The organism is Clostridium sp. UBA5988 (genome assembly GCF_002435615.1).
Lineage (GTDB): Bacteria > Bacillota > Clostridia > Clostridiales > Clostridiaceae > Clostridium_J > Clostridium_J sulfidigenes.
This window is the reverse complement of the sequence record NZ_DJBA01000028.1, coordinates 1-57,671: the sequence shown is the minus strand read 5'-3', so window position 1 is coordinate 57,671 and position 57,671 is coordinate 1. Positions and strand designations below refer to the sequence as shown.

At 30.9% G+C, this 57,671-nt stretch carries 57 protein-coding genes and 2 pseudogenes (1 of these 59 running past the window's edge); 6 read left to right on the top strand and 53 right to left on the bottom strand.

All coding sequences use genetic code 11. The features are described 5' to 3' along the window. The 4 genes from B3J31_RS07020 to B3J31_RS07005 form a co-directional block, all read right to left on the bottom strand. Window positions 1–418, bottom strand: the 5' portion of a protein-coding gene (locus B3J31_RS07020; RefSeq protein ID WP_035135480.1) for an ABC transporter ATP-binding protein. It extends 284 nt beyond the left edge of the window; 418 of the gene's 702 nt are visible here — the first part of the coding sequence; its start codon is at window positions 416–418; its stop codon lies beyond the left edge, outside the window. Next, window positions 418–786 carry a GntR family transcriptional regulator gene (locus B3J31_RS07015; protein ID WP_150843692.1) on the bottom strand — a complete coding sequence of 123 codons (369 nt, stop codon included), beginning with the start codon at window positions 784–786 and terminating at the stop codon, window positions 418–420. The genes B3J31_RS07020 and B3J31_RS07015 overlap by 1 nt, the downstream gene beginning before the upstream one ends. 162 nt (window positions 787–948) lie before the next feature. Continuing rightward, window positions 949–1,971, bottom strand: coding sequence for a recombinase RecA (gene recA, locus B3J31_RS07010; protein ID WP_150843691.1), 1,023 nt, complete (start codon window positions 1,969–1,971; stop codon window positions 949–951). A 111-nt stretch (window positions 1,972–2,082) separates the two neighbouring features. Next, a complete protein-coding gene (locus tag B3J31_RS07005; protein ID WP_150843690.1) occupies window positions 2,083–2,586 on the bottom strand; it encodes a CarD family transcriptional regulator in 504 nt (167 codons plus the stop codon). 154 nt (window positions 2,587–2,740) lie between these two features. Here B3J31_RS07005 and B3J31_RS07000 point away from each other — a divergent pair, with 154 nt between their 5' ends. Continuing rightward, window positions 2,741–3,169 (top strand): MarR family winged helix-turn-helix transcriptional regulator, encoded by a 429-nt coding sequence (locus B3J31_RS07000; RefSeq protein WP_167402972.1) that lies wholly within the window; start codon window positions 2,741–2,743, stop codon window positions 3,167–3,169. Between the two features lie 97 nt (window positions 3,170–3,266). Here the strand turns inward: B3J31_RS07000 and B3J31_RS06995 are convergent, their stop codons facing one another. The 5 genes from B3J31_RS06995 to abc-f form a co-directional block, all read right to left on the bottom strand. Next, entirely contained in the window at window positions 3,267–3,620 is a 354-nt protein-coding gene (locus B3J31_RS06995) for a hypothetical protein (RefSeq protein ID WP_150843688.1), read from the bottom strand. 374 nt (window positions 3,621–3,994) lie between these two features. After that, a complete protein-coding gene (locus tag B3J31_RS06990) occupies window positions 3,995–5,767 on the bottom strand; it encodes a GH3 auxin-responsive promoter family protein (RefSeq protein WP_346873817.1) in 1,773 nt (590 codons plus the stop codon). A gap of 119 nt (window positions 5,768–5,886) precedes the next feature. Beyond that, window positions 5,887–6,228 (bottom strand): hydrogenase maturation nickel metallochaperone HypA, encoded by a 342-nt coding sequence (locus tag B3J31_RS06985; protein ID WP_035133487.1) that lies wholly within the window; start codon window positions 6,226–6,228, stop codon window positions 5,887–5,889. A gap of 95 nt (window positions 6,229–6,323) precedes the next feature. Then, a complete protein-coding gene (locus B3J31_RS06980; protein WP_346873816.1) occupies window positions 6,324–9,014 on the bottom strand; it encodes an FAD-dependent oxidoreductase in 2,691 nt (896 codons plus the stop codon). A gap of 355 nt (window positions 9,015–9,369) precedes the next feature. Further along, the gene (abc-f, locus tag B3J31_RS06975) at window positions 9,370–11,016 is read right to left on the bottom strand and encodes a ribosomal protection-like ABC-F family protein (protein ID WP_150843684.1); all 1,647 of its coding nucleotides are present in this window, start codon (window positions 11,014–11,016) and stop codon (window positions 9,370–9,372) included. A 519-nt stretch (window positions 11,017–11,535) separates the two neighbouring features. Between abc-f and B3J31_RS06970 the strand changes: the two genes are divergently transcribed. Beyond that, window positions 11,536–12,192, top strand: a complete 657-nt coding sequence (locus B3J31_RS06970) for an HAD family hydrolase (RefSeq protein ID WP_346873815.1) — start codon at window positions 11,536–11,538, stop codon at window positions 12,190–12,192. 246 nt (window positions 12,193–12,438) lie between these two features. Here B3J31_RS06970 and B3J31_RS06965 read toward each other — a convergent pair whose 3' ends face one another. Next, window positions 12,439–12,951, bottom strand: a complete 513-nt coding sequence (locus B3J31_RS06965; protein WP_150843682.1) for a Csac_0668 family 2Fe-2S cluster-binding (seleno)protein — start codon at window positions 12,949–12,951, stop codon at window positions 12,439–12,441. A 381-nt stretch (window positions 12,952–13,332) separates the two neighbouring features. After that, window positions 13,333–14,049 carry a DUF434 domain-containing protein gene (locus B3J31_RS06960; protein ID WP_150843681.1) on the bottom strand — a complete coding sequence of 239 codons (717 nt, stop codon included), beginning with the start codon at window positions 14,047–14,049 and terminating at the stop codon, window positions 13,333–13,335. Between the two features lie 202 nt (window positions 14,050–14,251). Here B3J31_RS06960 and B3J31_RS06955 point away from each other — a divergent pair, with 202 nt between their 5' ends. Next, window positions 14,252–15,364, top strand: a complete 1,113-nt coding sequence (locus B3J31_RS06955; RefSeq protein ID WP_346873814.1) for a DEAD/DEAH box helicase — start codon at window positions 14,252–14,254, stop codon at window positions 15,362–15,364. 202 nt (window positions 15,365–15,566) lie between these two features. On the opposite strand, the gene B3J31_RS06950 is transcribed toward B3J31_RS06955, so the two are convergent. The 15 genes from B3J31_RS06950 to B3J31_RS06880 form a co-directional block, all read right to left on the bottom strand. Further along, window positions 15,567–16,652, bottom strand: coding sequence for a glycosyltransferase (locus B3J31_RS06950; RefSeq protein WP_346873813.1), 1,086 nt, complete (start codon window positions 16,650–16,652; stop codon window positions 15,567–15,569). A 121-nt stretch (window positions 16,653–16,773) separates the two neighbouring features. Next, entirely contained in the window at window positions 16,774–18,333 is a 1,560-nt protein-coding gene (locus tag B3J31_RS17000) for an exosporium protein (RefSeq protein ID WP_422653255.1), read from the bottom strand. A gap of 500 nt (window positions 18,334–18,833) precedes the next feature. Next, a complete protein-coding gene (locus B3J31_RS06940) occupies window positions 18,834–19,316 on the bottom strand; it encodes a GNAT family N-acetyltransferase (protein WP_346873812.1) in 483 nt (160 codons plus the stop codon). Window positions 19,317–19,390: 74 nt separating this feature from the next. After that, window positions 19,391–19,885: an NUDIX hydrolase gene (locus tag B3J31_RS06935; RefSeq protein ID WP_346873811.1), complete on the bottom strand. Its 495-nt coding sequence runs from the start codon at window positions 19,883–19,885 to the stop codon at window positions 19,391–19,393. 237 nt (window positions 19,886–20,122) lie between these two features. Further along, window positions 20,123–20,377 carry a hypothetical protein gene (locus tag B3J31_RS06930; RefSeq protein WP_346873810.1) on the bottom strand — a complete coding sequence of 85 codons (255 nt, stop codon included), beginning with the start codon at window positions 20,375–20,377 and terminating at the stop codon, window positions 20,123–20,125. Then, window positions 20,358–21,404, bottom strand: a complete 1,047-nt coding sequence (locus B3J31_RS06925) for an NUDIX domain-containing protein (RefSeq protein WP_346873809.1) — start codon at window positions 21,402–21,404, stop codon at window positions 20,358–20,360. Before B3J31_RS06925 ends, B3J31_RS06930 begins: the two co-directional genes overlap by 20 nt. 73 nt (window positions 21,405–21,477) lie before the next feature. Next, window positions 21,478–21,669, bottom strand: a complete 192-nt coding sequence (locus B3J31_RS06920) for a hypothetical protein (RefSeq protein WP_346873808.1) — start codon at window positions 21,667–21,669, stop codon at window positions 21,478–21,480. Between the two features lie 61 nt (window positions 21,670–21,730). Continuing rightward, entirely contained in the window at window positions 21,731–22,075 is a 345-nt protein-coding gene (locus B3J31_RS06915) for a DUF1801 domain-containing protein (RefSeq protein ID WP_035133512.1), read from the bottom strand. A 54-nt stretch (window positions 22,076–22,129) separates the two neighbouring features. Further along, complete coding sequence (locus tag B3J31_RS06910) at window positions 22,130–22,657, bottom strand: GNAT family N-acetyltransferase (RefSeq protein WP_346867946.1); 528 nt, start codon at window positions 22,655–22,657, stop codon at window positions 22,130–22,132. Window positions 22,658–22,693: 36 nt separating this feature from the next. Further along, on the bottom strand, window positions 22,694–23,266 hold the full coding sequence (locus B3J31_RS06905) for a GNAT family protein (RefSeq protein WP_346873807.1): 573 nt from the start codon (window positions 23,264–23,266) through the stop codon (window positions 22,694–22,696). Window positions 23,267–23,314: 48 nt separating this feature from the next. Then, entirely contained in the window at window positions 23,315–23,782 is a 468-nt protein-coding gene (locus B3J31_RS06900) for a hypothetical protein (protein WP_346873806.1), read from the bottom strand. 67 nt (window positions 23,783–23,849) lie between these two features. Then, entirely contained in the window at window positions 23,850–24,683 is an 834-nt protein-coding gene (locus B3J31_RS06895; RefSeq protein WP_346873805.1) for a GNAT family N-acetyltransferase, read from the bottom strand. Window positions 24,684–25,009: 326 nt separating this feature from the next. After that, entirely contained in the window at window positions 25,010–26,254 is a 1,245-nt protein-coding gene (locus B3J31_RS06890) for an SEC-C metal-binding domain-containing protein (RefSeq protein WP_150842491.1), read from the bottom strand. 155 nt (window positions 26,255–26,409) lie between these two features. Continuing rightward, window positions 26,410–26,886 carry an NUDIX hydrolase gene (locus tag B3J31_RS06885; protein WP_346873804.1) on the bottom strand — a complete coding sequence of 159 codons (477 nt, stop codon included), beginning with the start codon at window positions 26,884–26,886 and terminating at the stop codon, window positions 26,410–26,412. A 20-nt stretch (window positions 26,887–26,906) separates the two neighbouring features. Next, window positions 26,907–27,080, bottom strand: coding sequence for a hypothetical protein (locus B3J31_RS06880; protein WP_156964341.1), 174 nt, complete (start codon window positions 27,078–27,080; stop codon window positions 26,907–26,909). A gap of 486 nt (window positions 27,081–27,566) precedes the next feature. Between B3J31_RS06880 and B3J31_RS06875 the strand changes: the two genes are divergently transcribed. The 3 genes and pseudogenes from B3J31_RS06875 to B3J31_RS16995 all read left to right on the top strand — a co-directional run. Next, window positions 27,567–27,920: a hypothetical protein gene (locus B3J31_RS06875; protein WP_346867952.1), complete on the top strand. Its 354-nt coding sequence runs from the start codon at window positions 27,567–27,569 to the stop codon at window positions 27,918–27,920. A gap of 395 nt (window positions 27,921–28,315) precedes the next feature. Next, window positions 28,316–28,549: pseudogene (locus tag B3J31_RS06870) on the top strand (C25 family cysteine peptidase); the annotation flags it as partial. Window positions 28,550–28,560: 11 nt separating this feature from the next. Then, a pseudogene (locus B3J31_RS16995) lies at window positions 28,561–28,794 on the top strand (pre-peptidase C-terminal domain-containing protein); the annotation flags it as partial. Window positions 28,795–28,916: 122 nt separating this feature from the next. Here the strand turns inward: B3J31_RS16995 and B3J31_RS06865 are convergent. From B3J31_RS06865 to B3J31_RS06735, 27 genes are all read right to left on the bottom strand, one after another. Beyond that, the gene (locus B3J31_RS06865) at window positions 28,917–29,267 is read right to left on the bottom strand and encodes a hypothetical protein (RefSeq protein ID WP_150842479.1); all 351 of its coding nucleotides are present in this window, start codon (window positions 29,265–29,267) and stop codon (window positions 28,917–28,919) included. A gap of 149 nt (window positions 29,268–29,416) precedes the next feature. Continuing rightward, entirely contained in the window at window positions 29,417–30,160 is a 744-nt protein-coding gene (locus B3J31_RS06860) for an NAD(P)H-dependent oxidoreductase (protein ID WP_346873803.1), read from the bottom strand. A gap of 153 nt (window positions 30,161–30,313) precedes the next feature. After that, window positions 30,314–30,724, bottom strand: a complete 411-nt coding sequence (locus tag B3J31_RS06855; protein WP_346873802.1) for a hypothetical protein — start codon at window positions 30,722–30,724, stop codon at window positions 30,314–30,316. Between the two features lie 117 nt (window positions 30,725–30,841). Then, the gene (locus B3J31_RS06850; protein WP_346873801.1) at window positions 30,842–32,281 is read right to left on the bottom strand and encodes a HAMP domain-containing sensor histidine kinase; all 1,440 of its coding nucleotides are present in this window, start codon (window positions 32,279–32,281) and stop codon (window positions 30,842–30,844) included. Then, window positions 32,281–32,937, bottom strand: a complete 657-nt coding sequence (locus tag B3J31_RS06845) for a response regulator transcription factor (protein ID WP_346867956.1) — start codon at window positions 32,935–32,937, stop codon at window positions 32,281–32,283. Before B3J31_RS06845 ends, B3J31_RS06850 begins: the two co-directional genes overlap by 1 nt. Before the next feature lie 116 nt (window positions 32,938–33,053). Next, window positions 33,054–34,919, bottom strand: a complete 1,866-nt coding sequence (gene htpG, locus B3J31_RS06840) for a molecular chaperone HtpG (RefSeq protein WP_346867957.1) — start codon at window positions 34,917–34,919, stop codon at window positions 33,054–33,056. A 117-nt stretch (window positions 34,920–35,036) separates the two neighbouring features. Next, window positions 35,037–35,459, bottom strand: coding sequence for a hypothetical protein (locus tag B3J31_RS06835; RefSeq protein WP_035133544.1), 423 nt, complete (start codon window positions 35,457–35,459; stop codon window positions 35,037–35,039). A gap of 231 nt (window positions 35,460–35,690) precedes the next feature. Continuing rightward, entirely contained in the window at window positions 35,691–35,939 is a 249-nt protein-coding gene (locus tag B3J31_RS06830; protein ID WP_035133546.1) for a (2Fe-2S) ferredoxin domain-containing protein, read from the bottom strand. 5 nt (window positions 35,940–35,944) lie between these two features. Continuing rightward, window positions 35,945–37,633: a [FeFe] hydrogenase, group A gene (locus B3J31_RS06825; protein ID WP_346867958.1), complete on the bottom strand. Its 1,689-nt coding sequence runs from the start codon at window positions 37,631–37,633 to the stop codon at window positions 35,945–35,947. Window positions 37,634–37,637: 4 nt separating this feature from the next. Beyond that, window positions 37,638–39,512: an NADH-quinone oxidoreductase subunit NuoF gene (gene nuoF, locus B3J31_RS06820; RefSeq protein WP_346873800.1), complete on the bottom strand. Its 1,875-nt coding sequence runs from the start codon at window positions 39,510–39,512 to the stop codon at window positions 37,638–37,640. 1 nt (window position 39,513) lies between these two features. Further along, on the bottom strand, window positions 39,514–39,990 hold the full coding sequence (locus B3J31_RS06815) for an NAD(P)H-dependent oxidoreductase subunit E (RefSeq protein ID WP_346873799.1): 477 nt from the start codon (window positions 39,988–39,990) through the stop codon (window positions 39,514–39,516). Between the two features lie 315 nt (window positions 39,991–40,305). Further along, a complete protein-coding gene (gene citG / locus B3J31_RS06810) occupies window positions 40,306–41,685 on the bottom strand; it encodes a triphosphoribosyl-dephospho-CoA synthase CitG (protein WP_346867961.1) in 1,380 nt (459 codons plus the stop codon). A gap of 123 nt (window positions 41,686–41,808) precedes the next feature. After that, a complete protein-coding gene (gene citC, locus B3J31_RS06805) occupies window positions 41,809–42,846 on the bottom strand; it encodes a [citrate (pro-3S)-lyase] ligase (RefSeq protein ID WP_346867962.1) in 1,038 nt (345 codons plus the stop codon). Window positions 42,847–42,885: 39 nt separating this feature from the next. Continuing rightward, a complete protein-coding gene (locus tag B3J31_RS06800) occupies window positions 42,886–43,089 on the bottom strand; it encodes a hypothetical protein (RefSeq protein WP_150842468.1) in 204 nt (67 codons plus the stop codon). Window positions 43,090–43,200: 111 nt separating this feature from the next. After that, window positions 43,201–44,547 (bottom strand): citrate/sodium symporter CitS, encoded by a 1,347-nt coding sequence (gene citS / locus B3J31_RS06795; RefSeq protein ID WP_150842467.1) that lies wholly within the window; start codon window positions 44,545–44,547, stop codon window positions 43,201–43,203. Between the two features lie 118 nt (window positions 44,548–44,665). After that, window positions 44,666–46,216, bottom strand: a complete 1,551-nt coding sequence (gene citF / locus B3J31_RS06790; RefSeq protein ID WP_346867964.1) for a citrate lyase subunit alpha — start codon at window positions 46,214–46,216, stop codon at window positions 44,666–44,668. Continuing rightward, window positions 46,209–47,117: an aldolase/citrate lyase family protein gene (locus B3J31_RS06785; protein ID WP_346867965.1), complete on the bottom strand. Its 909-nt coding sequence runs from the start codon at window positions 47,115–47,117 to the stop codon at window positions 46,209–46,211. Before B3J31_RS06785 ends, citF begins: the two co-directional genes overlap by 8 nt. A 12-nt stretch (window positions 47,118–47,129) precedes the next feature. Next, a complete protein-coding gene (gene citD, locus B3J31_RS06780) occupies window positions 47,130–47,414 on the bottom strand; it encodes a citrate lyase acyl carrier protein (protein ID WP_346867966.1) in 285 nt (94 codons plus the stop codon). A gap of 241 nt (window positions 47,415–47,655) precedes the next feature. Beyond that, entirely contained in the window at window positions 47,656–48,327 is a 672-nt protein-coding gene (locus tag B3J31_RS06775) for an FCD domain-containing protein (protein WP_150842464.1), read from the bottom strand. A 222-nt stretch (window positions 48,328–48,549) separates the two neighbouring features. Next, window positions 48,550–49,353, bottom strand: coding sequence for a polysaccharide deacetylase family protein (locus B3J31_RS06770; RefSeq protein ID WP_346873798.1), 804 nt, complete (start codon window positions 49,351–49,353; stop codon window positions 48,550–48,552). A 150-nt stretch (window positions 49,354–49,503) separates the two neighbouring features. After that, the gene (locus B3J31_RS06765; RefSeq protein ID WP_150842462.1) at window positions 49,504–50,274 is read right to left on the bottom strand and encodes a copper homeostasis protein CutC; all 771 of its coding nucleotides are present in this window, start codon (window positions 50,272–50,274) and stop codon (window positions 49,504–49,506) included. 111 nt (window positions 50,275–50,385) lie between these two features. Further along, the gene (locus tag B3J31_RS06760; RefSeq protein WP_346873797.1) at window positions 50,386–51,411 is read right to left on the bottom strand and encodes an asparaginase; all 1,026 of its coding nucleotides are present in this window, start codon (window positions 51,409–51,411) and stop codon (window positions 50,386–50,388) included. Between the two features lie 153 nt (window positions 51,412–51,564). Next, window positions 51,565–52,953 carry an MATE family efflux transporter gene (locus B3J31_RS06755; protein WP_346867970.1) on the bottom strand — a complete coding sequence of 463 codons (1,389 nt, stop codon included), beginning with the start codon at window positions 52,951–52,953 and terminating at the stop codon, window positions 51,565–51,567. Window positions 52,954–53,139: 186 nt separating this feature from the next. Continuing rightward, a complete protein-coding gene (locus B3J31_RS06750) occupies window positions 53,140–54,648 on the bottom strand; it encodes a DUF1846 domain-containing protein (RefSeq protein WP_150842459.1) in 1,509 nt (502 codons plus the stop codon). A 132-nt stretch (window positions 54,649–54,780) separates the two neighbouring features. Beyond that, entirely contained in the window at window positions 54,781–55,848 is a 1,068-nt protein-coding gene (locus B3J31_RS06745; RefSeq protein ID WP_346867971.1) for a nitronate monooxygenase, read from the bottom strand. Between the two features lie 238 nt (window positions 55,849–56,086). Then, window positions 56,087–56,743 carry a zinc dependent phospholipase C family protein gene (locus tag B3J31_RS06740; protein ID WP_346867972.1) on the bottom strand — a complete coding sequence of 219 codons (657 nt, stop codon included), beginning with the start codon at window positions 56,741–56,743 and terminating at the stop codon, window positions 56,087–56,089. Window positions 56,744–56,762: 19 nt separating this feature from the next. Further along, window positions 56,763–57,437, bottom strand: coding sequence for a hypothetical protein (locus B3J31_RS06735; protein ID WP_346867973.1), 675 nt, complete (start codon window positions 57,435–57,437; stop codon window positions 56,763–56,765). Window positions 57,438–57,671 lie beyond the last annotated feature (234 nt).

Here is a 57,671-nt window from a genome sequence, read left to right as displayed (position 1 = left end):
TAAGTTGAACCTTTTCTTTTGTTCCTTTTGATAAGGTCTTAAGCTTGACATTTGATTCAATATTTAACTTACTTAGCATATCATAGGCTCTCTTTTCATCAAAATCCTCATAGAAGTCTTTGAAAAAATTTATAATATCAGATACCTTCATCCAATCATTAAGATAGGTTCTTTCAGGGAGGTAAGAAACTATTTTTTGAGTTTCTATTCCCTGAGGAAGTCCCGCTATCTTTACTTCTCCCGACGTTGGCTTTAACAACCCATTAGCTAGCTTTATTAAAGTCGTTTTACCACTACCATTAGGACCTAAAAGTCCAACTATTTTGCCTTTTTCTAAAGTTAAATTAATACCTTTAAGTGCTTCCTTATTGTCATATTTTTTAACTAATTCCTTACACTGAAAAATTGGTTCACCCATTACTCCATCTCCTTTGCCACTTTCCCTAGAAATTCCATGATATCCTCATTACTAAGTCCTAAACTTTTCATACTCTTAAGAAAATTTACTGCTTGGTCTTTAGCTATATCCAGTTTAATCTCTTTTATCATATCTATATCCTCCGTGATAAATCTTCCACTAGTCCTTTGACTATAAACAAACCCTGACCGTTCTAACTCTGCTAAAGCCTTTTGTATAGTATTAGGATTAACTGATGCCTCTTCAGCAAGCTCTCTTACCGTTGGAAACTTTTGTCCTGGCTTGTATTCTCCTGAAATTATCTTTAGTTTAATCTGCTCAATTAATTGAATATATATAGGCCTTTGGTCCTTAAATTCCCATGCCATCTAATCACCCCTCTTGTATTATTGTGTTGTTGTACTAACTCCTTAATACAATAATACAATCTGCAAATAATCTTGTCAATAGTTTTTTACATAAATATAAAAAAATAAAAGAAAGAGAATATCCATAATATGATGATTCTCTTTCTTTTATATTTAAACCATTTATTCATCTTCCTTAGTTTGTTTTACTAATTTAAGATTATATTTTTCTCTTATTATATTTTCTATTTCAAAGGCTATTTCAGGATTTTCTTTTAGATATAACTTAGAATTTTCTCTTCCTTGACCAAGTCTAGCATCTTTATAAGAAAACCAAGATCCACTTTTTTCAACTATATCTTCCTTAACTGCTATATCAATAAGTGCACCTTCCTTTGAAATTCCTTCGTTGTACATTATATCGAATTCAGCTAGCTTAAAAGGCGGAGCAACCTTATTTTTGGTTACTTTTATCCTTGTTCTACTTCCAAGAATATCTTCCCCCACTTTTATAATATCTGTTTTCCTTATATCAAGCCTAACTGATGAATAAAACTTCAGCGCTCTTCCACCTGTTGTTGTTTCAGGATTACCAAACATAATACCTATTTTTTCTCTTAGTTGGTTTATAAATATAACAACACATTTAGATTTATTAATTGATCCAGTTAATTTTCTTAAGGCTTGTGACATTAACCTTGCCTGCAATCCTATATGAGAATCCCCCATGTCACCTTCTATTTCAGCTCTTGGAACAAGGGCAGCAACAGAGTCAACCACAAGGACATCTAAAGCATTTGATCTTACAAGAGCTTCAGCTATTTCTAGTCCTTGTTCTCCAGTATCAGGTTGAGAAATAATCAGATCATCAGTATTAACACCCAGTTTTTTCGCATAGGATGGATCCAAAGCATGTTCAGCATCAATATACGCCGCTGCACCACCACTTTTTTGAGCTTCTGCCACTATATGTAGTGCTACTGTTGTTTTACCAGAAGACTCTGGTCCATATATCTCCACTATTCTTCCCTTTGGAACTCCTCCAACGCCAAGGGCTATATCTAAAGCAAGACATCCTGTTGGGATAGCTTCTATATCCATTGTTGAGGTTCCTCCAAGCTTCATTACGGAACCTTTTCCAAATTGTTTTTCTATATGGTTCATAACTGTTTCTATGGCCATACTTCTATCATTACTTATATTCATTTTTATCAACTACCCTTTCAAAAGCCCTTATAGCTTAAATTATGTCTCACCTTTTTAACTTCTACTGAGTAAAACAACCCTCTTTAACATACACTTCTATTATGAGCATATTTAGTAGTCATTTTCATTAATTAATCTAGCAACTTTTCTATTTATTACTTCAAAAGTTGTGTTTAATTTGAAGGCCAATTCTGTAAACAATATACTTTGAACATAAGATAAAAGTTTGATATCTTGCTGATGAAATTTCCTTCCTTCTGCTTCAATTTTAAGCTTTTTTCTCATTAAAGTACTTATTACCTTAGAGATTTCTTTACGATCTCCATTCTTTACAACCTTAGAATATACTTGGTTTCTTTCAGCATTTGCTTCTATCCAATCTACACCTGGTTCCCTGAAAGATTCTAAGAGTTCTTCTGCCTCTTCTTTATTTACAAGCTGTAACATAGCTACCTTATCACTCTCAACTGGGACGCTTATACTTAATGAACTATCGTCCACTGGGTGCAATTTATAGTAATTTCTTTTTTTACCACCTATTTTTTGTTCACATATGTCATCTACACGGCAAATTCCATGGGCCGAATAAATTATTAATTCTCCAATATTAAACATTTCAATTTCTCCCTTGTTGTACTTTGTCAACTAAGTTGACTAATTTCATTGTACATTAAATTTAACAAATTGTCAATTAAATTGACAATTCTTAATGAATTATGTATATTATTTGTATATTATTTTAGTAAAGATTATGATTGGAGTGAAGCCATTGAATTCTGAATTACAAAATTTACATTTAATTGATTTAATAAGTGAGCGTCACGTTCTACTTCGTAGAATATGTGAAAAATCATGGAATGATAGTAGTGATATACATATTTCAAACTCTGAATGGTATATCATGGCAAGAATATATAATAAAAAGACAACTCTATCTTACGTTACAAAACATGTTGATATCTCTAGGCAAGCAACTCATAAATTTGTAAAAAACCTTGAAGCAAAGGGCTTACTTGAAATTACAAATTCAACAAACAATAATAGGGATAAATGTTTGCAGTTGACTCCCTTAGGCGAAGAATGTTATGAAATAAACTTATCTCAAAAGGCAGCCATAGAGCAAACACTATGTGAGAAAATTGGAACTGATAAGGTAGAAGTACTTAAAGATATGTTAAAACTAGAATGGGACATATAGCTAATAAGATAGCCTTATGTCTCTGCTAATGTGTTTTTATTATATCTTTAGAATCATAAGGGTATGCAATGACTCTCCATTTATCAAAAACTAATGATTATTTTGCATCTTTTGCTTTTGCAAGTTTTGCTGCTGCTCTCTTTTCTGCAAGTAATATTTTTTTCTCTTCCTTTGCAGCTTTTTCAAGTATTTCTTTTTCCTGTTTTTCTTCTTTTCTTTTCTCTTCTAGTTCAGCCTTTGACTTTTCTTGCTTTATATGCAATTTTTCTAATATACTATTCTGAACTTCCTCATTTGATGCTTCTAGAAACATTTTAAATGCATCTGGATATACGAAAGCTTTTACTCCAAGTTTATCTTGAAATTTCACTAATATCTTATCGCCCTCTACCTCCGTTATAACTCCTGATCCGAATTTAATATGATTAACTTGCTCATTTTTTATATTCATTTTTCACCGTCTCCTCTCTAATTTCAAACTAGTGTTTTAATAATTTTTACTTTCAACCATTCTTCTTTCATGCTATTTTTCTTTTTTAAAATATCATTTACCTATAGCATAAACCAACGACTCATAGCTTTGTAAGAAACCTTATTATAAAAAAACTCAAAACCACCTTCAGATGGTCTTGAGTTTTCATACACACTGACAATATAATAATATCATTTTTACTTTTACTTGTCAAATTTACTTACCCATATGATTACATAAGTATAAAAATTATCCATTATAATCTACTAATTATTATATAATTCCATTTCCTTATTATTTAAATCCTCACATGAACGCATAGCTAGAATTGTTTCTTCAATTATTGAAGTATATCATATCTTATTTCTATTAATAATACTTAATATACTCCTATTATTAGAAATAACCCTTGGAATTTTAATTTGATTTTTTGATATTCCCTTTTTATATAAAGATTCCTTAATTGTATTGAAGGTATTTGGTTGTAAAAGTATTACTTTTACCATAGATAAATTCTTGTTATTTCTAGCTCTATCATAGGCTAAGTTAGAACTTCTAATCTCCTTATCCAAGGTTTCCTCTAATAATTTAATCTTATAATTAGACATACTATTTTTAAATTCAAAGTAAAATGCATATCTTCCAGGAGTAACCGAGTTATCAGGCATTGTAGTATAATCTACTAAGTTTAAATTTAATTTTTTTATTGTACTTTTTATTGAATTAGTTAAATGTTCTTCATTAGTTTTTTCAGATACCATATTCAACACTTGATTCTTCCTATATAAAAACTCTACTTCAGGACAATTATTATAAAATCCAACTACCTGAATAACATCACCCATTCTATATCTATAGAGACCTGCATAATTAGTAACAACTATTTCATACTTTGTCCCTATTTCTAGCTCGTCTAAACAAAGGGTATGCTGACTATCTTCTTCCCCTTCTTCTTGTGGAATAAATTCATAAAAGGCAGTGTCAGGGATAATTACATATCTTATCTTATTTGCATAAGGATTAATTCCAATCATAGCCTCAGTAGCAGCATAGGCTGGTGAATAAATTGGCAATGAATCAGTATAATAATTTACTTTATCATCATATATAGAAAAGTTTGCTCCAGTTACTGTGGCAATATATGATAAATTAGGCCATACTCTCCTACTTATACCCTTCAATCCTTTTTCAAATTCATACTCTAATTTATCAGCTCTACTAGCATCAGGAGAAAGAAGTGAATTTAACTTTTTTCTAGTTTTTTCATCAATATTCAAATTATTTCTTATACATCCTCTTCTTATATCTCTAACTAAATCCTGATGTTTACTTTCTAATATCCTAAATAAATCCAATATATTAGATATAAAAACTCCACTAATATATAAAAGATTAGTTTCTTTTAATGCAAATAGCAGATTAAGATAAAGGGAGGATTCCTTATCTTTTATTTTCATGACTTCTATTGGTGAGGTATATAAGTATGGTAATATGAACCTTATACCATTCATCCCGCCAGAAGTAGCAGAACATATTGGTACTCCTCCTTGGGTATAAGTTGTCATTACTATATCAACTATCATTAAACCTCTTCCATAATTCCAATTTTCTCTAAAGTTATCATAAGAAAATTTATTGGTAAGTAAGGCCATATATTTTGAAGCAAGTTTTCTACTTGTTTTAGTAGATGGAATTAACTTTTGCTTTCCTGTGGTTCCTGATGTATGACCAAAGTATTCCACATCTTTACTTATTAAAATATTCTTTTCACCATCTGACATTCGTCTTATATAGTTTTCGTAATAATCATATTGGGTTAATGGAACATGTTCTTTAAAAACATCTATGGAGTTGATATCTCGAAAATTAAACTTAATTCCGATTTCACTTTTGCAATTTTCTCTTAATATTTTCAATAACACTTCTTCATTTACTTTTTTGCAATTTCTAGTTTCTTTATCAAACTTCTTTTTAACTAATCCCCCACCTTCAATGGCGATTTTGTACAAGGCATTGCTTATAAAGCTCGTAATAACACACTTCCTAAGTATTTGTATATATCTAATGTATGAAAAAATATAGAATGCTGTTACACCTTGATGAAGTCGAATTGCTTTAAATCCCATCCACGACTAAAAGAAAAAGGGCTGCAAATAAATACTTATAATTTACAGACCTTATAGTTCTTATTTTATTTTCAGTAAATTATTTATTAAAGTTTTTATGTAATCTTCCAAGCCTTACTTTAACAAGCAACTATTTCCTTTATCATAAACTCTTTTCCACATAATAACTCCCATTCTTCACTTGTACAGCTTGGACACTTACTACTATTCTCAATGATATTAAAAACTTTTCTACATTTTTTACAGATTGCATTACCTGGTAATATTTCAATCTTTAATTTTGTGTCCTGTAATCTTGTACCATCTACTGCTACCGGATAACAAGATTCAATATATTTAGGAATCATTGAAGAAAGTTCTCCAATTTGTAAAACTATTGTATCTATTTTCTTTAATCCATTCTTTTCTGCGAAATTTTCAACAGTTTTAACCACTTCAATTACTACACCTAATTCATGCATTAAAATCACCCTTCTTATCTAGGGAAAAAGGTGGAGGGTAACTATATGTTCCCTCACCTTTTCTCCTGTAATATGTCAATTATTTCATTTTATTTTTAAGAATCTTTTGTGAATAACTTTTTAATCTTTCTAGCTGTGATTACACCTTTACGCTTAATTATATTTTTAACAATTATAGGTTTAAGCTTTTCAAGTGGTACACTTTGTGCATCATATTTTCTAAAAAGTGTAATAGCATCAAACTTACATCTAGTAGTACATGCACCACAGCCTATACATTGATATTCATCTGTAATTGTAGCACCACAGCCAAGGCAACGTTCTGTTTCCTTCATCACTTGCTCTTCAGTAAATGTAGGGCGTAAATCCTTAAAGGTTTCTTTTGATCTCGTTCCATCTACATGGTCTACTTTCTGCCTTGGTATGCGGTCATATCCTTGTAATGTTAAGTTTTCTTTATCAAGTGCAGAGTACTGTCTTCTATCTCTTCCAAGAACTAAACTCTGTCCAGGTTGAACATAGCGATGAATTGAAATTGCACCTTCTTTACCTAAAGCAATGGCATCAATAGCAAACTTAGGACCTGTTAATACATCCCCACCAGCAAATACATCTGGCTCCCCTGTCTGTAGAGTGAAGGAATCTGCTTTCACTGTCTTGTTTGGATTCAATTCTATTTTGCTATCTTCTAGCAATCTACCCCAATCCATTCCTTGACCTACTGAAATTAGAACATGATTTGCCTTCACAATCTTAGTGATATCTTCATCAAATATAGGACTAAATTTTCCATTATCATCAAAAACTGAAAGACACTTTTTAAATTCTATGCCTATAACTTTCCCATTTTCTTCGAGAATTCGCTTTGGACCCCAAGAGTTATTGACTTCAATACTTTCTGATAATGCTTCTTCAATTTCTTCTTCAAGGGCTGGCATTTCCTCTCGACTTTCAAGACAGAACATGTTAACCTTTGAAGCTCCAACTCTTGTAGCTGTTCTTGCAACATCAATAGCAACGTTACCGCCACCAATTACAACCACGTCTCCTTCAAGGTTTACCTCATTACCCAAGTTTACATTACGTAAGAAATCAACCCCTGTAATAACCCCTTCTGAATCTTCACCCTGGATACCAAGGTTTCTGCCTAACTGGGCACCGATTGCAATATAGAATGCTTCATATCCTTGACCTCTTAAGTATTTAAGACTTATGTCCTTACCTACTTCAATACCAGTTTTAAATTCTACTCCTAGTTCTCTTAAAATATCTATTTCTGCATTTATAACTTCTTTTTCTAATCTATAAGAAGGAATACCAAGGGTAAGCATACCACCAAGTACCTTTTGCTTTTCAAACACCGTTACCTTATAGCCATCAAGAGCTAAATAAAAAGCACAAGAGAGACCTGAAGGACCAGCTCCTATAACTGCAATCTTATTACCATATTCATGTCTTAATTTTGGTACATAACGAGTATCCATTTTTAAATCTTGTTCAGCAATAAATTTTTTGATTTCATCTATAGCAACTGGCTCATCAACATCTCCTCTAGTACAAGCAGATTCACATTTTCTTGGACAAATACGCCCGCATACAGCCGGAAACGGATTTTCATTCTTAATAAGTTCAAGCGCTTCTTTATATCTTCCTTGAGATGCTAGCTTAACATAGCCTTGAACGGAAATATGTGCTGGACATTGTGTTTTACAAGGACTTGTGCCTGTATCAACAACATTTTTCTTGTTGATACGATGATCAACATTCCATTTATCTGGACCCCACTCTGTATTGTGGGCAAAGTCAACTCTCTTCTTCTCAACAATTGGTGTTTTAGCACATAATTTTTGACCTAATTTCAATGCATTAACTGGACAAACTTGAACACACTCTCCGCAACCAACACATTTGTCTTTATCAACTCTTGATACATAATTTGAACGCACCATATCATTATTTAAGAACATTCCTGCAATTCTCGTAGCGTAACATGAACAGCCGCAACAGTTACAAATGGCATGAGTTTTTCCTGGACCATCTGCATTTGGCATTTGGTGCATTAAACCATTTTCTTCGGCTCTTTTAATGATTTCAAAAGCTTCTTCCCGGGTAATTGCTCTGCCTCTTCCTGTACGGATATAGTATTCAGCAGCATGACCAAGCTGAATACACATATCTTCCTTCAAGTGGCCGCAACCTTCTCCCATAGCTTCTCTTGATGTACGACAAGAACAATCCGAAACGGAGAAAATAGTATTTTCATTGAGATATTTAGAAACTTCCTCATAGGATGCTCTTCTTGTTTCACCTTGAATTGAAGTTTCTATAGGGATAACACGCATAGGGCCTGTTCCAACTGGAAAAATGCCTGCTGTTATAGGTGCTTTTTTTCTTCCATAGGCCTCAAAAGCCTCAGCAATTTGCTTATAATTCTCAACATTTTCCTTATGTGGATGGTTAACTATCATTTCCATATGTCCTGGAACCCAAATCTCAAACCAGTACTTGTCGACGCCATCTTCTTCACCAACGAAGCAAACACCAGCAAGGGCTAATTCCCATAGAATTCTCTTTGTTTCCTCTAAAGATTTTCCACATAAAGCAGCAACTTCTTCTGCGCTCTTTGGTTTACGGAATTCAACACAAAGTCCTACTTCTGCCATTTCTTCTGTAACAACTGGTTCCAAAATTTTATATTCTGGATCCTCCGGCTTTATTTCATTTTTTGAACCAGGTTTTATCTTACTTATATGATTGGCAAGTTCTAATACTTTTACTTTTACCACACGTATTCCCCCCTATTAAATGTTGACTATACCCCTATTTTTCATTCCAATTTTTAATTTCTATACGTATCCATTCTACCCCCCATTTAATTTTACTTCAAAACCATAAAAATATTACTTACAATAAAATTGTATCACGTAAACCATATTAATGAAATATATTCCTATATATGTTTCATTATGATAAAATTTACATAGAGATACTATTATTTTATGCTAGCCTTCTATTGGTAATAGACCAATCTCCTCCATATAATTAGCTCTATATGTGTAATATATATAAATATAAAAAACCGCACTTTATTATGGTGCGGTAATCCGTATCATTGTTAATTTTAATTTTCTAATTATAACGCTACACTAACTTTTTTAATTCCTTTAACTTTAGTAACAATTCATTATATTCTTTATCCAGTGCTACTACATCATCATTTTTTGATGGCATGGATAGCCTTCCAACAACTTCTGAAAGACGATTTTGTAATACGAAAACTTCATTTTCAATTTCTTCTTTGTAATTATCTTTACACTTATTCTTACTTTCTAAATACTCACTATAATTACCTTTAAACATATTAACTTTATGATTTTCTATAGTCATTATATGGTCTGCAATAGATTCTATAAATCTCCTATCATGAGATACAAATAGTAAGGTGCTATTGTAATCTTTAAGTACATTCTCTACTACTTCAAGAGAATTTATATCCATATAGTTAGTGGGTTCATCTAGTATAAGGATATTTATATCTTGTAATAGCATTTTGGCAAAGGCAACCTTAACTCTTTCTCCGCCACTTAATACACTTACTTTTTTATAAATATCTTCTCTTTTAAATAATAATCTTGCTAGTAGTATCCTAGCAAAGGTTTCATCCTGTACACTACTTTCCATTACATTTTCTATGATAGTACAATTTACTTTTAAAATGTCTATGGCTTGACTAAAGTATCCTACCTTTGCTCCTTTTGCAATTCTAATGGATTTATCATTGTCCATTATCATTTTTATAAAAGTACTTTTTCCACATCCATTAGGACCAATTAGTGCTACCTTTGAAGTATTATATATACTAAATTCAGCATTATCTAATATAATCTTTTTACCGAATGATTTAGTTATATTTTTACCTTCTATAACTACTTTGCTATGGAGCTTATTTGAATCCTCAATGCCTAGCTTTATGGTAACTTGTTCTTTAGGTTTTTCTTTAACTTCAAGGTGTTCTATTCTCTTTTCAATATTTTTAACCGCTCTTTCAATGTTCGCCTTGGCCTTTTGTCCTCCCATCTTGTGAAGCCTAGCCTCGGAATTTCCCATTCGTTTAGGAGCCGTTTTTATACTTTTTACCTTTTGTTTTGCATCACTAATTACACTTTTGAGTCGCTTCTTTTCCTTTATATACTCCTCATATTCAAACTCATCTCTTTCTCTCTCCTTGACTTTCTGAGCAGCATAATCACTATAATTACCGTTATAAATTTTTATTCTGCCATACTCTATTTCTAAAATCTTATTACATAATCCATCTAAGAAGTTTCTATCATGAGATATAAGGACTAATGCTCCCTTATATTTTTTAAAACTTTTTTCCATAAGCTCAATGCCATCTATATCCATATTGCTAGTAGGCTCATCTGCAAATATCAACATACTATTCTGGCTTAGGGCGTGAGCAAGTTTAAATCTAGTCTTTTCTCCTCCACTCATGCTCTCATTCCAAATACTTTCTACATTAAATCTAGAAGCCATCTCATTGGTTATTGATGTACTTTCTGGTCCTTCTAACTGTGATATATATGAGTATGTTCCATATAACTTAACATTGCCTTCATCTGACTGCAATCTCTGGCACAATATATTAATTAATGTAGTTTTACCTACTCCATTTATACCTACAATACCTATTCTATCCTGAGAATAAACTTTAAAACTTTCTATATCCAAGATGGATCTATCACCAAAACTTTTTTTAATATTACTACATTCAACTAATAACAAAAAATCCCCTCCTTAATAACCTGGAGAGGATAGCATCGCAACTAATAATAATCTTTAATATACACTGAATAAACCCTTAAAATATATACAAAAATATTAGTATATATTAGGATTAAAAGCATCATTAAGATTAAAAAACATTATATTGACAAAATATCAACAGTTACAAAAATACTATCCACTCACAAAATCAAATAAAATGCATAACAACAAAGCCTTTCTTTAGGCCTCATTCTAATTTTGATTTCTCATAAATAAAGTGAATTATATTCTCATGTCTGCAAATACCTTGCCTTTCTTAAAATTGAGTTTTAATCTACTCAATGATAATTATATAAATAACTCATGTAGATGTCAATTTATTTAACTCCAAACCTATCTCTACAATCTATATGAAAATATCTCCAAAATATATTTATATTCATGTATAATATATATTAGTTAATATATATTTGTATTTATAGTACTAACAAATTAAAAATTAAATCTCAAAACATAAAAATATAAAAGGAGTCAGCTATGTTAAAATATAAATGTTTAGTCCTTGATCATGACGATACCGTTGTTAGAAGTACACCTGAAATACATTTTCCAGTGTTCAAAAATACATTGTCTAAACTTCGTCCAAATACAGAAATAACTCTCGATGAATTTATGATGTACTGCTTTGATCCTGGCTTTAATTCTTTATGCTTTGATATTCTGAAGTTTACATCTGAGGAAATGGAATATCAACTTACTACATGGAATGAGTATGTACAATATAACATACCAGCCTTCTATACTGGATTCGAAAGAATTATTCAAAGACAAAAAGAAGAAGGTGGACTAGTTTGCGTTGTCTCTCATTCTTACAGTGAAAATATAAATCGTGATTATTTAGAGAATTGTAGTCTCGCTCCAGACATGATTTTCGGATGGGAACGCTGTGAAGAAGAGCGTAAGCCTAATCCATATCCTCTTCAGGAAATTATGCGTAAATATAACCTTAAACCTAGCGAGCTTATAATGATTGATGATTTAAAGCCAGGCTTTGATATGGCAAAAAGTTGTAATGTAGATTTTGCTAGTGCTGAATGGTCACACACAAATAGCTTAATTATAGAATTTATGAAAAAAAACTGTGATTATTATTTTAATAAGGTTGAGGAGCTTGAAAAATTTTTATTCGAATAATATTAATCACCATAGCCAATTATTAAATTTCTTTTTTAAAAAGTATAAATAGAACTTTTCCTAATAATATATTATAACATAATAAAATATACCCCTTCCAAGTGGCTATGGTAGGGGTATATTTTTTTATAAGAAATATTTTTTATTCATTTTACTGAAAGACTATATTTTAGGATAATTAATTACATACGATACTATTCTTAAATTCTTGCCTAATCTGGATATTTCAGTTCATCTTTTAATGCTTTATTTTTGCAAAGATGACTTGTCTTTTATGTTCAATGATTTATTAATAGCTTCTTGAATAAATGGGCTACAACATTTTCCTAAAGGATTATTAATTTCACACTTTCCATTCTTCATTGCTCCTGTAAGTCTAATAATATCTTTTATATCTTTTGCTCCATTATTAATAACAGCATTTATAATTTGTTGTTCTGTAACTTCATTACAATAACATATATATTTAGGGTTAGCATCTTTTTTAAACCATATAGGTACCCTTACCTGCTGGTTACTATATGATGTCCCTAAATATGGATTAAAGTAAACAATATTACATTCCTCATTCATACAAATAAAATAAGTATTCTCTTTTATTTCATCTACAAATTCATCAATAACCAGATGTTTTATAGTGATATTTTTTACTTCTATTCCTTTACTATTACATAGAGGACAAAAACTATTATTTCCTACTTCCCAAGTAGAATTTTGTTCACTACCTCAACAGGATTTTTTTAACTCTTGTTCTTTCATAATACATTTTCCTCCTGAAAGCTATTTAATTACCTTAATCAAATCTAAAATTTGAAGTATCAATTATATTATACCGATTTATTAATATTATTTCCATATACTAAAAAAGAGCTAGATTTAACTAGCTCTTTTAATGCATTAATCTTTTTTATGTGTCTTTTTACTATGTTTGGTTCCGGAATTATTTGCTTTCTTTTCTTTTTCCTGTTGGCTTGCACAAGAACAATCATGTTTTTCACTCATAGCAATTATACCTCCTTATAAAAATAAAATTAACTTATGGTGTTACTCTACTATTTTGTTCAATATACAACTTATAATGCTATGAAATTAATAGCAAAGGAAAGATATATTAAAAAATTAAACCTATAATACAAAAATTTATTTTAATATGTTAAAATCCACACAATTAACCCCTAACTTCTTATCATCAATAATACTCCTATTCATATTTATCCAACTCTTACATTTATCAATGATAATTGCATCACTAGATACTACATTTTCTTTTGTTTCTAATATACTATCCACATTGTTAATAATCTCTACCTCCACTTTAAATTGTAAATTTTCTAGCAATTCTAAGATTCTCATCTTCAGTCTCCCTGAATTTGAAACTGGTTTATCTAAATAGAATATAGCTTTATTAACTTTATATTGCCCTAATCTTTCACCTAGTAGTTTAATTGCCATATCTGTTTTATCTATGACTGAATATGTACCCCGAAGTCCTGCTAAATCTCTTATTGTACCATCCATTGACTTTATAATTAGTGAATTAGAAAGTGCAACTTCTAGAGTTATTATTGTATTAAAACCATCTATGTTAACTGTTTTACCAGATAAAGAATCAGTAACTTCTTTAGATTTTCTATTTTTAACATCTTCACTTTTAGAAATTCCCCTGACTAATGCAAGCCTCTGCCTTTCAGATAAAAGATAGTGATTTCCTATAAAAGTTGATGCCCCCTTTATGTTATATCCCCTATTTAATAGAAACAAAAGCTCTTCTCCTGCTTTTTCTAATTTACATCTGTATTCATCTCCAAATTCCTTTTCATCCCTTGTGACATACCCTCTTCTAGTAGTTTTACTCAATATATTCACCTTACTTTCAACAGTAATATATTTCGTGTTATTACCTTGCAATGGCCTTTTCTACTACCTTTCTTTTTCACCATTCATTATGCTCCACATTATAAGGATTATTCATCTCTTTTGTATGGAATCTATTAAATTGATAAATACTTTAATATGTGTTACTATTAGGCGTTGAATAAAGGATGAAAGGTATGAGTAAATGAATTTTAAAGAATTAGGAATTAGTACAAACATAATAGATATATTAAACAAGTCTGGGATAAAAGATCCAACTGATATTCAAAGAGAAAGTATTCCATATATTAAAGATGGAAAAGACCTTATAGCTGAAGCTCAAACTGGCACAGGTAAAACTTTAGCATTTCTATTGCCCATTTTTGAAAATATTAATCCGAACCTTGATGCTACACAAGTGTTAATACTGACTCCAACCCGTGAGTTAGCCATTCAAATTACTAACGAGGCCTCTAAATTAGCTGAGAGCGTAAACATAAATATTTTAGCTGCTTATGGTGGAAAAGATATAGGTTCCCAATTAAATAAGCTTAAGGGAAGCATTCACTTAATAATAGCTACCCCTGGAAGACTTCTTGACCATCTTGAGAGAAAATCAATCAATTTATCTAAGCTTAAAACCTTTGTTCTTGATGAGGCAGATCAAATGCTACTTATGGGTTTTAAAAATGAAGTAGAAAATATAATTAAGCATACCCCTAAAAACCATCAAACATTATGTTTTTCTGCTACTATGGATTCTTCTGTTAAAAAACTTGCTTATAAATATATGAAAGATCCTATTGTGGTGTCTGTAAAAAAAGAAAGCATAACTCTTTCTACTATAAATCAAGAAATCGTTGAAACTACAGATCGCTTAAAGCAAGATTCTCTCTTAAAAGCTCTTGAAGAAGATAACCCATTTATGGCAATAATCTTCTGCAGAACTAAAAGAAGAGCCGATGCTCTTGAAATGGCTATGTGTAAAAGAAAATTTAATTGCGAGAAAATTCATAGCGATGTTCCTCAAAATAAAAGAGAAAGAATCATGAAGTCCTTTAGAAATGCGGATATTCAATATCTAATTGCAACGGATGTAGCTGCAAGAGGTATTGATATTTCTGGTATTACTCACATATATAACTATGACATTCCAGAATCTCCAGAAAGCTATATTCATAGAATTGGTAGAACAGCTAGAGCTGGTGAAAGTGGCTATACTTGCTGTTTTATGGATCCCAAAGATACCTATTTACTTGAAAAAATTGAAGAAAAAATAGGATTTAAAATTTCTAGAAGAAATATAGATCTAGTGTAACTTGAAATTTAACATGATATAAAATAATAAGGTACTAGGGGATTTATTTCCCTCAGTACCTATCTTTAAATTATATTTTTTACATTTATATTAACCCAAGTTTAATTCCACATTTTTCAAATGGTTAACATCAAAAATAAAGGTTTTTATTTTTATTATTAATCATATTGTATATAACTTCATCTATCTCTAATAATTATTATTAGATAAATTTTTTTATTAAATCAAGGTTATTCTTTAAACGGTTATTACTAGGTGATATTTCAACTGCTTTTGTTATATAATAATATGACTTCTTGTAAAGTTGTAAATTAAAACAAGCAATGGAAGCAAGATCATATGGTTCTGAACCCCATGGTCCTGGTTCATTAATATAAGATAACGGTCTATCTTCTATTTTAAGTGCACATTCTATCATATAAAGCACCCCTGACCATTCTTGTAATCTATATAATAAATTTGCCATATCTACATAGGGTTCTCTCAAATTAGGTTCCTCTAAAATGGATTTGGCAAACCATTCCTTAGCTTTACTAATATCTCCTTTCTCCATATAAGATTTTGCTATATATCTCATAGAAGCAGAACGTTCAGCTTTCCATAATGCTGTTGGTAATTCTAGGTGCTTTAATAATGTACTAATACATTTATCCCACATCTCCATATACATATATTCTCTGCCTAAATAGTGTAAGTTTCTATCATCAGTTGGATCTTCTTGTACCGACAATTCAAGAAGACCTAAATATTGTGCCCTAGATTTTGATTTTTCAGGATAGTGATTTAGTTGTATTTTGGGTTCAGTACTAACAATATATTGTTGATCACCATAATAATTCAAAACTTCATGAACAGGATGAACCCATTTAAAGCCATTACGTGCATGAATTTTTTCGTATAAAAATACATATCCTTCATTTCCATCTTCATCAAAATTCCAAGTATATCTATATCGTAACTGTTGAGTATTCTCTTTCCATGCATTCTCAACCTTTTCTCTCCAACCCTTTTCAAATACCTCATCTAAATCTGTGCATACACAAATATCAGTGTCTTCTGGCACTAGTTCTAACGATTTATTTCTTGCTACATCAAACCTCCATGGATTAAAAATTTCTTTATATACATTCACTCCTAATTCTTTCAGCTTGTTTACTGTATTATCTGTTGAACCAGTATCTAAAACTATTATACTATCAGCTTCAGACATTGAGTCTACCCATCTTTCTACGAACTGTTCTTCATTTTTACATATTGCATATACACAAATTTTATATGAATTCATCATAAAACACCTCACTATGCTCTAAAATCTTTACAATTTATACATTTATTTTTATAATCTTTAAGTATTTCTATTACTATTCTTAAATTTAGCTGGGGTTATTATAACCCCAGCTGAGTAAATTTTATAGGTGTACGCTAACTATTGACAAAGATGCACGAACATTTGCGTCTGTAGCCAGCAATACTGAATTCGTACTTATATTGGTTAAGTTAATTGTATCACCAACAGCTCCATTTATTATTACAAATCCAGAAATTTGATCTCTTACATTACTAGGATTACTTGCTGGCCCCTGTATGGACCCATTTTGCAAGACTGCAAAGGAAACATAATTTGCTACTGTACTCTCATAAGAAACCCACCAACTAACGTAGTAAATTCCTGCCCTGTTAATAGTAATAGTTGTGTTTGTATTCCAAACTAAATCTCCATCATAATTTGCATTAATAGCATCAAATATGATTGGAGCATTTGCTAGAACTTCTTGTTGTAGATTTCTAGAAACTTGAAGTCCTCTTAATTGTGAATTTCCACCAGTAGGGCCTGTTGGTCCTTGTGGTCCTGTTGGTCCTTGTGCTCCCGTTGCTCCTTGTGGCCCTGTCGCTCCTGTTGCTCCAATTGGTCCTTGTGGGCCTGTTGGACCTTGAGCTCCTGTTGCTCCTGTTGCTCCTTGCGGTCCTGTTGGACCTTGAATTCCAGTTAACCCTATTGGTCCTATTGGGCCTGTTGGACCTTGAGCTCCTGTTGCTCCTGTTGCTCCCGTTGCTCCAATCGGTCCTTGTGGACCTGTTGGTCCTTGAGCTCCTGTTGCTCCTGTTAGTCCTTGTGGGCCTGTAGAACCAGTTGCCCCCGCTGCTCCTGTTGCTCCTTGTGGGCCTTGTGGTCCTGTTGGTCCCGTTGCTCCTGTTGCTCCTGTTGCTCCTGTGGCTCCTGTTGCTCCTGTTGCTCCTTGTGGCCCTTGTGGACCTGTTGGACCTTGAGCACCTGTTGCTCCTGTGGCTCCCATTGCTCCTTGCGGACCTGTTGGGCCTATTGGTCCTTGTGGGCCTGTTGGGCCTCGCGATCCTGTTGCTCCTTGGGCTCCTGTTGCTCCCGTTGCTCCTGTTGCTCCCATTGGCCCTGTTGGACCTTGAGCTCCTGTCGCTCCTGTTGCTCCCATTGCTCCTTGTGGTCCTGTTGGGCCTATTGGGCCTTGTGGACCTGTTGGCCCTTGAGCTCCTGTTGCTCCTGTTGCTCCTGTTGCTCCTGTTGCTCCTGTTGCTCCTGTTGCTCCTTGTGGGCCTGTTGGGCCTTGAGCTCCTGTCGCACCCGTTGCTCCCATTGCTCCTTGTGGGCCTGTTGGGCCTATTTGGCCTTGTGGCCCCGTTGGGCCTTGAGCTCCTGTTGCTCCTGTTGCTCCTGTTGCTCCTGTTGCTCCTGTTGTTCCTGTCGCTCCTGTTGCTCCTGTTGCTCCTTGTGGGCCTGTTGGTCCTTGAGCTCCTGTTGCTCCTGTTGCTCCCGTTGCTCCTGTTGCTCCTTGTGGGCCTGTTGGTCCTTGTAATCCCATGTAACCCCTTGGACCTTGTGGGCCTGTTGGGCCTTGCGCACCAGTTGAACCTGTTGCTCCTATTGGACCTGTTGGTCCTTGTGCACCTGTCGCACCTGTTGCTCCTTGTGGGCCTGTTGGCCCTTGCGGTCCCATGTAACCTCTTGGGCCTTGTGGTCCTGTTGGGCCTTGTGGTCCCATGCATCCTCTTGGGCCTTGTGGTCCTGTTGGCCCTTGCGATCCCATGCACCCTCTTGGACCTTGTGGTCCTGTTGGCCCTTGCGGTCCCATGCATCCTCTTGGACCTTGTGGTCCTGTTGGGCCAATACAGCAGCAACACTGTTGTTGACATTGATTGTAATAAGGACATTGTGAGCAATTATATTGATACTCTGGACAATAGCTTGAATCATTACTATAATCACTATTGTCTACATTTAAACCTTGGTTTGTATAATTTATTTGATTGATGTTTTCACCATTATAATATTCTGACATAAATGATTTCCCCCTATTATCTATATGAAATTTTATTTCTATTAGATTCATTATTATTATACTCACCTATAATAATAAATGTTCATAAAAAACAATAAGGTACTAGGGGATTTATTTCCCTCAGTACCTATCTTTAAATTATATTTTTTACATTTATATTAACTCAAGTTTAATTCCATTCTTCTATTTCTTACTGTCATTCCCAATGATTCATAGAATTTAATAGCATCTTTATTAAACTCCCATACAATCAACTGTAAAGATAAAGCTCCTTCTGATTTTGCATAACTTACAACATAATCAAAAAGCAATCTTCCAATACCATTCTTTTGCTTACTAGCTTTAACACAAAAATCATCTATATAAGCAAGTGTCATTGGTCTAAGTATCTGAATACTTCTATGGGCCATAATTTTCACAATGCTATATGCTACTAACTCTTTATTATTAAGATCTTCTACTACAAATACCTTTGTGTCACTGGTGCTTAATAACTCATAAAAATCTTCTTTTATCAAAGGAGTATCAGTATTCACATAAACATCTGGTCTATTTTCAACATGTAAATTATGTACTTCTTTAACAAGATTATTGATCTCAATATAATCACTTCTAATTGCTTCTCTTACATGCAAATTCATAAAAATCTCCCCTCTTTATCCTTGTCTGCTAAATTATAAATTGATTTAATTTATCTATAGTTTGAGTTCATTATTTATACTTCTTCACGATAAATAAAATGCTTTATTTCCTTTGAATTATTTAATAGTAACTCTTTGGCATTTGTAGGATATAGATCAACATTTAAAATATCTTTCAAATCCACCCATGAAAACTCAAGTTTAAATGAGCCATTCTCTATTTTTTCAATCCCATAAAAATCTCCATTCAATGGAATTTGTGTATCTTCAGTTAAAGTAACTTTATAAAATAAATTAATTTGATGACATGGTTTATCTCCCCAAGGAAAGAAAATTTCACCTACCCACTTTAAATTCTCTACCTTTATGTCTACACCTATTTCTTCTCTAAATTCTCGAATTAGAGTTTCTTCATTTGTTTCTCCAAAAGAAACATGCCCTCCTGGAATTGCATATCCTGCATCACTTATAGGGCGTTGAAGTAGAACTTTGTTATTTTTAATTAATAATCCTGCAACTCGATAACTAAAAACAAAGTCATTAGTTTTAAACAATATATCTTGATTCATTAAGGTGCTCCTCCCAATAATATTAAATATTGTTAAATCTAAGTATTACTTCATCATATATTTGTCCAATTTCCTTCCTTTGCTTTATAGCTTCTAAAAAATAACCTTCATCATACAGTTGTTTTCCCAGCAAAACACCTTCTCTACAATAGGTTCTCCATGAGTTCAATACTTCTTCTAATCTCTTATGATTTCTTGAATACTCATAAGCAGATTGTAGACAAATATGAAATAACTCTAATTCATCATCTTCTTTATATCGGGATGTTCCTTTTCTTTTAAATTTATCATAGCAGTCATTTCAGCATGAGCCATATTACTTCCTACCAATGGATTGTTACTAGAATAATCAAAGATTCTATTTCTACCTCTTGATATGATATTACCCTCTTCATTAACTATAACAGCTCCTATGGGAATAGTATTTCTTTTAAAAGATTCCCAAGCCAATGAAAAAGCCTCTTGCCAAATATTATCTAAATCCATCCACATTTAAATCTCCCCCTTCAAAATTATTATAATATTTATCTATCATTACCCTATGACTATTTGGTATATTGTCAGGTAATTGTTCATAACTAAAAAATTTCAATTCCTTAGTTTCAAAATCATCTATATTTAATACTCCACTAAAACTTTTAGTAAAATATCCAACAGTTATAAAGTATGCTTTATCGCCATTAGGTAAGTCCATATAGCATTTTTCTCCTGATGTAGTTCCTAGTAGCTTTAGCCCCTTAATATCTAATCCTGTCTCTTCTTTTGATTCTCTAATAGCAGTTTCTTCAAGGGATTCTCCTAGTTCTGTAATTCCTCCAACTAATCCCCACTTATATGGAAATGTTCCCCTTCTTTGAAGCAAAATTTGATTGTTTTTGTTGATTATTAAAATATTTACCCCTGTTAAGTTTATTGCATCATGTCCAACTCTATCCCGTATGTATTCTACGTAATTCATATTCTCAAATTTGCTCCTCCTATTGATTATTTCAAGAATCTGACTTACTATAGCCTCTACTGGTAAGGAACCATCTATTACAAAATCAGAGTTTGGTTTAATTGAATTCAACGCTTCTAAATAACCTAATCTTCCACGTGATAAATAAACATCTAAATCTTGCCTTATACTTTCAAAAGAAAATTCTTTAAAATCTCTCAATATACGCCTAGCCATGGCAATATCCAGAGGTGTATCAATAAATATTGTCAAATCTATATATTTACTCATTTTATCATATTTATAAGCAAATGGATAATCAAGTATTATGTAGTCTAATGATTCTATAGAATTGGAAAGTAAGGAATTTAAATCATTAATTAAAGGTGTCAAGTTCCATTCATTATAATCTGAACCTCTCTCAACCCACTCACATATATCTTCAGGACTATCAAATTCATAATCATCAAAGTATAATGCTTTAGAATTATGTAATTTTTTATTTAATACTGTTGTAACAGTAGTCTTTCCACCACCAAATACTGCTGCTATAGCAATAACTAACTTCTTCTTAGTATCCATTCTAATCCTCCAATTCTTAATTTATATTTCTCTTATTATATAATTTTACTGCAAAGTTTCAATATTACCGGTATTACATATTATCAAATAAAGCTTTCAAATTTCTTGGAATTGCTTCATACCATTGATCAATTCCTAGCATATATACTTTCGATTTAAAGCCCGCTGAAAAAGAATCAATGGATTTCCCTTCTAATAACATATTGGTTTCTTCTTCTGTAAAAATTATATCCTCAATAATTTTCTCTTTTTGCTCCGAATTCATTGGACAAATATGCTGACAAGCCAAACAATCATATAAGGTGTGATGGGCAGTTATAGGAATCCTAATACACACTTGTGAAACAAGCCCTAAATATCTTTGATAAAGTTTCAAATGGTATTACCTGATTATCAAATACTTGTAGTGCGCCTTTTGGTGTAATTTTATATTCTAATAACTCATCTTTATATTGAAATACTTCATCCACAAAAATATTTATATGATCATTGAATACGCGAATAACAATAGTTGTTCTATCTATATAGAAACATGGAACTTTAGTCCACATTTTTTCCTTTATATCAGGAACTATATCGTGAATTATATTTCTAATGGACTCCAATCGTTTTTCTTTTTCCACTCCATAACTTGCAAAATAATCTGAAACTTCTTTACATTTAATCCCCATAATTTCCTCCCACTTTTATACTTAATAATTTAACTATAGAGTATACTCACACTGTCAAAGTAATTTTTCATATAATCTAAACCAATTCAACCCATAGTTTCCAAGCCCTAAGTCAACGGTATCAATATATTTAAAACCACATTTTTCATATAGCTTAATTGCAGGTATATTACCTTCATAGACATCCAATCTAATTGATTTAACCTGTGACTTAATACTATGCTCAATAGCAAAATCCATTAACGCTTTACCTACACCACATTTCAAAAACTTTGGGTGTACTACAAATGTATATACTACAAAAACATCTGAATAATCAGACTTAAATCCCCATTCTGCATTATAATATGCAGGTTCAGGCTCATGGCTTAAAATAATAGAACCAACTATTTTATTATTATGCTTTGCTACATAAAGATTTCCATGTTTAACTCCATCAATTGCATTTTGCCGTACAGGATATATCCCTTTTTTCCATCCAGGATAGTTTACTCCTTCTGCTAAATGGTCGTTTAAATCGTTATAAAGCTGTTCTAACTCATCAAAATCATCAGCTTGTCCTAGTTCAAAAACTATATCCATATATGTACCCCTCCAATTAACTTAAATTTATCTTCATTAGTCACTATATCCAATTAACCATTCTTCTCTCAAAATTGCATAGTGAACAACATCATAGAAAATACCTTTTACTTTTACTTCCTGTATGCCAGTTCCTTCATATCTCATACCACATTTTTGCATAACACGACCAGAGCCCTCATTTCCTATGTAGTGCGTAGCTTCAACACGATTCAATTCTAGTTTTGAAAAAGAAAAGTCTAGTATTAGATTTAAAGCCTCTGACATATAACCCTTATTCCAATAACCTCTATTCAAAACATAACCAAAACTCGCTTTATTATCTTCAATATATAGTCTTAAATCAATGCATCCAATACATTTTTCTTCTTCTTCTAATTCAATTGCAAAAACTCCACTTTTATCAATATAGTATGTTTTCACAACGTCCTCTATTTCTGATATCTCCTTATATGAAGGCCATGTTAAATATTTTGTTACAACATCATCACTGGCATATAAAAAAACATCATCTATATCATCCAAAGTGAATGGTCTTAAAATTAACCTCTTTGATTTTAAGACTAAATTTTCTCTTAAAATTTCATTGTAATCAATCACGGTATACACCTCACTAAAATATTCTTAATAAATTCGGAAATTAATTATTGTAAGTATTTAGTAACCAGCCATCTTCATTAATTCCAACAAATTTTCTGTTATATTAGTTTTTAAATCACCATATTTTTCATCTGAATATTCATACTGACTACCATATCTTTGTTCCTTTGGATAAAAATAAGATGGTCTGCACTTATTCTCTTCAGGTTCCCAATCATAACGAGCTTCAATATGTGCATGTAAATAGTGATCTAAATTCATCAAAATAGAGTAATTAATTCTTAATGGATTACATGCTTTTATAATGGCGTCTCCTATTAATGTCATATCAGTTAAATATTGAGTTCTTTCCTCTAGAGATAATTCATTTAATGAACTCGCTCTCGGATATCCAAGAAGAACACAATATCCAGGCAGAAATTGATTATCTCCTATAACAGCAAAGCCACTTTTCATTCTTACCATTACTGTAGGATTTTCACCTCTTTCTGCAGAACCAATTCTATCACTTTTCCAACTATTCATAATATATTTCCTCCATATGTTATAAATAAAAATTATTTACTCTATAAACTTTTATTTATAACCTTTTCTACTTTATACCTTTAACAACAAACTCATGTACACGTTCTTTTATAAAACCTACCTTTTCATATAAAAACCTTGCTGAATTTCCTTCAACTACCCAAAGTGCCACTGTTGTATATCCTTTATCTAACAATCTATTAACAGCATAGCTTAACAATGCTTTTCCATACCCTTTATGTTGATGCTCTACTCCTACTGCAAGTGAATCTATTTCATTAGCTTCAAGTCTAACAGCTGCTACTATTTCATCATTTTTACGAAGCAGAAATATATTTTCTGCATTTTCTTTGTACTGATTTCTCTCTTCATCACTTGGAAGGCTCAATGTAGAATCTAGACCCACAGATAAACGCATTTTATGAAATGCTTCACTGAAAACTTTTTGACATTCATGATAATACTTATCTTCATAATTTATAATTTCATCGTTATCTACCGCCAATTTGCTGCCATTATAAGTCATAAAATTAGATTTAAACCAATAGTCATATCCATTCTTATACAAAAATGTTTTTTCAACATCATTAACTCTAAAATCACAAACTATTTCCTCGACTCCAACATTTCTCATTGTATCCTCTAAGTGCTTTAACAAGGCAGTTCCAATACCTTTTTTTCTTTTTGCTGGTTTCACATAAAAAGTCATACTAGTCTTTTTACTTACTCCAGTAAATACACCTACACCAACCACTTCAGATTCAACTACAACAATGCTCCCATACTGAGGCCATTTATTTAAGCAGCTAATTTCATCGTTTCTTACAAAATCATCATCTGAAATAAGCTCATTTACTTCATCTTTATATTCATACTTATACTCTTTAATACATAAGTTCATAATTAAATATATCCTCCAAATCATTTATCATAAAGATATTGCTACTAAATATCCATTTCTATTCTGCTATTCTTCATTTAAATCCCAATAATTCCTTTATTTTAATAGCATCTTTTTACCATCTTTTATATATACGCTAAAAACTTTAATATTCCTCTTTTTATAAAGTTATACTATATTTTACATGGATATCTATTTATCTTATGAGCAAATCAAACAAATTTAAACAAAAATAAACTTCAGAAGAGCACTATCTCCTCTGAAGCTTATTTACTTATATTTACTATTAAATTAAACTTTATAAAACTAAGGCTTTCCTAACCAAGTTATAATCCCTTAGATTCACAGCATTTTTTATACTTTTTACCACTACCACATGGGCAAGGATCGTTTCTTCCAACTCTTACCTTTTCTATGTTAACTCTATTAGAATTATTTTTCTCTGCTTCTGTATACCCATTATATTTCCAAGCTGGGATTTTCCTACAAACATCATCTATTGCATTAATTATTTCACTTTCCAAAAATTCTGGTACAGATAGATGATCAAGAGCCTTCTTAATTAGTTCTTCTTTACCTTCTAATTGATATGTTTCATATGTAAACTCCAGTAATTGTTCTATACCATCTCCTGGTATATCATAGTTATCCTTAATAACTTTTATAAATTTTTTATAGTTATTTTTATCACCTATGTAATCTCTTCTACTAGCCTTAAGCAACTCTGTTTTTGTAAGTTGTTTGTAGTCATCTGTTAATCCTTGTAATTTTAGAGCTTCCAACTCCTGTATATCGCATAAAAAACCATTTAACCCAAAACTATCTTCATAGATATACTCAGCACAAGTTTTTTCTCCCATAGCTAAAATTTTCTCTACTTCTTCTAAGGGTAAATCTATCTTTGCATCCTCAGGTAATCTTTCCATAAATTCTTTTGCAGCAATCCCACCATAATAGTAAAGCATACCTCTAAATAACTTTATTATTTCATCATTCTTCTCTATAGACTTCTTGTCTATTTGCGGTATAACTTTAAGAAACTGCTCTGGTGCACAAAGATATAATTTATCATCACTTTCAGCAATATATAACATTCCCATTTCTTGCATAAATATAGAGTTTTCGGACTCATCCATATGTCCACTTATAGGAATAATTCCATTATTTTTTAGTATTTTTTGTAAAGAAATATAACAATCACTATCTACATATTTCAATACTTTTAAGATTGCATCTTCATAATTAATGGCAATTTTATCAATCAAATCATCTTTTTTATCAGCTGACTTATATTCAATGTTTAATTCATTCATTATCTCTTTTAAAGTATCCTTGGTTTCCACTTTTAGAAGTTCCTTTAAATCTTTAGAACACTCTCTTTTCAATGCACTCTTAGCTGTCCTTTGAATTCTTTTAAGGATAATTTCATCTACTAACCCTGCAATTTCAGTATCTACATCTTCTAAATATTTTTCATTCTTTAAGTCATTAGCTTCATGTTCTAGGATGTTTGTTTCATTAGTAGTTTCATCCGTAACTTGTTTTTCACAGAAATAAGATTTTTCTTTCATTGTTCCCTCCTGATTTATCTTTATGTTTCAAAAACTATTGTACTATAATTATTTATTAATTTCTATTGAAGTAAAATAGTTAATTCCTTATTTAATAAATTATAACATAAGACAATGATACTTTTAATATCATTGTCTTATGTTATAATATTAAATTAAATGCTCTCATATGTGACAATATGTTCAACAGTATCACTAATACATGTTAGTTTCTCTGCAAAGAAGCTAGGAAAAGCTAAATAATCCCTCAATTTTTCAATAGGTAGCCAATGCATATATTCACGACCACCTAGGGAATAACTATTGCTATTGAGTTCTTGACTTCCTCTTGGCTTCATTAAAAAGTAAAAGGTTATTTCATGACATTTTAACCCTTCTAATGATCCAGTACCATTAAAAAAGTTCTCATGAATAAAGGCTAATCTTTCAACCTCGTATTCTACGCCTGTTTCTTCAAAAACCTCTCTTCTTACTGCATCTTCTGCCTTTTCTCCAAGATGTACACCTCCCCCAACGGAGTAATAATAATCATCTACTTCATTTTTAGCAAAAAGTACTTGTCCATTTTCTATTATAATCGCTGCTGCTCTATATCTAAACCATCCATCTTCTTTTTCAAATCCACAATCCATTTTAAACCTCCAATTAAAATTTATTTATCTTTTCCATCTAATTTCGTTTTTATATCATTAAGTTTTTCTATAATAATCATTGAACATACTATTATTATTGCAGCTAATATCCCTATTCCAGAATCTCCACCAAATAGCACTGTAACAAAATAGTATACTAATAATCCTATAAAACCATAGACTATATATAGCATGTTTATCCTCCTTTATATACTAGATAATACATTATAACCCACAAATTAATCATAAACCAATAAAAGTAAAGATAAAATAAAAAATTCCTACTTCGTTAATTCTTCCTACTAAAACATGAAAACCTCCCAAACCCGCATAAACAAAGCAACTATTTAAATAGTTATATATTTTAATAGTTTCCTATATACCTATATACCTGTATACCTATGTAAATAGTTAAATAGTTTTCTAGATGTATATTTCACCCTTTTAATAATAAAAATCCAAATGTATTCTTTAGTTTTATATCTTATATTGAAGAAATTATTTTATAGCATAAGTGTCTATATAGCTAATAATAAGTAAATGTTGAAAAATGAATTACAATAGCTTAGTATTTAAAGCTTAATAGAACCGTATTGGAAGTTATGTTATACTATGTATATTAATTAAACAGAATCAATAAATAATTCTAATGCATTCTGATTGAATAGGAGTAATTTAAAATGAATTCATGGAAAAAATACAAGCATCTTATCATCGTATTGGGTATACTTTTATGGATTTTAGCTAAACTTATTGGAATTCAGCAATGGGATAGTTCCATATTAATGATAACCATTCTATTGTGTAGTATTGATGATATTATTGGATATGCAAAAAAAAGTGGCATTAAAAAATTTGCTATTTTCATTGGTGTATTTATAATTATATGCTTATTAACATCACTGATATTTATTAAAATATCCCTTAGCTTTCATTTATCACTAATTTCAAAAACAGTTATTATAATATTAGGATTAGTCATTGATTTATTTATCATAGGTTATACAATGAAGAAATTAGGAACAACTATCTAATTTTTTAGAAAATTGAGCTAATGAAAACAACTAGCACTTAGCCATTAAACAATAAGAGCTGTCAGGGATGACAGCTCAATATAAATTTATACACTTTAATAAACAAATTTTCTTGCCAATTACACAATATGGAAAATAGGTTAAAAAGTTACTATAATAATTATCACTTATATGAGGAGGAATATAATGAAGTTTTTGAGTCCATTAATAGTGGTTTCTGATATAGAAAAATCAAAGTTGCTTTTAAGCTTTTTTCAAAGGTTCTTCAATAAATAAAAATACCGTATTATTCATAATGAATAAGCGGTATTCTTATTTCTAAACCGTTTTTCTGCAGAAAGTATTGCAGTGTTGAAACTCAAGTTCAAAGATCTATTTAGTTTGAACAAAATGGTTATAATACAGCTACATGGTTTAAAAAAGGTGTTGGTATAGCATCAGATGAAGGTTCTGGAGAAACAGATATACAACAAATGGATAGTATAAAGAGTAGACTTCTAAATGCAGGTTATACTCAAGTGGATAGCATATACGATCCAGGTGCATCAGCTTCTTCTGTTACTAATAGTCTAAACCAAGGCACAGGTATAATAAATTATTGTGGACACGGTGCTGAAATTACTAGGTAACAACTAACAAATCTGGTGTTATCTCTGCAACATTAACAAATCTACCATATGACTATGACTTATATCTCTATAACTCATCAGGAAAAAGAGTAGCCTCTTCTACTAAAAGCTCAACATCAAATGAATCCATTTCTTATTCAGCACGTACACTAGGCACATACTATCTTAAAGTTGTTGGATATAATGGTGCTCATAGTACTTCTACAAAATATAACCTAAATGCAAGTTATCCTATAGCTAACTAAATCTATAATATATAAGGGGGTGCTTGTAGCACCCCCCTTAGTATTTAATCTATATTTTAGCCATAAAAAATAACTATCTTAAATTAATAAAATGGTTATTAATGAAGTCATTAAATTTTTATCTATACCGGCCTTCGTTTTAATATGTTAATATCTACTTCATGTCTACCTGTCATGTCCTTTAATACTTCTATGCTTTCTTTTACTTCTTTAACATTTTTAGAAATGTTTTTTATTGATTTCTCAATTAAGTCTGTCTTCTCTTCTATTATTAAATCTGTGCTTTTAAATGAACTTTCATTTTGTTCCCTATGTGAACTTTGTACTTCTACAATCATATCTATGTTTTTTTCTATAGCTTCAATTTTTATTGAATTCTTCTTTATCTCATTTTTAACACCATTAATTTCTGTCTCAAGTCTTGTTTGACCTTCTAATAGCTTTACAAGTATATCTTCAATTTCTATATCCAAAACCATCACCCCAACCGCGGATTTTTTATTTAATAACTATAATATGAATACATTATAATACTTATCATGTTATAGTTCAAGCTAAATCCTTATATTTGTATATATCATTTACCATTTTATACATATTTATACATGCCATATTTATTCATTTATTTATTCATTAGCCCATAAATAATTGTTCCCATTAATTTTTTTAATATACCAATAGGAACTTGAGGTGAGAATACACCTTTACTCATATCTTTACTATGCCAGTAGTCATAGTCTGCACTTCCTTCTTCATATTTCTCCTTTGACATGGCTTTCCAAAGATTAAACATAACTACTGATTTTAAGGATGGTTTATGAATCTTTTTAGATTTTAATTCCTCACTAAATTTTTTTCCACCCTCTAATACCTTTATTTTATTTTTCTCTGTAAGTTCCCTACTTCTATAAGCAATTGGTAAAGTTTGAACATGATTAAATCCCCAGTAGTTTAAAACACTTCTCACATAGTTTGCAGCATCCTTATGACCTGCGCCAGCTGTGGTGGTTATTATTAAAGCCTTCTTTGTAAATAAACTTGGTCTATGGAAATTGTAAGACATATGATCTATAAAGTTTTTTAGTAATCCACTTATTTGCATAGAGTATACGGGAGAAGTAATTATTAGAGCTTCTGCTTCTTTAATTTCTTTCACAATTTTACTCATAATCTCTTTGTGGGGACATTTATCTTCGCCCTTATAAATGCAATTAAAACATCCTATACATAGGGGAAGATTTTCTTTTCTAAGCTCTATATCGATAAACTCTATTTCTATATTCTCTCTCATTTCTTTCTTTACTAGGGTTAATACATTCCACGTATTTCCTCTTCTTGGGCTACCATGAATAACTACACATTTCATATTATTATCTCCTTCATAGTCGTAGTATATATACAATATTTTACCATAACTAGCCTAACTAATGTAAAGAAAACTTATATAAAAAAGGAAGGTAGCTATACTTATACAAATATATCTATCCTTCCTATAATATTATCTATTTAAATAATAAATTTAGTTATTTATACAATTTCCTCTACCAGCACCTTTTCCTTGGCCAGCTCCTCTACCTTGACCCGCACCATTACCTAAGCCTTGATTAAGTCCATAGCCTTCCTTGTTTTCTCTATCCATTCCAGTCCCATCACAAGTAACACTGTTTTCAGCCATTTCAGCTTTAATTTCTTCTCCTCTTTCTTCAGTTATTGTTCCTCTTTCTACTGCTGCATCTACTCTTTCATATTTCTCTTGTAGCATAATTTTCTTTGCATCTTCTAAAGTCTTTCCTTCTTCTACTAAGCTTTGAACCTGAGTAGCTCCACCATTTCTAAAAGCTCCTCCTAAATTTTCATCCGCAAAGGCCATAGTTGCTCCCGAAGCGGTAATTACTCCTACTAGTGCTAAGGCTATCATTGATTTTTTCATATTAAATCCTTCCCTTCATTAATTATTTTTTATTTTCTTTACATCTTTATAATAACAAGGGAATGTTACATTAATGTTACAACAATCTAATAGTTAGATTAAAATAAGTATACATTTTTATAACCTTAAGCTTATCCAAAATTCCACACCATGTTTCCTATTCTTTACACCATAGGTACCGTCATGAAGATTAACTATTTGTTTCACTATGGCTAAACCTAAACCTAATCGTTTTTCTTTATAGTTTCTTACCTTATCTACCCTTATAAACCCCTCCCAAATCCTAGTAAGGTTATCATCTTCGATGTTACTGCCACTGTTATACACAGAAATTACTAAATTATCTTCAATTACTTTTAGATTAATATCTATTATTTTATTTTCATCTACATGGCTAAGGGCATTATTAATATAATTTTGTACTGCTTGCTCTAACCTAACTTCATCCACTATAACAGTAATATTTTCACCTTCCGTAAAGTTAATATTTATGTTCATTTCTTCGAATCTAAATTTATTTTTCTCTAGAGTTCTTTTCATTAAACTATTTATATTTACTTCTTTTTTATTTAATTTAAAGGTATTTGATTCTAGCTTATACAAATCTAAAAGATCATTGACTATGATCCCTAATCTATCTGTTTCTTCACCTATTACATCTAAATAAAATTTTCTATCCTCTTCTGAAGATATAATCCCTTCTTGAAGTGCTTGAATATAACCTGAAATAACAGTTATAGGGCTTTTTAGTTCATGTGATACAGAGGACACAAATTCTCTTCTGGCTAATTGATTTTTCTTTTCATTATTCATCATAGTCTCTAACTCTAAATTCTTTTCTTTTAGATTTTTTAAGGTTTCTTCTATTTTATGGGATAAATTATTAACACTTTTAGCTAGTAATCCTATTTCATCAATACTCTTTATATTTAAATCCTCACAAAAGCTTAGCTCTTCTATTTTTCTAGTTTTTTTAGTTATTTCTATTACTGGCTTAGTAAATTGTCTTGAAAATAATGCTGTGATAAAAAGTGCTATAAATCCAACCGGTATCATTATCATAAATAAAAGCTTCATAGATTTATTTACTGCATCATCAATAACAGTAATTGGTGTTTTAACACTTATTTCATAAGTATATACATTTTTCCCTACAGCAGTTAAGAACTCTACACCTGTAGATCTATCAAGGGTTATGGTTTCGCTTATTCCCTCTTTTTCACCTATAAATTCTATAACTTCAAACCTATGCTGCCCATTCATCATATTATTTTTACCCATTTTATGGCTCGAAAATATACTCTCTGATGTAAGTACATCTTTAATATCTATTTGAACACTATACTTCTCTGAAAGTCCTTCTAACTTCCCATCAACTCTATTATCATAGTCTTTATCTATATAATTTTTAATTTCTTCAATTACTTCATTCATTTCCTTTAACTTTTCTCTCTGAAAAAAGTCTTTATATGTGATTCCATAGGTTGCAATACCTAAAACAAAAATACTGAATATGAGAACTATACCAGAAAATAACTTCAATTTAATTGATTTCATCATACTTCTCCAAACTTATATCCAAAACCTCTTATGGTCTTTAGATACTTATTATAATCTTCCAATTTATTTCTCAACCGACTTATGTGAGTATCTACAGTTCTAGTATCACCAAAGTAATCTTCATCCCATATAACTCTTAGTAGTGTTTCTCTACTTACTACTTTATTTACATTTTTTATAAAGTAAAGTAATAGTTCATATTCTTTTGGATTTAGTTCTTTCTCCATACCATCTATTTTTACCATGTGACTTTCTTCATCTACTTCAATCCCTTTATATACAATGCTCACTGCCTTACTAATTTTGCTTTTTAAAAGTCTATTAACTCTAGCAAGTAATAGAGCTATGTTAAATGGTTTAGATACATAGTCATCCACTCCTATATCAAAGGCAAAAAGTTCATCTAAATCACTATCTTTAGCCGTTAATATAATTATAGGTACTTCTGATATCTTTCTAATCTCTTTACATACAATCCATCCATCATAAATAGGCATCATAACATCTAAAATTACTAAATCAATGGTATCATCAAAGTTCTCTAAAGCAAGCTTACCATCCGTTGCAGTAATTACTTGAAATTTATTAAAAGTTAAATAATCGGCAATAAGTCTTAAAATTCTCTCATCATCATCAGCAACTAAAATTTTCATAGGAACCTCCTAATATAATATATCATCTTTATTTTATACCATTATAGTATAAAATAAAGTGTATGTCCCTAAATTATTTTAGAACATACACTTATGGTTCAAATTATTCAATACCTCTAGTTAATTAATCTTCCTAGTAAATCATTGCTTCTTTTAATGAAATCAGACATTTCATCAGCACCTAATTGTCCATGACTTATCATAGCTAAATCATACACATGGTTACAAATATCATTAACCAAGTCTTTTTTATTTTCATCTTTAGATAAATTAAATAGTTTTTTAATTAATGGATTTGAACTATTTACAACTAAAGTCTCTTCTTTAGGGAACATTGACATATCCCCTCCTCCAAACATCACACTCATCTCAGCCATTCTTCTAGATTGTTCTGACAGAGTAATCATGGCAGGAACTTCTTCTGTTTTAATAGGCTCTATAGAGATTTTTAGTTGTTCCTTATTTATAGAATTCTTAAATATTTCTTCTATAGCCTTGTTCTCTTCAGGACTTTCATCTGTTACATCAGCTTTTAATATTTCTGTTAAGTCAGAGTCAATTCTACTAAATTGTACTCCTTCCTCTTTGCTCTCCATTAAAGTAATAAAATGACTGTCTAGTGTGGTATTTAAAATCACAGCTTCTAAGTTATTGTCTTTTAGCATTTTAATATATTGAGATTGCTGCTTTTCATCATTAACATAAATAACTTTTTTATCATGATTTTCCTTATTGTTTTCTAGATACTGTTTTAATGTTACATAGTCTCCATTAGTAGTTTTGAAAATCAGTATATCCTTAACCTTGTCATAGAATTTTTCATCTCTCAAACAACCATATTTAATAAAGATATTTATATCTTTCCAAAAGTCATTGTACTCATCTCTATGATTTTTAAATAGAGAAGTAAGTTTATCAGCTACCTTATTTACAATGTGTCTAGAAACCTTTGATACATTACTGTCCTTTTGTAGGAAACTTCTTGATACATTTAAAGGAATGTCTTCGCAATCAATAACACCTTTTAATAAAAGTAAAAACTCAGGAATAACTTCTTTTATGTTATCTGCCACAAAAACTTGTTTATTATAAAGTTTCACTTCTCCTTCTGTAGCTTCAAATTCATGTTTTAATTTAGGGAAGTACAATATCCCTTTTAAATTAAATGGATAGTCTACATTCATATGAATCCAAAATAGCGGATCATTATATTCATTGAAGACTTTTCGATAGAACTCTTTATACTCTTCATCTGTACAATCCTTTGGAGCTTTCATCCATAATGGTTTTGTATCATTTAAAGGAGTTTTTTCTATATCCTTCTCTGAATCCTTATCATCTTTTTTCTCATTCTCATCTATTAGATAAATCTCAACAGGGAAGAAGTTACAATGTTTTTTTATAATTTGCCTTAATTTATAATAATCTAAGAATTCATTGCTATCTTCACTTATATAAAGAGTAACAGTTGTTCCTCTAGAAGTTCTTTCAGAAGGTTCAATTTCATATTCTGTACCACCTTCACAAATCCACTTAACAGCTTCTTCGCCCTCCTTATAAGATAAAGTATCAATTTCAACTTTTTCTGATACCATAAAAGCTGAATAAAACCCTAATCCGAAATGGCCAATTATGCCTTTTCCTTCATCAATTTTATCTTTATACTTAGATAAAAATTCCTCAGCTCCTGAGAAAGCTACTTGGTTAATATATTTTTTTACTTCCTCTGAAGTCATTCCTATACCGTTATCTATAAATTTAATGGTTTTTTCATCTTTATTTAAGGATACAGTAACTTCGTATTTAGACTCCTCCACAGTTGCTTCTCCAAAGGTGACTAGTCTTTCTAATTTATTAATAGCGTCGCAACCATTACTGATAAGTTCCCTTATAAATATATCCTTATCAGAGTATAGCCATTTTTTTATAATCGGCATTATATTTTCAGTGTGAATTGAAATGTTTCCATTCTCTTTAAGCATATATATCTCCTCCAAACAAAATTAATAAAATTTTATACTCAACCGTATAAAATATTTTATACCTAATTCTATATAAAATAAAGAATATATTGTGAATTTTTTGTAAAAATATCACATTTACTCTGCTTGAGTTAGTAATCTTTTCATTATATCTCTTAATTTTCTTTCTTCTAATTGGTCATTTCCAATGATAACAATAACTTTTATATCTTTATCTGATTGATCCCATTTATAAGCCTTTGCATCGATAATAGCTTCCTCTGGAATAAACTCTTCCATATCTAAGGCCATCTCTTCTGCTAAACTGAGATATTCATCAAAAACATCGTCCTCTTCCATTTCACTTAAATTAAAATCATCATATTCTTCTTCTATAATCTCATTTAAGATTGAGATTTTCACACTTAAGCAAAAGGCATGAACGTCTTCTCTTTTAGTTCCCTTTGTCATATCCTTAATTACTTTAAAATCAGTTTTACTTTCTATTATTTCTTTCATCTCATCATTATGAATTACATTTTCACCAAATAATACATACATTTATATCAGCTCCTGTTAATTAATTCTTAAGTTTTACATGCACATCATTATATCACATATATAGATTTTAATTAACAACTGTATAGATTTTTTAGAAGTTCTACTTATTTACTATGAGTAAAAAGAGCTTCTTCTCAAAAATAGCTCACCAAAACTTACAAAATATTGAACCTACACTTTATTATAAGTGTAGGCTCAATATTAATTTAACATTTAGCTTATTTTATGACCTTATTTTACTCTTGGTAATACTTCTTTTTTAAAGAAACTCTTTGCCGTTAAGCCTGATACACTGAATACTTCTCCGTCATCAATTTTTACAGATACAGCATCAGAACAATGACCTAAACAAAATACTGCCTTTAAGTCTACTTTATCAGATAGATTATATTCTTCAATGCTCTGTTGAAAAGCATTTATAACATTATAAGATCCCTTTACATGACAGGCGCTACCTATACAAACACTTAAGTTTACCACAGCGTTTACTCCCCTCTATTATAATTCACATGTAATAACTTATGAACTTTTCCCTTTAATAATCCTGAATAAAGAGACATCATTACTGGATTTTCTTCTGAACGTTTAAGGCTACTCATCTTATCTGCTGCATATAAACCTTCTCCACGTTTTTGCTTTCCTTCGAACATAGTAAATGGTTGTCCTGCTCCACCTACACATCCACCTGGGCAAGCCATTACTTCAATAAAATCATAATGTGCTTCTCCTGATTTTATCTTTTTCACAAGGTCATCAGCGTTTTTAAGACCACTAACTACAGCAATTTTTAATTCCTTGTCATTTACTGTAATACTAGTTTCCTTTACTCCAGACATTCCCCTTACTCCATTAAATGCTATAGTTCTTAGTGTAGATACAGATTTATCGTCTAAAACCCTTCTTAAAACAGCCTCTGTAACTCCACCTGTAACTCCAAATATAACTCCTGCTCCACTACTAACACCAAATGGCATGTCTACAGCTTCTGGTTCTATCTCTGAAAATACAATTCCAGCTTCCTTTATCATAGCTATAAGCTCTTGAGTAGTTATAACATAATCTACATCCTTAACTCCATCAACTTTAAATTCATCTCTATCAGCTTCAAATTTCTTAGCTGTACAAGGCATTATTGCTACATTAACTATTCTTTTACTAGAATGACTATAGTGCTCCTTTAAAACAGAACCAAACATCTGCATAGGAGATTTACATGTTGAGATATTATTCATCATCTCTGGATAAGTTCTTTCTACATAGTTAACCCAAGCTGGACAACAAGAAGTAAATAGAGGAAGTCTTTCATTGTTTTCTAATCTTGAAATAAATTCTCCTGTTTCTTCTAGTACTGTAAGGTCAGCTCCAGTAGATGTATCAAATACTTCATCAAAGCCCATTCTCTTTAAAGCTCCAACGATTTTACCCATTACATTTTCTCCATCTTTTTGTCCAAGCTCCTCACTTATTCCAACTCTTACTGCTGGAGCTATTTGTACTACTACCTTAGTATTTTTATCACTTAAATCTTTCCATAGCTTTTGTGTATCATCTTTTACTACTATAGCTCCTGTAGGACATACTGCTGCACACTGACCACAACCTACACAGTTTGATTCTGCTATAGGTTTGTCAAAAACTGTACCTACACTCATCTCTGCTCCTCTTTTTATAAAGTCAATGGCACCTACATTTTGAATTTCATTACACATTCTTACACAGTCACCACAAAGTATGCATTTACTCTTATCTCTTACTATACATAAAGATGATGTATCTAATTCGCTTTTTTCTGCTGTATTGTCAAATCTTACTTGTCTTATTCCAAAGCGATGTGCTAACTCTTGTAGTTTACAGTGTCCATTTTTCTCACAGGTAGTACAATCTCTACAGTGATTTGAAAGTAGTAATTCTAATATATTCTTTCTATATTTTCTTAACCTAGGTGTATTAGTATATATCTCCATACCAGCTTTTGGTGGTGTAGAACATGCAGCTTCAATTCCACCCCACTTATTTTCTACCATACACATACGGCAAGCTCCATATACAGAAAGTTCTGAGTAATAGCATAAAGTTGGTAAATCTATTCCTGCTTTTCTAATAACCTCTAAAATATTTTTTTCTCCCTTTATTTCTACTGGGATATCATCTATAATCATAAATTGTTCATTCATTCTATTAATCCTCCTTTATAGCTTTAAAGGCACAAGCTTCAATACAGGCACCACATTTAATACATTTATTTTTATCAATTACAAAAGGTTCTTTAACCTTACCTGAAATGGCACCTACTGGACAAATTCTTGAACATTTTGAACAACCCTTGCAAAGGTCTGCATCTATATAGATAGTCTTAAGTTTTTGACATGTCTTGGTTGGACATTTTTTATCGATAATATGAGCTTCATACTCACTACGGAAATTCTTTATCGTACTTACTACTGGAAATGCTGCAGTTTTTCCCAATCCACATAAAGCTGTAGAAGATATTGTATCTGCAAGTTCTAATAATAAATCAATATCTTCAATTTCACCTTTACCTGCTACAATTCTCTCTAGTATTTCAAGCATTCTCTTAGTACCTTCACGACATGGTATACACTTACCACAAGACTCATTTTGAGTAAAGTTCATAAAGAATCTAGCTACTTCTACCATACAAGTATTTTCATCCATTACAACTAACCCACCAGAACCTATCATAGCTCCAGCTTTCTTTAATGAATCAAAATCTAGTGGTAAATCTAAATGTTCTTTTGTTAAACAACCACCTGAAGGCCCTCCAATTTGAACAGCTTTAAACTCTGCTCCTCCTCTTATTCCTCCACCTATATCAAATATTATTTCTCTTAAGGTTGTACCCATTGGAACTTCAATAAGTCCTGTATTTTCGATGTTTCCTGTTAATGCAAAAGCTTTTGTTCCATTATTCTTTTCTGGACCCATGGTTTTATACCAATCTGCTCCCTTTTCAATTACTATAGGTACATTAGCAAAGGTTTCTACGTTATTAAGTACTGTTGGTTTTCCAAACAATCCTTGTTCTACAGTTCTTGGTGGCTTAACTCTAGGCATACCTCTTTTTCCTTCAATAGAAGCTGTTAGTGCACTTCCTTCTCCACATACAAAAGCACCTGCTCCTTTATTGATTTTTATATCCATACTAAAACCTGTACCAAGAATGTTCTCACCTAATATTCCATACCTTTTAGCTTCTACTATAGCATTCTTTAATCTGCTAACAGCAAGCGGATATTCTGCACGTACATATATATATCCTTCCTGTGCTCCACAGGCTACTGCTGCAACCATCATTCCCTCTATAACTCTATGTGGATCTCCTTCCATTATGCTTCTATCCATAAAGGCACCTGGATCTCCCTCATCACCATTACATACAATGTACTTCTCGCCCTCAGGTTGACGTTTTACTTGACCCCACTTACGCCCAGTTGGGAAACCACCGCCGCCACGGCCTCTTAAATTAGAATCATCGATTTCTTTTATAATTTCATCTGAACTCATATCAAATAGTACTTTTTCTAAAGCAGAATATCCACCTATAGCAAAATATTCTTCTATAGATGTAGAATCAATATGACCACAATGTTCTAATGCCAATCTAGTTTGTTTTTTATAGAAAGGTATTTCATCTTGGGTTCTGTAAACCTTACCATCTTTTTCATAAGCCAATCTATCTACACATTGACCTAAAACAATAGTCTTATCTATAATTTCTTCACAATCCTGTGGCTTAACCTTTATGTATAAATATCCCCATGGTTCAATTCTTACTAGAGGTCCCATCTCACAGAATCCATGGCAACCACTTTTTTTAATTCCAACAGATTTTTCATGAGATTCTTTTTCTAATTTAACCTCGCATCTTATATCTTTTTCCTTCATTAGTCTTACAAACTCATCGTATATTTCTAATGAACCACCTGCTATACAACCAGTACCTCCACATACAAGAATTTTTACCTTTTCGTTGTGAAAGCTTTCTTTATAGGTATTTCTTATATTAATTAAATCCTCTCTATTAAGAAGCATATTATTTGTCCTCCTTAAGCATATTTAAAAGTTCTATTGCCTTCTCAGGAGTCATAGCCCCATAAACCTTGTCATTAACAGTTAGTGCTGGTGCTAAACCACAGGCTCCGAGACATGAAACCGTTTCCACAGTAAACATTAAATCGTCTGTAGTAACTTTGTTTTCTGAAAGATTTAATTCACTTCTTAGCTTCTCTAATATTGGTATAGATTTTCTTACGTGACATGCTGTTCCATCACATATTTTTATTACATATTTCCCTTTAGGTTCTAAAGAAAAGTTTTCATAGAATGTAGCTACGCTGTAAATTTTTGCTTCACTAACACCTAATTTTTTAGAGAAATATGGAAATATTTCCTCTGGAAGATATCTATATATCTCCTGAGTATCTTGTAATATTGCAATTATACTACTAGGGTTATATCCATGATTTTTTAATATAACATCTAGTTCTTCATAATTAAAGGATGTTTTCATTGTTTTCCCCCCTACAATGCTTGTTAAATTATTATCACTACTACATTTTATACTGAATTTTCAAATATTTCAATACAAAATAATAATTATTTTTTTAATTAATTTCTATATATTATATTAAATATGTAAACTATTATTCCTGTATTTTTTTATATTTACTTTAATTTTACATTAATTTCTATATATGATTATTATAAATTCTCTATATTCCATGGGTATTTTTGAAAAATTTATAAAATAAAGTAGATATATTTAACATCATGTGTTAATTAAATATATCTACTTTAAAAATTTACATCTGTAACGAGTTAAAGTTTATGAAAAGAACCTTTCAGACTCTGTCAAAAATATAACTAATGCCAATAAGTCCGCTGATCCTCCCGGACTCACATTTTCGTCTATACACTGCTTTTCAAAGTCATGTGCTGCTTTAATTCCTTCTTCGCTATTGAAGCCCCCCAAGTTTAAAATTTCATAGGCTCGTCTTTGAACTTCACGTAATTTTTCTATATTTTGTCTATGTACAATGGTACTATCTTCTACTTTACTAATCAACATAAGCAATGTTTCAGAATACAAATCATTTCCTTTTAGATTAGAACTTTTATGTTTGGGTATTATTTCCTGGAAAATATTTTCAAGACCCTTTTTAATTTCTCCTCTAATTCCAGCAAAGCCATATTCTAAATACAATGCCTCTCCATGAGTTAATTCTTTCTTTTTATGCAAATCATTAAAATCATCCAATATATTTTCACACATATCCTTTAGTATAATTTGAACTTTATTAAAGGATAATTTCTCATAAAGAGCTTTACCTAGCGCAGTAGCCACTACTCCTATTAAAAATATCATGCCTTTATGGGTATTTACTCCTTTAGTAACTTTAAACATAGTATCTTCACATCTTATTCCAATAATTCTAATAGCTTTAAAAATATTTTTGGGAGTTTCATAGCTATATCCTACTTCTAGCATTTCCTTTATAAAGGGTGCTATGGCAAAACTACTCTCTAAAAATGTATAGTAATTCATATCTTTATGAGACCCCTTTGTAACAGGTGAAACTAATCCATAAGAAGGCATAGTTGATACCTCTGTAATCATTGATTTAAGGGCTAGTTGAGATATCTCATAGGATAATTTATCTCTTTTACCTACATAACAGGTATATTCTTCATACTTACTATTAAAATATTCTTTTATCTTCTCTATACTATGCTTTTGACTTCTAGAACATATTCTGGCTTCTTCTTCACATAAAAAACATTTTCTAGGTTCTAGGCCTATGTCACTTCTAGATACTCCACGCAAAGACGGCATCAATGGATCACTATCATCAATATAATACACATCTATATCTACACATCTACCTAATATATGATTTTCTTCCATATATATAAGTTGCTTTTTTACTTCAATATTATCAGTATTAAAGATGAAATGACCTATTACTCCTTCTTTATTCTTATAGATTTCTTTACAAATTATATTTTTATTATGAAATAAATATATATCCTCACAAATTATCTTGGCAATTCTATCTGTAATGTAATTAGATTTTTTTATACCAGGATAGTTTACTCTTACAGTGGCAAGAGTAACTCCACCAGATGTATTTCTCAGAAGTTGTTCTTGGTATAATACTCTCTTTTCTCTATGATTTAAAAATTCATCTATTTCTGTATAGTCCATATTAATGTAAGGATAGGCAATAATTATCCTATCACTTTTCCCCTTCCTTACTATGATAAAATTAAATGTTTCTATTGTATATTAATTAACCTCCAATTTTTATCATAGGAAATATTTATTATTTTAATGAGGCAAATCTCTAAGTTTAAGCTTCTCTATAATATTTTTTCCTAGACTGCTTGTTAAAAATTCATAGGTAGTTAATGGGACTAACTCCCTTACTTCTTCTAGTCTCTCTTTTTTAAGTAATTCTCTAACTCTAGACGCACTTATAGCTTTATTTTCTATCTCGCATCTCTCTATAATTTCAACTTCCACACCGTACTTAGGCAATACTTCTCTTAAAGTTTCATTATAAGTATTGGTAACATTGCAGTAAGGTTCACTTCCTACATATCTTTTAGTTATATTTAGTTCCTTACAAAAATATTTTCCAAAGACGTTTCCATCTATTTTAGTATATTCTTTTAGAATGTCGTCATCTTTTCTTAAAAAATAATTTGGAAAAGTAGCTGATGATATAATATAATTCCCACCAGGTATTACAGTTACATTATTAAATTCCTTAACTCCCTCTTTTATTAGTTGAAATCTAACTTGGAATGGAAATGAGGACTTCTCTTCTTCTACCACAAAAATTATAACATTTCTATTTTCCATAGCTGCTTTCTTAACTATATATTTATGTCCTAATGTAAAAGGATTACAGTTCATAATTAACGCAGCATATTGCTCTTCTTCCTTTAATTCATAACTCTTCTTTATATTTTTCAACTCGCTATGGATATTTTTATTCCCTGCTTCCAATAAACTAACTTTATCTGTATCAACAATCACCTTATATCCAAGTCCTTGAAACAGAAAATTATTCGAAGGCTTAGTAAAAATAAAGTTATGGTATATGCCTTCTTCAAAGAGTTTATTAGTGATATCAGTAATAAGTATGTTTGATATACCTTGACCTTGATGATCCTCACTTACAGCAAAACATTTAACGATATTATTTTTCTTAGAACAGGTAGCTATTATTTCTTCCTCTTCCTCTATTATTAAAGTATAATCTACATCTTCATATTTAAGGTCAAATCCCTTTAAAAATTCATCAACCCTATTTACTTCTATTTTAGAATTAAGATTTATTTTTTGAGTGTTATAATACATTTCTTCACCTCATTTAATAAATTATATCCTATCTTAATTTTATAAGTTAAAGTATCTTCTTACAAAGGATATTATTAGTAATGCAATAATTACAATAATTACTGAAAACACAGCATCAAATCCACTTTTAAATTCATATTTCTTTTTTCCTTTAGATATTTCTTCTGCTTCACTAAACATTCCTTCTGCATGAGCTTCTTGTAAAATTTCTTTATTGGTTTTTCTATTTTTCTTTTTACTCATATCTTTCACTCCATTATAAGTTTATAACTATTAGGATACTTACATTGTATCATAATATAAAAAGAGTGTTGACAGCAACACTCTTTTTATATTTATTTTCAAAATCTGATTTTAGAAGAACATACCAAAGGCTATACTTGCTAATATCAGCATTATTCCTCCACCAAGACGAGAAGAAATTTGCGCAAAGGACATTAAATCCATACGTTTTGCTGCTGTAAGAACCGCAACGTCTCCTGATCCTCCACGGTTTGCCATACATAATCCAGCTGAAATTGCTGTCTCTATTGGGTAGAATCCTACTAACCATCCTACAATTCCTGATCCAAGAATTGCTCCTGTCACTATTAAGCCTGCTATAACAACGTTAGCAATATTGAATGCTGCTATAAGCTCTCCAAGATTTGTCATAGCTATACCAACTCCAACCATTACTACTAGTAAGAATTGCTTAGAGAAAAATCCTTGAAGCTTTTTAGCTCCTTCTTTTAATTCTAATGGAATTATATTAGCTACATTAGCTATAGCTACTAAAATAACCATCCATGCAAATCTATGAATATCAATTTTAACATTGATTCCCATCAACGTAAACTCTGGTATAATTAAAGTTTTTGATAAAATATTTCCAAGTACATAAAATGCACATGCAAGAATTAATCCTACTGCAACTTCTCTAGCTGTAACTTTAACTACTCTTGTTTCTTCTAACTTAGATATATCTTCTGCATTTCTTATTAATTCACCATGTCCATTAAATTTAGCTCCAGCTTTAGTTTCACCAAATTTATTTAGTATTGACGCTGCTATTATAGCTATAATATTAGCTATTGTAAGAATTGATAGAGCAAAGGATAACCATGCTGCAGGATCTCCTCCAGTAACACTTGAGTATATTTCACTCATTGGAATTGCTCCTGCTCCAGTACCACCACCCATTATTGGAAGTACATACTTAGTAGCTATTTCTGACATAGGAATGCCAAACATAGCTCCACCTATAGCTCCTAGTACAAACGCTACAATTACTCCACCTAATATGGCTGGAATATATCCAAGGAAAGCTTTCATTAGAAGTTTCCTATTAACTGATAATATTGATCCTGTTATAAGTACTGCTATAAATAAGTCTAAGAAATCTGCAGTATCCATGAATATTTTTACAGCTTCAACACTTGCTTCTGGTATTATCCCATAGTAAACTAACGCTGCAGATCCTAGGAAAGCAAGGATTGGCCCTCCTCCAACATACTCTTTCCATATTGGAATTCTATCTCCAATCATAGCAAATAATATACCTACTGAGTATAATAGTGCAAAGGCACCTACTGAGTTTTTAGGTAAAAAACCTTTGATTGCTGCAAAGAACACTACTACTGCAACTCCTGCAAAAATGTACCACGGCATGCCGTATACTTTAAAGGGACCTTTTTTTTCTTCAATAAGATTTTCTGGCATAATTAATCCTCCTAAAATTAAATTGTATAATTTCATTACTAGGCCTTACTTTTAGTAAATCCTAATAGAGTAAACAAGATATTTGTTTAAATCTCTCAAATAAGAGATAATATTTAGATTACTTTTTAAGCTTTTTAACTACATCTATAATACTTCCATCTCTGTATTCAATTACTGCTACTACATCATCAGAGAACTCTAATTCCTTAGGAACTCCTATTAGCTTAACAGCAATTTTTCTTAATTCTTCCATAGTTATTAATGGAAGGCCTGCCTTCTTAAACTTGTTGATTAAATCTTGTCTTCTTGGATTTACGGTTACACCATAATCTGTAACAACTACATCTACTGTACTACCTGGCGTAACAATAGTAGTTACTTTTTCAATTATAGTTGCAATTCTTCCTCTTGTAAGAGGTGCTACTAAAATTGATATTTCAGCATTAGCTGCTGTGTCACTATGTCCACCTGATGCTGCTCTAATAACTCCATCAGAGCCAGAAATAACATTAACATTAAAATCAGTATCTATTTCTAATGCACTTAGGACAACAAAATCTAATTTGTTAACTGCAGCTGATTTATTAAATGGATTAGCATAAAAATCTGCACTAACTTCTATATGTTTTTCATTTTTTCCAATAGACTCTGCAGCTTTTAAATCAAAGCATTGGACATCAAATAGTGTATCGCAAAGCCCCTCTTCTAAAAGGTCTACCATAGGTCCTGTAATTCCACCTAGGGCATAACTTAATTTAATGTCTCTTTTCTTTAATTCTTCTTTAACAAAACGAGTAACTGCTAGAGATGCTCCACCACTGCCTGTTTGCATAGAAAATCCATCTACAAATCTTCCTGATGCAAGCATTACATCAAGTACTCTTTTTGCCATTAAAAGCTCTTTAGGATTTGATGTAAATCTAGTTGCTCCAGACATTATCCCCTTTGAATCACCAATTTCATCAACTACAACTACATAGTCAACTTTAGTTTGAGGAATGCTCTGTGGGAAGTTGGGATAATCAACTAAAGTATCTGTTACTACAACTACCTTATTAGCATACTCTGCATCTACCTTTGCATATCCCAAAGATCCACATATGGATTTCCCTTTTACACCGTTGGCATTTCCCATGCAGTCAGCAGATGGAGCTGCTATAAATGCTACATCTATTTTTAAATCTCCTTCTACAATAGCCCTAGCTCTTCCACCATGAGAACGAATAACTGCTGGATTCTCACCTAGAATTCCTTCAGATATTGCAGCCGCAAGTTTTCCTCTAAGACCACTGCTTTCAATTCTATTTACAACACCATTTTCTATATGTGCTACAAGTCCATCATGAGCACTTGTTAAAGAACTTGATGCTACTCTTAAATTTTTAATACCCATTTCTGCTAATGTATCTACTACCATCATTAAAAGCTTATCTCCAGCTCTAAAGTGATGATGGAAAGAAATAGTCATCCCATCTTTAATATCACATTTTTCTATAGCAACTTTTATAGATTCTACTACTTTAGTTCTTTTTACTTGCTCTTTTAAATTTTCACTATCACTTTCAACCATAGTTCCCTTTGGTTGATTAATAAAGGGAGCTTCATAAACCATTCTATTCTCATATCCTGGTATGCTATTTAATAATTCTTTGCTTATTCTATTATTCATTATCTTCACCTCCAACTAAAACCCCCGCTGCTTTAGCAAGTTCTAAAACTCTTTGAGCTCTCTCTATAATTGGTTTATCTACCATTTTACCGTCTACAGTAAATACTCCCTTATTTTCACGTAAAGCTTCTGCTGTAGCATCCACTATCTTTTTAGCTTTAACTATTTCTTTTTCACTAGGAGTATATACATTGTGTATAAGCTCAACTTGTCTTGGGTGAATTAATGACTTACCGCCAAATCCCATTCTCTTAATAAGATTAGCTTCTTTCAGGAATCCTTCATCGTTATTTACATCTGAATAAACGGTATCTAACACTTCGAGTCCACAAGCTCTTCCTGCCATAGCAATCATTCCTCTTGCCACATAAAGCTCATCTCCCTCTGGAGTTCTTGTTGTCTTCATACTAGTTACAAAATCCTCACCACTTAAAGCCATACCTATTAACCTTTTAGTTGGAGATTTTGCTATTTCAAAGGCATGCATAACTCCTAAAGCCGATTCAATGGCTACCATTATCTTTGTTGAACCAATTTCTCTTCCACAAGCCTTCTCTATTTTTTCTATTTCTCTATCTACAGTCATAACATCTTCTACAGTTTCAGTTTTAGGAATTCTTACAACTTCAACCCCACCTGTAACTATTGCTGCTAAATCTTCTTGCCAAAATTCTGTATCTAAACCATTGATACGAACCACCGTTTCTATACCCAGTTCTTTATAGTAATCTCCTAGATTTTTTAACATATTGTGAACTAAAAATCTTGCAGAATCCTTTTCTGATATAGCAATTGCATCTTCTAAGTCAAACATTACTGAATCAGGTTTGTATATGTGTACATCTCTTATGATTCCTGGATTATTTCCAGGAACAAATAGCATCGAACGTCTTAGTTTCATCTTAATCTCCCCTTACATCCATTTATATTCCTTATTTTCAGCTGATCTATGAACTGCAGTCTGAACTCTACTTTTTATTACAGGGTTGATTGCACCTTTATCATTAGCAAACACCTTTGCATTTTCTACTCCCAAGGATTTAAGAGTTTCTTTGATAACTGCTTCTATTTCCTCTCCAAATTGTGCTTTAACAGTACTTTCTAGAGTAATTTCTATTCCAGCAGTTGAGGGTTCAATTATAATTTGAATATCACTGGATTCCAATGTGCCAGCACTAGCTACTGTTTTAAGTTCCATATTTACGCCTCCTGATTAAAAATATTCAATAGTTTTGTATCCCTTTTCATACTTTATAAACGAATTGTATACATCTTGTTTATAGTGTATACAATTCGTTTATAAAAATCAATAGAAAATTGAATATTTTTTTAAAAATTTTCGTAATTTTAAACTTGCTATAAAGCATAAAAAAAGAATTGTTAATACAATTTTAGTATTAACAATTCTTTATGTTTTATAGATAATCGTTTATAAACTACTATTTAACCACTGCATTTTGAAAAGATTTTTTAGCACGTGTAACATGATCTCTTGCTCTTTCTTCAGCAAGTTGCTCATCTCCAACTTCTATAGCATCTACAATTTCTATATGCTCTTTAAGTGCATCTAATTTCCTTTCTTTTGTCATTAAACTAATCTTTCTTAGGCTCTGTAAGTATTCATATATATATTCCATTTGTGATATTAGCCTTTTATTATGACAAGCATCTAAAATTATTTTATTAAATCTATTGTGAACTTCTACATATTCCTTTTCTTCATTAGTATCAATAAGTTTTTTCATATTTTCTATGATTTCTCTCAATTCTCTTATTTCAATTCGAGAAATATGCATACATGCTCCCCTTACTGCAAGGCCCTCTAAAACTTCGCGAATATCATATATCTCTATAGCATCCTCAATACAAATCCCCTTGACTATAGTGCCTTTTCTAGGGATATTCACAGCCAAGCCTTCACTTTCTAACTGTCTTAGTGCCTCTCTAACTGGGGTTCTACTGACACCCATAGCTGTAGCAATATTATTTTCTATCAATCTATCTCCCGGGTTTATATCTCCTGTAAATATAGCTGTTCGAAGCTCTTTAAGAACTATTTCTCTTATAGATTTTTCTTTTCCATCATCTAAATTCTTTAAAATACTACTCATAAATATCTACATCCTTAATAAAATAATTTGTGACTATACTACACATACTTTATTTTAATTATAAATTTTCATTACAAATAAAATCATTCCAATTAATATTTTAACTATACAAAAATATTAATTATATACATAAATATTACATACCTTTAACCCTTTGTCAAATTAAATCAAGTATAATACTTATGCATGTAAAGTAATTATTATTTTTAAAGGATTAGATTCTTAATTTGAAGCATCCGTTTGCTTTGGTTGATTATATTTATTAATCTGTCTTTGATTCAAAAGGTGAGATAATTCTTCCTCAGATATATCTCCAAAATTCTTAAATTCGTAGTCATTATCCTTAAAATATTTTATTATATAAGGAAGCGCCTTAGGTGTTGTAGAATTTGAGGCCCCATCATGCATGAGTACTATAGCAGTATTGGGATCTATAAAAGTTTTTTTAAGCTCCTTTTTAAAGGTAGATAAAAGTTTTTCTACAGGCACATTTGTAGAAAGAGCATCCTCAATAGATATATTCCAATCCACATAGTACAATCCCTCATCACATAATTCATTTCTAATAGCTCTAACAGTTCCCTTATCTCCAATGGTAGTGCTAGACCCTCCAGGCATTCTCATGAATTTTGAAGGTTCATGACCAAGGACATCTGTTATAGCTTTATTAGCTTTATTATAATCTTCTAAATATTCTTCCTTACTTGAATAGATGCAGTTCTTATGATTATAAGTATGTATACATATTTCATGCCCTTGTCCTTCAACTTGCTTTAATATATCAGAATTTTCTTTAGCTAGTTCTCCTATAACAAAAAATGTAGCTTTAACATTTTCTTCTTCTAAAATCTTCAGTATCTTTAAAGTATTATTGGTAGGTCCATCATCAAAAGTTAGATATACTACTTTTTTTAAGTATTCCTTGTCAGTAGATTCCATATCGTCTTCAGCTAAAGCTAAATTGAAAGTATAAAATATACATATAAGTATAAGCACAACTACAGAAGAATATTTTAGTTTCCTCATTACTAATCCTCCTTATATAAATAGTTAATTATCTTAATATATATTGTGCTCTTATTTATAAAGGTATACTATTATTTTAAAGGTTAAATTAACAAAAAGAGGTTGTCTCAAATTTAATATGAAACAACCTTTATTAAAAATAATTTTTATCTATTTTATACAATTAGCTTTAGTAATAGTTTTTATATTCTCACACATTTCTTTTAAATATTCGTAATTAGCTATATCATAGTCAATCTCTTTTGGATTTAGAGGACTTCCAAAGTAAACTTCTGGATTGCATTGGGTTGATTTATCTTTTCTTCTAGTAAAAGAAGCTACATGAAGCTGATTAAACTTCATATTTTCGATCATCCATTTTACATTATGAGGTCTTACCCCCCCTGGAAGTATTTCAATTTTTCCCTTACTATACTTTATCAACTCTTTTAAAAATTCTGCTCCATCTTCTACTGTGTTTTTTTGTCCCTTAGTAAGAATTCTTTTTATACCTAAATCATCTAAAGTATCCAATACTTTAAAGGGGTCTTTCACTACATCAAAGGCACGATGGAATATAGCTTCTCTATCTCCTATAATATCCATAAACCTTTTGCATAATTCTACATCAAGAGTACCATCTTCCCGTAATGCTCCAAATACTATACCATCAGCACCAGCTTTAATTGCTGCTTTCATATCTCGTTCCATGGTTTTAATTTCATATTCAGAATAACAAAATCCAGCTCCTCTCGGTCTTATCATTACCATAATAGGAATATCTACTAATTTTTTAGCTTCTTCAATAGTACCTATTGATGGGGTTATTCCCCCCAAAAACATATTTGAATTTAACTCTACCCTATGGGCTCCAGCTTTTTTAGCTATTATAACATCTTCTAGTGAACCACAACATATCTCTACTAAAACATTTTCTTTCATTATTAATTACCTCCATCTCAACCTTTTAATATGTAATATACTTCCTGCAAATAATTACATATTAATATATAACTATCTAAGTAATCTTAATATTAGAAATAGGTTGATCTGCTATAGCTTAAATCTTACAATACTTTCTCCTACTTCTTTATTATTATCATTAACAATAACCCTTGGAAATACCCTTTTTAGTCTATCTATAGTATCTTTATTTTTATAATTAATCTGCTCTAATATAGATGCTACAATTAGCGGCCATTCCTCTTCTGATCCATCTATTATCTTAATTGAAAATCCAAGTCTTTCATCTCTAAGTCCAAAACAATATACTCCTTTTGCTCCACCCTTTGCCACTATATTATTATCCATTAATAGTAATGAGCATATTAAATCAGTACCGGAAACCATCTCATAATTTTCATTCATTAATTTAGTAAGCTTTATTACTGCATCTCGTGTTAACCCATCCGTAATAGTGTTAGGACATGCCATCTTCATATAAGCCATGGCTAAATTTTTCATAGGCATTGCAAATACAGGAACTCCACATCCATCTGTACCAATTTTTATCTGTTCTCTTGGATATTCAGACATCATTGAAATATGAGAAAGAATTTCCTGTTGTGCTGGGCTATTAATATTCCAATATTCCCTTTTATCACAGTTCATATCAGTGCATAAAGTTAAAATTCCCATATGTTTTCCTGAACAGTTGTGATAAATTCGCCTCTTTTCTCCACCATTTCTTAGTACTTCTTCTTTAGCATTCATTGATAATGGATATGTAGGTAAACATATAAGTTCATCTTCAGCTATCTGGACTTTATCCATTATAGATTCTAATGCCGTAACATGAAATAGTTCTGCCCTATGAGAGCCAGTCATAACTGTAATTTCTTTATCACTAAGATTATACTTTGTATCAATGCCTCTCTTTATTAATGGAATAGCTTGTATTGGTTTTGCTGATGATCTCATATAAGTTACAAATTCAGGATCACCTATAGAGTAAACAACCTGTCCATCTTCATTTACACAACATATATATCCTCTATGTACACATTCTAAAAGTTCTCCCCTATATTCTTCAACTAAAATCTCATCCATAATAACATTCATTCCTTTCGCCGTGCTCAATGCACAAAATTTTATGAAAATGATTAACTTCTAAAACACTATCAATAATATAGATAAGTATAAAACAATAATATATATTAAATACACATAGGATAATTATTTATCCCATGTGTATTTTTTAACATTAATTCTGATTTCATCCCATAGATTCCTTTAATTTGCCTCTTTCAATTCTCTGCAATCCTTATGATGAATTATATTTTTCTCCCAGGCTCCTTTGCGATACATTATATATCCAAAAATACATATTATAAGATTACTAAAACTCATAGAAAACCATATACCTACAGAACCTATGTTAGTAAAGTTTTTAAATATTAATATCATAGGAAGTCTCACAAACCAAAGTCTTCCCACTTCCATCTCCATAGAATATCTAGTATGACCAGATCCCTGAAATACACCCTGCAATACACTGAATATACCCATAAGTGGCATAGACCATGCTATATATTGTAAATATGTTATACCCTCTGAAATTACCATCATGTCGTCCTTAGACTGCATAAAGAAACCTATAATTTGTTTATCAAAAGCTAATAAGACAATTAACCCTAAAGCTGAGAAACCTATGGTAAGCTTTATAGCCTTTGCAAAGGCTTCCTTAGCTCTTTTTAATTGGTTACACCCTAGGTTTTGACCTATAATAGACGTAAGAGCTGCTCCAATTCCCATAGCCGGTTGACTCACAAGAGATGTAATTCTATTTACCATAGCAAAAGCTGCTAGTGTAGCTGTGCCATAGGATACTATAAAGCCATTTAAAGCCATAAATCCTAAGGCTGAACCAGATTGTCCAATAGATGATGGTAGAGCAACTGATATGATTTTCTTAATTATTTCCCCATTAAATCTAAAGTTCCTAAAAGAAGGTCTTACCTTAGATGATTTTCTCATTAATACATAAATTCCAGCTGTTGCTAAAATAGCCTTTGACAATAGAGTTGCTATAGCTGCTCCTGCGATTCCCATATTAAATGTAAATATAAATATTGGATCTAAAATCATATTAAAAACTGCACTAATTGCACTAAGAACAGTTGGAAATACTGTATTTCCCTCTGCATTCATTATGGAGTTAAAATTAAAAAATAAAAACATAAAAGGCATATCTAAGAAGGTAATTCTTAAATATATTATACTATTTCTTGCGAGTTCCCCTGTCCCTCCCATTATTCTTACAACAAAGGGAGATATTATATATCCTACTATAGCAAATAGTATTGAAGATAAAAAAGATACTACAATAAGTTGACTTGCATACTTATTAGCTTCTTCATATTTATCAGCTCCAATAAATTGTGAAATTATAGATGTACCAGCTATAGATAAACCCATTCCGATAGATATAAATAAAAAATTAACTGGCCAAACAAACCCTGTAGCTGCAAATTCTACTGATCCAATTTTACTTACCCATAAACCATCAACTAAATTATATAGTGTTTGTATTAAATTATTTATCATAATAGGAATTGCTAAGACACCTATTACTTTGTATAAGTTATCATTCAAAATAAAATTTCTTTTATTCTTAACCATGTTCCCTCCTAAATCACATTTAAATTTCTAATTACTACTATATATATTATATACCATAGATACTATAAATTTCTATAAAAAACTTAGGATGTCGAAATATATTTTTTTCTAAATAAAACAGTGTATATTTCATGATTTTAAATTCATCATCATATACACTGTTCATTTATCTTTATTTATACTATTTTACATATTATAAAATAAATTTTGTGAAGGATACTCAGCATCACAAGTAACATCTATTCCCAGTTTTCTAAATATTTGCTCGTCACCAGTACTTAGAATAGTAGTAGAGTGAGCTTGACACCCTTTAAGCTTTATAAGCTTTTCTAAAGCAACTTGAGCCATAGGATTAGTTGCGGCACAAATGCTAAGGGCAATCAGTATTTCTTCTGAATTTAAAGATGTATTATTACTTCCTAAAGCATTGGTTTTCAAACTTTTTATAGGCTCTAATACCACTGGTGAAATTAAATGAATCTCATCAGATATGTTAGCTAGGTACTTTACTGCATTTAAAATAGCTGCTGAAGATGCATCCATTAGTTCTGAACTTCTACCTGTTAAAACAGTACCATCTTCAAGTTCTAGCGCTACTACAGGGCAGGCATCATTTTTGTTTGCTTCTAATTTAAGCTTACTAGAATATTCTCTAGCAGGAATGACTACTTTTCTATCCTCTGGTTTAAGATTTAAACTTTCCATAATTATTTTAATTCTTTGGAAAACCTCTGCATCTACATATCCTTTTTTATATTCAACACTAGTTTTAAAGTATCTTCTAATTATCTCCTGTATAGAAGCTTCCTTAACAACTTCATCATCAGTAATTCCAAATCCTACTCTATTAACTCCCATATCTGTTGGTGATTTATATATAGATTCTTTTCCAGTTATCTTCTCAATAATCCTCTTTATAACTGGGAACATCTCAATATCTCTATTATAGTTTACTGCAACCTCATTGTATGCATCAAAGTGAAAAGAGTCTATCATATTTACATCTTTAAGATCAACAGTAGCTGCTTCATAGGCAATATTTAAAGGATGTTTCAAAGGCACATTCCATACAGGGAAAGTTTCAAATTTAGAATATCCAACTGCATTACCTCTTTTATTCTCATGGTATAATTGATTTAAACAAGTAGCTAATTTTCCACTTCCTGGTCCTGGTGCTGTTACTACTACTATAGGCTTAGTAGTTTCTATATATGGATTCCTTCCATAGCCCTCATCACTTACGATAGTATCAACCTCTGTAGGATAACCTTTAATAGCTTCATGCTTATAAACTTTAATACCTCTACGTTCCAATTTATTTATAAAAATATTAGTAGCTGGTTGACCACTATATCGAGTTATAACCACACTATTTACCTGTAAATCATATCCTCTAAGATCATCAATTAATCTTAGTACATCCATGTCATATGTAATTCCAAAATCGCCTCTTATCTTATTTCTTTCAATATCACCGGCATATACACATATAATTATTTCTGCCTTTTCTCTAAGCTTATGAAGTAACTTTATTTTTGCATTTTCATCAAAGCCTGGCAAAACTCTTTTAGCATGCATATCAAATAAAAGTTTTCCCCCAAACTCTAGATAAAGTTTATCATAATTATTAACTCTCTCTAAAATATATTTTGATTGTTCTTCCAGATATTTTTCGTGATCAAATCCAATTTTCATCTTTACACCTCATCCTAATAATAAAACATACATATTATTATTACATATTTTCATCATTAGTAAAACCTAAATTAAAAATTTTTAATTTTTTTGTTAATTCTAAATTTAATCTTTATAATTTATTTCTGGATTTTATGCTTTTAAAATTTCTGCTTTTAACTCCTCCATTAATTCCTTTACTGTAACTATACTTTTTATCCTATGGGCATTGTCTCCACAAAACACTAAAGCTTCATCCATATTTCCCTTAACACCATTTATTAGTGCTTCACTAATGCAATAAGGAGTTTCTTTTGGATTACAGTGAGATATACATCTATAGCATTTTTCCACCTTCAATTTTCCTTTAAAAGTATTCTCTACAAAGGGATTACATATAGCTCTTCCTGGTAACCCTACAGGACTATCTACTATAACTATATCCTCTTCTTTTGAATCAACATAAGCCTTCTTAAAATTTTCTGATGCATCACATTCTACTGTTGCTACAAATCTAGTTGCCATTTGAACTCCATCCGCTCCTAGTTTTAAGTATTTAGCTATGTCTTTTCCATCATATATACCTCCAGCCACTACTACTGGAATTTCCTTATTATACTTTTCTCCATAAATTTTAGTTTCATTAATTATATCTACTACTTCTTTATCAAAGTCTTCTTCAGTCATATTTATATTTTCCTTTTTAAATCCTAAATGCCCTCCTGCTCTTGGTCCTTCGACTATAACCATGTCAGGGGCTACTTTATCATGTCTATCCCAAAGCTTCATAATAACTTTAGCTGACTTTAAAGAAGATACTATTGGTGCAATCTTTACTGAAAACCCTTTGATTAATTTTGGTAATTCCATTGGTATTCCAGCTCCTGAAATAATAATATCCGCACCACCTTCTATGGCTGCCTTAACATGCTCTTTATAATTATTCATAGCAACCATTATATTAACTCCTATAACTCCTCCATCAGTAGCTTTTTTTGCTAATAAAATTTGATTTTTTAAAGCTCTAATGTTAGCCGCCAAATTATTACTTTCAAAGTCATCTTCATCATATCCTACTTGCGCTGCAGATATAACTCCTATTCCTCCTTCATTAGTTACTGCCGATGCAAGTTTTGATCTAGAAACTCCTATTCCCATTCCACCTTGAATTATAGGCATAGGTACATATATATTTCCTATCTTAAGACCTTTTATATTCATAAAAACACTACCTTTCAAATTAAGATATTTTACTTTGAATTTCAAATACTTTGACAATCAAAGTTTATTTTTATTATAAGCCATTTTAATAATTGATGCAATAAGTATCCTTACTGAATATATATAATTAACTCATTCTTCATAAAAAATTTGCTCTTATATTCATAAAGGAATGCAAAAATAAAAGAACTATAACATAAAATCATATGTATAGTTCTTATCCCTTATATATCTTACTTTATTTGTATTCAATTTTCCCTTTTAAAATACTAAATATCTTTTTAGAAGTCTCATCAATAAACTTATCCATTTCTTCTTCATTAAGATATATAAAATTTTCCTTAGTCTCTTCATTATCTCCTAAATAATATTCTGTTATATACTTAACTTGCTTCATTAAGGCCCCTTTAGGAAAATAGTCTATATAATCCGGTACCTCTACTATATTTTTGAATATAGTATGAAAAATAAAATTAGGATTTTTTTCTAAATATAAAAAATCTAATCCATACCAATCTTTTTTTATGGTCCAGATAAAACCTGCATCCTCTTTTAATTTTTTATTATATAGAGCATTATTCTTTTTTTCATTGAAAAACTTAGACCATTCAATATCTGTAAGCAAGTGTATATAATATCCAAGGACATAAGCATATTTTGAATATTCCATGAAATTATTTTTTATATACTTATCAAAAAACCTCTCTGCATCTATATTATTTTCTTCATTAATCCAATGAGTAATTTTTTTTGGTGGATTGAAGCTACTCCAATCTTCATTGGGAACTCCAGAATCTGGACCAACATTTCCAAGTATAAATGCTATAGAATCTAAATCATCCATATTCTTTAATATATTTTCTGCAATTCTAAGATGAGCTATCCAAGTTGCCATTAAACTCCTCCTTCTTGTACTATCCTATGACCTCTTGTTCATTAACTATAGTTTTTTTAGACTTTTTGGCTATAGCCATCATAAGACCTAAAGCTATTGATAAGAAAGCCGAAGCAACTACTCTATACTGTGGTGGCATTAAAAATACAAGGGTATGACATGGAATCCAGAAAAATGGAATTGTTTTTAACATACTAAACCCTATGAGCATATTAAAATCAACTTCTTTAACCAAATCATTTATAGTTACCTTTTTCATACCTCTGTATTTAACATCAATATATAAATCACTAAATTTATGAAATAAAAACATAAATGGTGCAAAAGTAATATTCATCATAACACTTGTTAAAAATGCATGTCCAAATTTTGAACCATGGAAAGGTAATCTGCCTATGTTTTGTGCAGCCAACACTCCTTCTGAATATAATGTAAAGGCTAAAGTTATCATCATTCCAACGATTCCCCATATAATTGCTTTAAAAATTATTCCTTTAGTCTTTTGCCACTGTCCATATAAAATTCTAGCTCCTAACATATCTCCCATGGTAGCTAAAACAAAGAATTTTAAAAAGCCACTTATATATGGATATGCTTGTGTCATAGCCATAAATACTTCTCTAGTAGCTGGAACTACTAAAACTACAGCCCATAAAAGTAATAAACCTCCCCATAAGTAATCCCCTAATTTCATTTGATTATTCTCTCCTTTTCTACTGTATCTTTTAAAATTTGCTATTTAATAAATATTATAACGTTTTCAATTCCATTTATCTACAATAAATTTTGATTTTTCAGAAACTTTTTATAAGTTGAAAATTTAGCTTAATTATGTTACCATATTATTACTTTATATACATATTTTGTGCATTGTTCCATTGAAATATATTTAATTCTTTAATATAAACACCACTTTACAAGAAAATTA

What these genes read in the sequence shown, in the direction of transcription:
- citF (WP_346867964.1), bottom strand. Translation starts at nt 46,216, where the DNA reads ATGAATAATAGAATAAGCAAAGAATTATTAAATAGCATACCAGGATAT.
- B3J31_RS06910 (WP_346867946.1), bottom strand. Translation starts at nt 22,657, where the DNA reads ATGGATATAGTTTTTGAACTAGGACAAGCTGATGATTTTGATGAGTTA.
- B3J31_RS06745 (WP_346867971.1), bottom strand. Translation starts at nt 55,848, where the DNA reads ATGAATATAAAAGGTCTTAAGATAGGAAATATATATGTACCTATGCCT.
- B3J31_RS06900 (WP_346873806.1), bottom strand. Translation starts at nt 23,782, where the DNA reads ATGAATAGTTGGAAAAGTGATAGAATTGGTTCTGCAGAAAGAGGTGAA.
- B3J31_RS06875 (WP_346867952.1), top strand. Translation starts at nt 27,567, where the DNA reads ATGAATTCATGGAAAAAATACAAGCATCTTATCATCGTATTGGGTATA.
- B3J31_RS06845 (WP_346867956.1), bottom strand. Translation starts at nt 32,937, where the DNA reads ATGAAAATTTTAGTTGCTGATGATGATGAGAGAATTTTAAGACTTATT.
- B3J31_RS06915 (WP_035133512.1), bottom strand. Translation starts at nt 22,075, where the DNA reads ATGGGGATTAAATGTAAAGAAGTTTCAGATTATTTTGCAAGTTATGGA.
- B3J31_RS17000 (WP_422653255.1), bottom strand. Translation starts at nt 18,333, where the DNA reads ATGGGACCGCAAGGGCCAACAGGCCCACAAGGAGCAACAGGTGCGACA.
- B3J31_RS06850 (WP_346873801.1), bottom strand. Translation starts at nt 32,281, where the DNA reads ATGAAATCAATTAAATTGAAGTTATTTTCTGGTATAGTTCTCATATTC.
- B3J31_RS06990 (WP_346873817.1), bottom strand. Translation starts at nt 5,767, where the DNA reads ATGGGATTTAAAGCAATTCGACTTCATCAAGGTGTAACAGCATTCTAT.
- B3J31_RS06895 (WP_346873805.1), bottom strand. Translation starts at nt 24,683, where the DNA reads ATGAACTTATGTATTAAAGAGTATAAGTATGAATATAAAGATGAAGTA.
- B3J31_RS06740 (WP_346867972.1), bottom strand. Translation starts at nt 56,743, where the DNA reads ATGGCAACTTGGATAGCTCATCTTAGAATTGCAGAAAATATATTAAAG.
- B3J31_RS06735 (WP_346867973.1), bottom strand. Translation starts at nt 57,437, where the DNA reads ATGAAATTAGGGGATTACTTATGGGGAGGTTTATTACTTTTATGGGCT.
- B3J31_RS06890 (WP_150842491.1), bottom strand. Translation starts at nt 26,254, where the DNA reads ATGAAAGAAAAATCTTATTTCTGTGAAAAACAAGTTACGGATGAAACT.
- B3J31_RS06750 (WP_150842459.1), bottom strand. Translation starts at nt 54,648, where the DNA reads ATGAAAATTGGATTTGATCACGAAAAATATCTGGAAGAACAATCAAAA.
- B3J31_RS06800 (WP_150842468.1), bottom strand. Translation starts at nt 43,089, where the DNA reads ATGAGTAAAAAGAAAAATAGAAAAACCAATAAAGAAATTTTACAAGAA.
- B3J31_RS06880 (WP_156964341.1), bottom strand. Translation starts at nt 27,080, where the DNA reads ATGCTATATATAGTCTATGGTTTTATAGGATTATTAGTATACTATTTT.
- B3J31_RS06940 (WP_346873812.1), bottom strand. Translation starts at nt 19,316, where the DNA reads ATGAATTTGCATGTAAGAGAAGCAATTAGAAGTGATTATATTGAGATC.
- B3J31_RS06970 (WP_346873815.1), top strand. Translation starts at nt 11,536, where the DNA reads ATGTTAAAATATAAATGTTTAGTCCTTGATCATGACGATACCGTTGTT.
- B3J31_RS06770 (WP_346873798.1), bottom strand. Translation starts at nt 49,353, where the DNA reads ATGAGGAAACTAAAATATTCTTCTGTAGTTGTGCTTATACTTATATGT.
- B3J31_RS06885 (WP_346873804.1), bottom strand. Translation starts at nt 26,886, where the DNA reads ATGGATTGTGGATTTGAAAAAGAAGATGGATGGTTTAGATATAGAGCA.
- B3J31_RS06955 (WP_346873814.1), top strand. Translation starts at nt 14,252, where the DNA reads ATGAATTTTAAAGAATTAGGAATTAGTACAAACATAATAGATATATTA.
- citG (WP_346867961.1), bottom strand. Translation starts at nt 41,685, where the DNA reads ATGGACTATACAGAAATAGATGAATTTTTAAATCATAGAGAAAAGAGA.
- citD (WP_346867966.1), bottom strand. Translation starts at nt 47,414, where the DNA reads ATGGAACTTAAAACAGTAGCTAGTGCTGGCACATTGGAATCCAGTGAT.
- citS (WP_150842467.1), bottom strand. Translation starts at nt 44,547, where the DNA reads ATGCCAGAAAATCTTATTGAAGAAAAAAAAGGTCCCTTTAAAGTATAC.
- B3J31_RS06930 (WP_346873810.1), bottom strand. Translation starts at nt 20,377, where the DNA reads ATGTGGATGGATTTAGATAATATTTGGCAAGAGGCTTTTTCATTGGCT.
- B3J31_RS06950 (WP_346873813.1), bottom strand. Translation starts at nt 16,652, where the DNA reads ATGATGAATTCATATAAAATTTGTGTATATGCAATATGTAAAAATGAA.
- recA (WP_150843691.1), bottom strand. Translation starts at nt 1,971, where the DNA reads ATGAATATAAGTAATGATAGAAGTATGGCCATAGAAACAGTTATGAAC.
- B3J31_RS06755 (WP_346867970.1), bottom strand. Translation starts at nt 52,953, where the DNA reads ATGGTTAAGAATAAAAGAAATTTTATTTTGAATGATAACTTATACAAA.
- B3J31_RS06785 (WP_346867965.1), bottom strand. Translation starts at nt 47,117, where the DNA reads ATGAAACTAAGACGTTCGATGCTATTTGTTCCTGGAAATAATCCAGGA.
- B3J31_RS06920 (WP_346873808.1), bottom strand. Translation starts at nt 21,669, where the DNA reads ATGAATTCGGAGCAAAAAGAGAAAATTATTGAGGATATAATTTTTACA.
- B3J31_RS06835 (WP_035133544.1), bottom strand. Translation starts at nt 35,459, where the DNA reads ATGTATGTATTATTTGGTGAAAATGTAATTCATAATGATGAGATGAAA.
- B3J31_RS06925 (WP_346873809.1), bottom strand. Translation starts at nt 21,404, where the DNA reads ATGGATACTAAGAAGAAGTTAGTTATTGCTATAGCAGCAGTATTTGGT.
- B3J31_RS06775 (WP_150842464.1), bottom strand. Translation starts at nt 48,327, where the DNA reads ATGAGTAGTATTTTAAAGAATTTAGATGATGGAAAAGAAAAATCTATA.
- B3J31_RS06995 (WP_150843688.1), bottom strand. Translation starts at nt 3,620, where the DNA reads ATGAATATAAAAAATGAGCAAGTTAATCATATTAAATTCGGATCAGGA.
- B3J31_RS06860 (WP_346873803.1), bottom strand. Translation starts at nt 30,160, where the DNA reads ATGAAATGTGTAGTTATTCATGGTAGCCCAAGAAGAGGAAATACGTGG.
- B3J31_RS06985 (WP_035133487.1), bottom strand. Translation starts at nt 6,228, where the DNA reads ATGCATGAATTAGGTGTAGTAATTGAAGTGGTTAAAACTGTTGAAAAT.
- B3J31_RS06935 (WP_346873811.1), bottom strand. Translation starts at nt 19,885, where the DNA reads ATGAATCAAGATATATTGTTTAAAACTAATGACTTTGTTTTTAGTTAT.
- htpG (WP_346867957.1), bottom strand. Translation starts at nt 34,919, where the DNA reads ATGCTTAAAGAGAATGGAAACATTTCAATTCACACTGAAAATATAATG.
- citC (WP_346867962.1), bottom strand. Translation starts at nt 42,846, where the DNA reads ATGTATTATAACACTCAAAAAATAAATCTTAATTCTAAAATAGAAGTA.
- B3J31_RS07015 (WP_150843692.1), bottom strand. Translation starts at nt 786, where the DNA reads ATGGCATGGGAATTTAAGGACCAAAGGCCTATATATATTCAATTAATT.
- B3J31_RS06765 (WP_150842462.1), bottom strand. Translation starts at nt 50,274, where the DNA reads ATGAAAGAAAATGTTTTAGTAGAGATATGTTGTGGTTCACTAGAAGAT.
- B3J31_RS06815 (WP_346873799.1), bottom strand. Translation starts at nt 39,990, where the DNA reads ATGAAAACATCCTTTAATTATGAAGAACTAGATGTTATATTAAAAAAT.
- B3J31_RS06855 (WP_346873802.1), bottom strand. Translation starts at nt 30,724, where the DNA reads ATGAAAAAATCAATGATAGCCTTAGCACTAGTAGGAGTAATTACCGCT.
- B3J31_RS07005 (WP_150843690.1), bottom strand. Translation starts at nt 2,586, where the DNA reads ATGTTTAATATTGGAGAATTAATAATTTATTCGGCCCATGGAATTTGC.
- nuoF (WP_346873800.1), bottom strand. Translation starts at nt 39,512, where the DNA reads ATGCTTCTTAATAGAGAGGATTTAATTAATATAAGAAATACCTATAAA.
- B3J31_RS06825 (WP_346867958.1), bottom strand. Translation starts at nt 37,633, where the DNA reads ATGAATGAACAATTTATGATTATAGATGATATCCCAGTAGAAATAAAG.